We start from the raw sequence: 54,745 nt of genomic DNA, 5'->3' as shown, positions 1-54,745 counted from the left end.
GGGTGGGGCTTGGCGTGGGGCGTGGTGTCGCCCGAGACGACGCAGCCGGCGCCGTCCAGCCCGATCAGGGGCAGCAGCGGGTCGGTGAAGCGGGCTGGCTTGTTGGTGACGATGCCCCATGCCAGCCCGGCCCGGACGATGCCGTCCAGCAGTTCGGGCACGCCGGGGAACAGCGTGCTGTGCTCGGCGATGGCGGCCTGGTAGTTGTCGAAAAAACCTTCCCGCAGGGCGGCGAAGCCTTCGTCGTGCGGCTGCAGACCGAAGGCGGCGCCTATCATGCCGCGCGCGCCGGCCGAGGCCGTGGGACGCAGCAGTTCATAGGCGGTCGGCTCCAGGCCGCGCTCGCGCCGCAGCAGGTTGACGGCGGCGGCCAGGTCGGGGGCGGTGTCGGCCAGCGTGCCGTCCAGGTCGAACAGGATGGCGCGCGGGGCGCTGCGGGGAAGTGCCAGGCTCATGGTGGGAATGGGGGAGACGTTACAGGGGACGGCTGGTGGCCATCAGGTAGTTGACACTGGTGTCGTCGTTGAGCGAGTAGATCTTGCTCAGCGGATTGTAGCCCATGCCCTTCAAGCCCTGCACGTCCAGCCCGGCGCTGCGCGCGTACTGCGACAGTTCGGCCGGCGTGATGAACTTGGCATAGTCGTGGGTGCCCTTGGGCAGCATGCGCAGCAGGTATTCGGCCCCCAGCACGGCGAACAGATAGGCCTTGGGATTGCGGTTCAGGGTGGAGAAGAACACCTGGCCGCCCGGTTTGACGAGGCTGGCCGCGGCGCGCACGATGGCGCCCGGGTCGGGCACGTGTTCCAGCATTTCCATGCAGGTCACCACGTCGAACTGGCCGCCTTCCTGGGCCGCCATGTCTTCGGCCGCGATCAGCTTGTAGCGCACCTGCACGCCCGACTCCAGGCTGTGCAGGTCGGCCACCTTGAGCGCTTTTTCCGACAGGTCGATGCCCGTCACGTGGGCGCCTTTTTTGGCCATCGATTCGGCCAGGATGCCGCCGCCGCAGCCGATGTCGATCACGCGCTTGCCCGCCAGCGGGGCGCGCGCGTTGATCCATTCCAGGCGCAGCGGATTGATTTCGTGCAGGGGACGGAACTCGGACGTGGGGTCCCACCAGCGGTGGGCCAGGTCACTGAATTTTTGCAGTTCTAAAGGATCGGCGTTCATGGGCAGCTTTGTTGGGACAATACCCGGATTTTACAGCATGGACGTAAAAAAACCCCGCCTGGGCGGGGTTCGGAAGTGCGTCCGCGGGTCGCCCCGCGGACGGCAGGCACGCAATTACTTGCTGGTGCCGACCACTTCGATTTCCACGCGACGGTTCTTGGCGCGGCCGGCTGCGGACTTGTTGTCTGCAACTGGTTGCTTCTCGCCCTTGCCTTCGGTGTAGACGCGGTTCGCTTCCACGCCCTTGGAGATGATGTAGGACTTGACGGCTTCAGCGCGGCGGATCGACAGCTTCTGGTTGTAGGCATCGGTACCCACGGAGTCGGTGTGGCCGACGGCGATGATCACTTCCAGGTTGATGTTGCCCAGCTTGGAGGTCAGGTCGTCCAGCTTGGCTTTGCCTTCTGGCTTCAGTACGGCCTTGTCGAAGTCGAAGAAGGCGTCAGCGGCGAAGCTCACCTTCTGTGCGGTCGGCACAGGGGCTGGCGCTGGGGCTGGTGCCGGTGCAGGCGCTGGTGCAGGAGCGGCTGGCGGTGGTGGCGGCGGTGCTACGCACTTGCCGTTTTCCAGCTTCTCTGGCTCGACGCAGATCGGCAGATCGCAACCTGGAACGGCATCGGCCGGGGTCCAGTAGCCGGTACGCCAGCACAGGCCGAACGGGTCACGGGCGATCACGCCGCGTGCGTCCTGGACGTAGGCGCTTTTCGGGGTGGCAGCCTGGATGTCCTGGGTGACTGGAGCGAACGGAGGAGCGGTTGGGGTCTGGGCGATTGCCGAGCCGGCGAAAGCAGCCGACACAGCCAAAATCGAGATAAGTTTCTTCATATTTTTCTTCCTTTCGGGGGTGATATCCGCATAAAAACTGCGCGACGTAGTAATGCGTGGCCCGAATTCTACCACGCAGGGCGGGCGCGCCTGTTTTCTGCTTGCGAATCAAGCAATTGACTTCTCGTCCATTTTGCCACAGGCGGTATCGGTACGCTTTTGGGCGCAATTTAAACCTTTCCCGATTCCGACCAAAATGTTGTTTTGTTGCAACACTAACGGCAATAATAATTGATATTTGTGTCACACGCATGACATTTTGTGCTTGGCCCTTGCGTTGGTGCAAGTCCTGGCCGTCCGGCCATGCATGGGCGGCCCGGGGCCATCTGCGCCGGAATTGCGCTGCCGCCATACCGCCCATGTTAAAATCGTACGCTTGTCTGTTCCCACAGCGGTCCTACAGGGCGCGGCCGGGGCGGCAGGGAGGCCTGCGCAGCACGTGCGGTAAAAATTGCTTAAAAGATAAGTCAACCACAGTCAAAGATCGAACGACCCGCCAATGGATCAATTCGCAAAAGAAACAATCCCAATTTCCCTCGAAGAAGAGATGCGCAAGAGCTACCTCGATTACGCCATGAGCGTGATCGTGGGCCGTGCCTTGCCGGACGTGCGCGACGGCCTCAAGCCGGTGCACCGCCGGGTCCTGTACGCGATGCATGAAATGAACAACGTGTGGAACCGTCCCTACGTCAAGTGCGCCCGCGTGGTGGGCGAGACGATGGGTAAGTACCACCCGCACGGCGACGCTTCCATCTACGACACGCTGGTGCGCATGGCGCAGGACTTCTCGCTGCGCTACATGCTGGTGGACGGCCAGGGTAACTTCGGTTCCGTCGACGGCGACAGCGCGGCGGCCATGCGTTACACCGAGTGCCGCCTGGACAAGATCGCCAGCGAAATCCTGGCCGACATCGACAAGGACACGGTCGACTTCCAGCCCAACTACGACGGCAAGGAAAAAGAGCCGACCGTCCTGCCGACCAAGATCCCCAACCTGCTGATCAACGGCTCGTCCGGCATCGCGGTGGGTATGGCCACCAACATCCCGCCCCACAACCTGACGGAAGTGATCGACGGCGCGCTGCACGTGCTGCGCAACCCGGACTGCACGATCGACGAGCTGATCGAGATCATCCCGGCGCCCGACTTCCCCACGGCCGGCATCATCTACGGCGTGTCGGGCGTGCGCGACGGCTACCGCACGGGCCGCGGCCGCGTCGTCATGCGCGCCAAGACCCACTACGAAGAATACGGCAAGGACGGCGGCCGCACCGCCATCATCGTCGACGAGCTGCCTTACCAGGTCAACAAGAAGTCGCTGCTGGAACGCATCGCCGAGAACGTGCGCGACAAGAAGCTGGAAGGCATTTCCGACATCCGCGACGAGTCCGACAAGTCGGGCATGCGGGTGGTGATCGAGCTGAAACGCGGTGAAGTGCCGGAAGTGGTGCTCAACAACCTGTACAAGCAAACCCAGCTGCAAGACACCTTCGGCATGAACATGGTGGCCCTGGTGGACGGCCAGCCGCGCCTGCTGAACCTCAAGCAGATGCTGCAATGCTTCCTGTCGCACCGGCGCGAAGTGGTCACCCGCCGCACCGTGTTCGAGCTGCGCAAGGCGCGCGAACGGGGCCACGTGCTGGAAGGCCTGGCCGTGGCGCTGGCCAACATCGACGATTTCATCGCCATCATCAAGGCCGCCCCCACGCCGCCCGTCGCCAAGAGCGAACTGATGACGCGCGCCTGGGATTCGTCGCTGGTGCGCGAAATGCTGGCCCGCACGGGCGAGGGCGACACGGTGGGCGGCATCGACGCCTTCCGTCCCGAGCACCTGCCCAAGCACTACGGCATGCAGCCGGACGGCCTGTACAAGCTGTCCGACGAACAGGCCCAGGAAATCCTGCAGATGCGCCTGCAGCGCCTGACCGGTCTGGAGCAGGACAAGATCGTCAACGAATACCGCGACGTGATGGCCGAAATCGCCGACCTGCTCGACATCCTGGCCAAGCCGGCCCGCGTGACGACCATCATCACCGACGAGATGACGCTGGCCAAGAACGAATACGGCGCCGGCAACAAGGACGTGCGCCGCTCGACCATCGAGCACAACGCCACCGACCTCGGCACGGAAGACTTGATCACGCCGCAGGACATGGTGGTGACCTTGTCGCACACCGGTTACATGAAGGCCCAGCCGATCTCCGAATACCGGGCCCAGAAGCGCGGCGGGCGCGGCAAGCAGGCCATGGCGACCAAAGAGGAAGACTGGATCGACCAGCTGTTCATCGCCAACACGCACGACTACATCCTGTGCTTCTCCAACCGCGGCCGCATGTACTGGCTCAAGGTGTGGGAAGTGCCGCAAGGCTCGCGCAACTCGCGCGGCAAGCCTATCGTCAACATGTTCCCGCTGGCCGACAACGAGAAGATCACCGTCATCCTGCCGCTGTCGGGCGACAACCGCACCTTCCCGGAAGATCATTACGTGTTCATGTCCACCAGCCTGGGCACCGTGAAGAAGACGCCGCTGAAGGACTTCAGCAACCCGCGCAAGGCCGGCATCATCGCCGTCGACCTGGACGAGGGCGACTTCCTGATCGGCGCTGCGCTGACGGACGGCGCGCACGACGTGATGCTGTTCTCGGACGCCGGCAAGGCCGTGCGCTTCGACGAGAACGACGTGCGTCCGATGGGCCGCAACGCCCGCGGCGTGCGCGGCATGAACCTGGAAGAAGGCCAGCACGTGATCGCGCTGCTGGTGGCCGAGAACGAGGAGCAGTCGGTCCTGACGGCCACCGAGAACGGCTACGGCAAGCGGACCCCGATCACCGAGTACACCCGCCACGGCCGCGGCACCAAGGGCATGATCGCGATCCAGACCTCCGAGCGTAACGGCAAGGTGGTGGCGGCGACCCTGGTCGATTCGTCCGACGAGATCATGCTGATCACCACCGGCGGCGTGCTGATCCGCACCCGCGTGTCCGAGATCCGCGAGATGGGCCGCGCCACCCAGGGCGTGACCCTGATTGCGGTGGAAGACGGCACCCGCCTGTCCGGCCTGCAGCGCGTGGTCGAGACCGACATCGACGAAGTCGAACTGGAACCGGGTCCGGACACCAAGCCGGAAGATGCCCAGCCTGAATAAGGCCGGCAGATAGGCATGCCCCGGCGCGGTTGGGCCGGGGCGGACGGGGTCAGGGTTCTGTGCGCGGATTAATGCGACAATAACACTGGCCCCGTTTTTATTTGTGGCGCGCCATGCGCCGCCACGCAGTTTCGACATCGTTATTGACTCGACTTATTTAAGGACCGTACCGTGACTCACATCTACAACTTCTCCGCCGGCCCCGCCGTGCTGCCGAAGGAAGTGCTGGCGCAAGCCGCTGCCGAAATGCTGGACTGGCATGGCAGCGGCATGTCCGTCATGGAGATGAGCCACCGCGGGCCGGAATTCATTTCGATCTACAAGGCAGCCGAGCGCGACCTGCGCGAGCTGCTGGCAGTACCGGATAACTACAAGATCCTGTTCCTGCAAGGCGGCGGTCTGTCCCAGAACGCCATCGTTCCCATGAACCTGGTCGGCCACAAGCCGCAGCCAGCCACGATCGACTTCGTCCATACCGGCTCGTGGTCAGGCAAATCGATCAAGGAGGCGGCCAGATACGCCACCGTCAACGTGGCCGCCTCGGCCCAGGCGGAAGGCTTTAGCCGCGTGCCGCCGCAGTCGGAGTGGAAGCTCACGCCCGGCGCGGCCTACCTGCACCTCTGCACCAACGAAACCATCGACGGCGTCGAATTCGATTTCGACCATGGCTCGCCCCAGCCCCTGACGGGCGACTGCGCCGGCACGCTGCTGGTGGCCGACATGTCGTCCCACATCCTGTCGCGCGCCATCGACGTGTCCAAGTACGGCCTGATCTTCGCCGGCGCCCAGAAGAACATCGGTCCGGCCGGCGTGACCATCGTCATCGTGCGCGAAGACCTGCTGGGCAAGGCGCTGCCGATCTGCCCCTCGGCCTTCGACTTCAAGCTGGTGGCCGACAACGAATCGATGTACAACACGCCGCCCACCTACGGCATCTACATTGCCGGCCTGGTGTTCCAGTGGCTCAAGCGGCAAGGCGGGGTGGCCGAGATGGAGCGGCGCGCCATCGCCAAGGCGGCGCTGTTGTATGGCGCGCTGGACGCCGACGATTTCTACAGCAACCGCGTGGCGCCTGAAAACCGCTCGCGCATGAACGTACCCTTCTTCCTGAAGGACGAAAGCAAGAACGAAGCATTCCTGGCCGGCGCAAAAGCGCGCGGCCTGCTGCAACTGAAGGGCCACAAGTCCGTCGGCGGTATGCGCGCATCGATCTACAACGCGATGCCAATCGAGGGTGTGCAAGCCCTGGTCGATTATTTGAACGAGTTCGCGGGGCGCTAAAGCAGCGGGGCGGTGGAGCAATCCGCCTGCCCCTCCCGCATCTTTCACGACACTGACACTTATTTGGTACTGATGCAGACCATGACAGACAAACTTAAACCGCTGCGCGAACAGATCGACGCCATCGACGCGCAGATCCTCGAGCTGCTCAACCGCCGCGCCAAGGTGGCGCAGGAAGTGGGCCACGTCAAGGCCGAAACCAACGCGCCCGTGTTCCGCCCCGAGCGCGAAGCCCAGGTGCTGCGCAGCGTGGCCGAGCGCAATCCCGGCCCGATGGGCAACACGGAAGTGCAGACCATCTTCCGCGAAATCATGTCGGCCTGCCGCGCGCTGGAAAAGCGCGTCACGGTGGCCTTCCTGGGCCCGTCCGGCACCTTCAGCGAGCAGGCCGTGTACCAGCAGTTCGGCAGCGCCGTGGAAGGCTTGCCGTGCGCCTCGATCGACGAGGTGTTCCGCGCCACCGAGGCCGGCACTGCCGATTTCGGCGTGGTGCCGGTGGAGAATTCGTCCGAGGGCGCCATCAACCGCACGCTGGACCTGATGCTGCAAACGAGCCTCATCATCAGCGGCGAAGTATCGATCGCCGTGCACCACAGCCTGATGAGCAAGACCGGCAGCATGGATGGCGTCACCACCATCTGCGCCCATTCGCAGGCGCTGGCCCAGTGCCAGGTGTGGCTCAACCTGAACTACCCCAACATCGAACGGCGTGCCGTGGCCTCCAACGCGGAGGCGGCGCGCATGGCCGGCGACGATCCCACCATCGCCGCCATCGCCAGCGAAATGGCGGGCCAGCAGTACAAGCTGGGCGTGGTCAAGGGCCATATCCAGGATGATCCGCACAACCGCACCCGCTTCGCCGTGGTCGGCCACCTGCAGACCAATCCGTCCGGCCAGGACCAGACCTCGATCGTGCTGGCCGTGCCCAACAAAGCCGGCGCCGTGTACCAGCTGCTGGCGCCACTGGCCAAGCATGGGGTGTCGATGACGCGCTTCGAGTCGCGTCCGGCGCGCATGGGCACGTGGGAGTATTATTTCTATGTTGATATCGAAGGCCACGTCCACAACGACGCCGTCGCCCGGGCGCTGGCGGAGCTGAAGGACAACGCGGCCTTCTTCAAGGTGCTGGGCTCCTACCCGGTCAGTCTTTCCTAACCCTTATTTTGAAGAGCATTATGTCCAAGAATTACGGTCCAGAATACGTTCGTGCCATCGCCCCTTACCAGGCCGGCAAGCCGATTGCGGAAGTGGCGCGCGAGTTCGGTCTCGATGAGGCCAACATCGTCAAGCTGGCGTCCAACGAGAATCCGTTCGGCGTGCCGGAATCGGCCAAGCAGGCCATGGTGGTGGCAGCGGCGGACCTGGGCCGTTATCCGGACGCCAATGGCTTCGACCTGAAGGCAGCGCTGTCCAAGCGCTACGACGTGCCGGCCGACTGGATCACGCTGGGCAACGGCAGCAACGACATCCTGGAAATCGCCGCCCACGCCTTCGTGGAGCGGGGCCAGTCGGTGGTCTACTCGCAGTATTCGTTCGCCGTCTACGCGCTGGCCACCCAGGGCGTGGGCGCGCGCCACATCGTGGTGCCGGCCAAGGCCCACGGCCACGACCTGCCGGCCATGCTGGCCGCCATCGAGGCCGACACCCGCCTGGTGTTCATCGCCAACCCGAACAATCCGACCGGCACCTTCATCCCGGCCGCCGAGATCGAAGCCTTCCTGGCCAAGGTGCCGGCCCACGTGGTGGTGGTGCTGGACGAGGCCTACAACGAATTCCTGGCGCCGCAAGACCAGTTCGAGTCGGCCGAGTGGGTCAAGAAGTATCCCAACCTGCTGGTCTCGCGCACCTTCTCCAAGGCCTACGGCCTGGCCGGCCTGCGCGTCGGTTTCGCCATCGCCCAGCCGGCGCTGACGGACCTGATGAACCGCATCCGCCAGCCGTTCAACGTCAACTCCATGGCGCAGGCCGCGGCCATCGCCGCCCTCAACGACAAGGAATTCCTGGCCAAGGGCGCGGCCAACAACGCCGCCGGCTACCAGCAGTTCGTGGAAGCGTTCGAGAAGCTGGGCCTGGAATACGTGCCTTCATACGGCAACTTCGTGCTGGTCAAGGTCGGCAACGACGCCGGCGCCGGCGCCCGCGTCAACCTGGCCTTGCTCAAGCAGGGCGTGATCGTGCGTCCGGTGGGCAATTACGGCCTGCCCGAGTGGCTGCGCATCTCGATCGGCCTGCCGCAGGAAAACGCGGTGCTGATCGCGGCGCTGACCAAGGCCCTGGCTGGATGACGCCGTGCTGAATAAAATCGTCATCTTCGGGGTCGGCCTGATCGGCGGCTCCTTCGCGCGCGCGCTCAAACAGGCCGGCGCCGTGCGCACCGTGGTGGGCATGGGACGTTCGGCCGCGTCGCTGGCGCGGGCGCGGGAACTGGGCATCATCGACGTGGTGGGCGGCGACATGGCCGAGGCCATGCAGGGCGCCGACCTGGTGCTGCTGGCCGCACCCGTGGCGCAGACCGAAGCCATCCTGGCCGCGCTGGCGCCGCACCTGCAGCCGGGCACCGTGGTGACCGACGCCGGCAGCACCAAGTCCGACGTGGTGGCCGCCGCGCGCCGCGCGCTGGGCGCCAAGGTGGCCCAGTTCGTGCCGGGCCACCCGATCGCCGGGCGCGAGACCAACGGCCCGGACGCGGCCATCGTCGACCTCTACATCGGCAAGAAAACCGTGCTCACGCCGCTGGACGAAAACACGTCCGGCGACGTGGCGCGGGTGGCGTCGGCCTGGCAGGCCTGCGGCGCCATCATCCACCGGCTCACGCCGGAACAACACGACAAGGTGTTTGCCGCCGTCAGCCATTTGCCGCACTTGCTGGCGTATGCGCTGGTGGACGACATCGCCAACAAACCGCATGCGGATTTACTGTTCCAATATGCTGCCAGCGGCTTCCGCGATTTCACAAGGATCGCCGGTTCGTCGCCTGAAATGTGGCGCGACATCAGCCTGGCCAACCAGGCCGCGCTGCTGACCGAGCTTGACGCCTACATGGCGCAACTGACGGCGCTGCGTGCGCGCCTGGCCGCCGCCGACGGCGCGGCCATCGAGGCGGTCTACGCCAACGCGCAGCGCGCCCGCCGCCAGTGGATAGAAGCGATAGAGACGGCGGAAACGCCGCAACCGAAAGACAGCGCAGAATAGAAGGATAGAAACGGCATGACCCAGCAAACCCCAACCCCGCATCACATCGACCTGCAGCCGGTGGCCCATGCCCAAGGCGTGGTGCGCCTGCCCGGCTCGAAGAGCATTTCCAACCGCATCCTGCTGCTGGCCGCACTGGCCCGGGGCGAAACCCGGGTGGTCGACCTGCTGGCCTCGGACGACACGGCCGTGATGCTGGACTCCCTGCTCAAGCTGGGCGTGCAGTGGCGCGAGGAAGCGCAGACGGACGGCCACACGGTGCACATCGTGCCCGGCGCCGGCGGCAGCTTCCCCAACGCTTCGGCCGACCTGTTCATGGGTAACGCCGGCACCGCCATCCGCCCGCTGACGGCGGCGCTGGCCGTGATCGGCGGCGACTACACGCTGCACGGCGTGCCGCGCATGCACGAGCGTCCCATCGGCGACCTGGTGGACGCGCTCAACGCGGCCGGCACCGCCATCACCTGCACCGGCAACCCCGGCTACCCGCCACTGCACATCGGCCGCGGCAAGATCCACGCCGAGCGCCTGTCCGTGCGCGGCAACGTCTCCAGCCAGTTCCTGACGGCGCTGCTGATGGTGGCACCGCTGATGGCAAGCGAGCATGCCATCTCGATCGACGTGGTGGGTGAGCTGATCTCCAAGCCGTATATCGAAATCACGCTCAACCTGATGCGCCGCTTCGGCGTGACGGTGGAGCAGGACGGTTGGTCCTCGTTCACCGTGCAGCCGGGGCAGCAATACCAGAGCCCCGGCGTGATCCATGTGGAAGGCGACGCCTCGTCGGCCTCCTACTTCCTGGCGGCCGGCGCCATTGCTGGCGGCCCGGTGCGGGTCGAAGGCGTGGGGCGCGACAGCATCCAGGGTGACGTGCGTTTTGTCGCCGCGCTGGAGCAGATGGGCGCCACCATCACGATGGGCGACAACTGGATCGAAGCGCGCTCGAACGGCGTGCTGAAGGCCATTGACGCCGACTTCAACCACATCCCCGACGCGGCCATGACGATCGCCATTGCCGCCCTGTACGCGGACGGCACCAGCACGCTGCGCAACATCGCCAGCTGGCGCGTGAAGGAAACGGACCGCATCGCCGCCATGGCGACCGAGCTGCGCAAGGTAGGCGCCGTGGTGGAAGAGGGCGCCGACTATCTGCGGGTGACGCCGCCGGCCGCGATCGCCGCAGCCACCATCGACACCTATGACGACCACCGGATGGCGATGTGCTTCTCGCTGGCGTCGCTGGACGGCGCCGCGCGCAAGGGCAACGTGATGCGCATCAACGACCCCAAGTGCGTGGCCAAGACCTTCCCCGAATATTTCGCCGCCTTCGCCGCCATTGCGGCCAAGTAACTAGCAGCGCAAAAATGGGGACGTACCCCATTTTCCCCAGAAAAGGGGCAGAAAAGGGGTACGTCCCCATTTTTTTTGATGTCCCTGGTTCTTATTACTACAGATTGCCTATGACCACTAGCCATATTCCAGTTATCGCCATCGACGGCCCTACCGCATCCGGCAAGGGTACCGTCGCGCATCGGGTTGCCGATAAGCTCGGCTTCTATTACCTGGATTCAGGCGCCCTGTATCGCTTGACGGCGCTGTCGGCCTTGCGCCGCGGCACTTCCCTCACCGACGAGCACGCCCTGGCCAAGCTGGCCGAGCACTTGCAGTGCAGCTTTTCCGGCGGCGACATCATCCTGGCCCAGGAAAACGTGACGGACGCCATCCGCGCCGAGGAGGTGGGCAACACGGCCTCGAAAATCGCGGCCCTGCCGGCCGTGCGCCAGGCACTGTTCGGCCTGCAGCTGGGATTTCGCAAGACGCCGGGCCTGGTGGCCGACGGGCGCGACATGGGCACGGTGATCTTCCCCCACGCCCCGCTCAAGGTGTTTTTGACGGCCAGTGTGGCGGCGCGCGCCGAGCGCCGATATAAGCAATTGATTGAGAAGGGAATTTCTGCTAATATGGAAGACCTTCTGATGGATTTGCAAGCGCGCGACGACCGGGATACGCACCGGGCCATCGCCCCGCTGGTGCCCGCAGAGGGCGCCCATGTGCTCGATACCTCGCAGATCACGGCCGACCAGGCCGTCGAGCAGGTGCTCAAGTGGTATGCGGCGGAGGTGAAATAATTGCAATATTTGTTGTAAAGCAGCGCGTTGTCGTCGGCGCTGTTGATGGTGCCTGGAGCCGGCCTGTGCCGGCTGCGGGTGTGTCAAAACCCTAACCCAGTTTAAGTCGCATCGTGCGATCTCTGCTGGCTAACCTAGTGTGAACCCTATGTCTACTGCTACCACCGGTATGGAAAGTTTTGCAGCGCTCTTCGAAGAGTCGCTGTCCCGTCAAGATATGCGCTCCGGCGAAGTGATCTCCGCTGAAGTCGTGCGTCTGGACCACAACTTCGTGATCGTAAACGCTGGTCTGAAATCGGAAGCTTTCATCCCTGTTGAAGAATTCAAGAATGACCACGGCGAACTGGAAGTCAAAGTTGGCGACTTCGTTTCCGTGGCCATCGAATCGCTGGAAAATGGTTTCGGCGATACCATCCTGTCGCGCGACAAGGCCAAGCGCCTGGCATCGTGGCTGGCCCTGGAAAAAGCCATGGAATCGGGCGAGATCGTCGTCGGCACCGTCAATGGCAAGGTCAAGGGCGGCCTGACCGTGCTGACCAACGGCATCCGTGCCTTCCTGCCAGGTTCGCTGGTCGACACCCGTCCCGTCAAGGACACCACCCCGTTCGAAGGCAAGACCCTGGAATTCAAGGTCATCAAGCTGGACCGCAAGCGTAACAACGTGGTTCTGTCCCGCCGCGCCGTCATCGAAGCTTCGATGGGCGAAGAGCGTCAGAAACTGATGGAAACGCTGAAAGAAGGCACGGTTGTGACCGGCGTCGTGAAGAACATCACCGACTACGGCGCGTTCGTGGACCTGGGCGGCATCGACGGCCTGCTGCACATCACCGACCTGGCATGGCGTCGTGTGCGTCACCCATCGGAAGTGCTGACCGTGGGCCAGGAAATCACCGCCAAGGTCCTGAAGTACGATCAGGAAAAGAACCGCGTGTCCCTGGGCGTGAAGCAACTGGGCGACGATCCTTGGACCGGTCTGTCCCGTCGTTACCCACAAGGCACCCGTCTGTTCGGCAAAGTCACCAACCTGACCGACTACGGCGCGTTCGTGGAAGTGGAACAGGGCATCGAAGGTCTGGTGCACGTGTCCGAGATGGACTGGACCAACAAGAACGTTGCTCCTAACAAAGTTGTCCAGCTGGGCGACGAAGTTGAAGTGATGGTTCTGGAAATCGACGAAGAGCGTCGCCGTATTTCGCTGGGCATGAAGCAGTGCAAGGCGAATCCATGGGATGACTTCGGCGTGACCCACAAGAAGGGCGACAAGGTCCGTGGCGCCATCAAGTCGATCACCGACTTCGGCGTGTTCATCGGCCTGGCTGGCAACATCGACGGCCTGGTGCACCTGTCCGACCTGTCGTGGACCGAGTCCGGCGAAGAAGCCGTGCGTCGCTTCAAGAAGGGCGACGAGCTGGAAGCCATCGTTCTGGCCATCGACGTCGAGCGCGAGCGCGTGTCCCTGGGCGTGAAGCAGCTGGAAGGCGACCCGTTCAACAACTTCGCCGCCATGAACGACAAGGGTTCGCTGGTGACCGGTACCGTTAAGTCGGTTGAGCCTAAAGGCGCCGTGATCCAACTGTCCGAAGAAGTCGAAGGCTACCTGCGCGCTTCCGAAATCTCCCGCGATCGCGTGGAAGATGCCGGTACGCACCTGAAGGTCGGCGATTCCGTCGAAGCCCTGGTCATCAACATCGACCGCAAGGCCCGCAGCATCCAACTGTCGATCAAAGCGAAAGACAGCGCGGAAACCGCGGAAGCCATGCAGAAGATGGCCGCTACCGACAACAACGCAGCTTCGGGCACCACCAGCCTGGGCGCGCTGCTGAAGGCCAAGTTCGACAACAAGAACTAAGAATTCTGTAGATGACCAAGTCCGAGTTGATCAACCGCCTGGCTGAGCGCTATTCTCAGCTGGTGGCCAAAGATGCGGAATACGCCGTCAAGACCATCCTCGACGCGATGACCACCGCCCTGGCGAGTGGCCAGCGCATCGAGATCCGCGGTTTTGGCAGCTTTGCCCTCAACAGCCGGCCACCGCGCATAGGACGCAATCCCAAGTCGGGCGACAAGGTGATGGTGCCCGAAAAACGGGTGCCCCACTTCAAGCCGGGCAAGCAGTTGCGCGAGCGGGTCGACGCGATGGTCGGGCAACCGATCATCGAGGACTGAAGCGTCTGAAGGATTCGATGTAAAAAAGCGGCGTCCCTGGATGCCGCTTTTTTTATCCACTTTGTCGTAATCGGTTTCTAGTGCCATACTGGCGCTCTTTGAAATCCGGAACAGGAACCAGGCTAATGAAATTCATATCCACGATCATTGGATTCGTTCTTTTCGTCTTGTTTTTTGGTTTTGCCCTGAAAAATACCCAGGAAGTCGATCTGCACTTCTTCCTCAATTATGAGTTGCGCGGCCCCCTGGTCCTGATGCTGCTCGGCTTCTTCGTGGCCGGCGCCGTCCTTGGCGTGCTGGCGCTCACCCCCACCGTATTCCGCCACCGGCGCGAGACGAACAAACATAAGACCACCATCGCGACGCTGCAAACGACGACGCAGCAGGCTACCATCCAGCCGCAGCCCGACAGCGTCAACACCCAGCAGTGATGCCGTCCGCATCGCGCACCGACCAACGATCACACAACAACACGCATGGAATTTGAACTCTGGTGGTTACTGGGCATTCCCGTCTTCTTCGGACTGGGCTGGATCGCCGCGCGGGTCGACATCCGCCAACTGGTGTCGGAGTCGCGCAGCCTGCCGCGCGGCTATTTCAAGGGCCTGAACTTCCTGCTCAACGAGCAGCCCGACAAGGCCATCGACGCCTTCATCGAAATCGTCAAGCTGGACCCGGAAACGGCCGACATGCACTTCGCCCTGGGCAACCTGTTCCGCCGCCGCGGCGAGACCGAGCGTGCCATCCGGGTGCACCAGAACCTGCTGTCGCGGCCCGATCTGCCGCAGGAGCAGCAGGTGCACGCCCAGTATGAACTGGGCATGGATTACCTGAAGGCCGGCCTGCTGGACCGCGCCGAGGAAACCTTCAACCAGCTGCTCGACTCGCAGTACGCGGTGCAGGCGCGGCGCGCGCTGCTGGAGATCTTCCAGCGCGAGAAGGAGTGGCCGCGCGCCATCGAGGCGGCGCTGGGCCTGCAGGAAGCGGGCGCCGGTTCGCGCCAGAAGGAAATCGCCCAGTTCTATTGCGAGCTGGCGCAGGACGCGCTGGTGCACATGCACCCGGAAGACGCGCTGCCGCTGCTGGAGCAATCGCTGCAGGCCGACCGCACCAACGTGCGCGCCACGCTCTTGATCGGCGACGCCCAGCTGGCGCAGGGCGACGTCGAAGGCGCGCTGCTGACCTGGCGCCGCGTGGAGCAGCAAAGCGTGCCGCACGTGGCCCTGGTGGCGCAGCGCCTGATGGACGGCTACACCAAGGTGGGCCGGCCGCAGGAAGGCGTCAACCTGCTCAAGTCCTACCTGGAACAGGCATCGTCGATCGACCTGATCGAAGTGGTGTTCAAGGCCGTGATCGAACTCGATGGGGTGGACGCGGCCAAGCAGCTGGTGAGCGCGGAACTGCGCCGCACGCCGACCTTGCTGGGCCTGGACAAGCTGCTCGAGGCGCGCCTGATGGATGCGCCGGCCGCGCTGTGGTCGGAACTGTCGATGGTGAAGAACCTGGTGCACGGCTACACCCAGAAGCTGGCCCGCTACCAATGCAGCCATTGCGGCTTCAAGGCGCGCCAGTTCTACTGGCAGTGCCCCGGTTGCAGCCGCTGGGAAACCTACCCGCCGCGCCGCACCGAAGAACTGAATGTGATGAATTAACGGGATCGCCGCTCCGCCGCAGCGATGGCGGGGCCGGGCCCAATTTTAAGTAGGCGGAAACACATATGAAAATCACGATTATCGGCACCGGCTATGTCGGCCTGGTCACTGGCGCCTGCCTGGCGGAGCTGGGCAACGACGTCTTCTGCCTCGACGTCGACGAAAAGAAGATCGCCATGTTGAACAACGGCGGCATCCCCATCCACGAGCCGGGCCTGGAAGAAGTGGTGGCGCGCAACCGCGCCGCCGGCCGCCTGCAGTTCTCGACCGACGTCGCCGCCTCCGTGGCCCACGGCACGCTGCAGTTCATCGCCGTCGGCACCCCGCCCGACGAAGACGGCTCGGCCGACCTGCAGTACGTGCTGGCCGCGGCCCGCAACATCGGCAAGTACATGAGCGACTACAAGGTCGTGATCGACAAGTCCACCGTGCCGGTCGGCACGGCCGACCGCGTCAAGGCCGCCGTGCAGGCGGAACTGGATGCGCGCGGCGCCGCCGCCGCGTTCTCGGTCGTCTCCAATCCCGAGTTCCTGAAAGAGGGCGCGGCGGTGGAAGACTTCATGCGTCCGGACCGCATCGTGATCGGCTGCGACAGCACGCCCGAAGGCGAGCGCGCCCACGGCCTGATGAAGAAGCTCTACACGCCGTTCAACCGCAACCACGAGCGCACCTTCTGGATGGACGTGCGCTCGGCCGAATTCACCAAGTACGCCGCCAACGCCATGCTGGCCACCCGCATCTCGTTCATGAACGAACTGGCCAACCTGGCCGATGAAGTGGGCGCCGACATCGAGGCCGTGCGCCATGGCATCGGCTCCGACCCCCGCATCGGCCACAGCTTCCTGTACGCCGGCGCCGGCTACGGCGGTTCCTGCTTCCCGAAAGACGTGCAGGCGCTGGAACGCACGGCGCGCCAGTACGACCAGGACCTGCTGATCCTGCGCGCGGTGGAAGCGGTCAACGACAAGCAGAAGCTGGTGCTGGGCAAGAAGGTCAACGCCCGCTTCGGCGACGACTTGAGCGGCAAGCATTTCGCCGTCTGGGGCCTGGCCTTCAAGCCCAACACGGACGACATGCGCGAAGCGCCGGCCCGCGTGCTGCTGCGCCAGCTGCTCGACAGCGGCGCCACGGTGGCCGTGTACGATCCGGTGGCGATGGACGAGGCGCGCCGCGTGCTGGCACTGGACTTCGATGCGGCCGAGCTGGCCCGCATCCGCTTCGCCACCAGCCCGATGGATACGCTGACGGCCGCCGACGCGCTGGTCATCGTCACCGAATGGAAGGCGTTCCGCAGCCCGGACTTCGATCGCATCAAGGCCAGCCTGAAGAACGCCGTCATCTTTGACGGGCGCAACCTGTTCGAGCCGGAAGTGATGGCCGAAGCGGGCTTCGAGTACCACGGCATCGGCCGTTCCATCCACACCCGCGTGTAAGAGGCCGCCGTGAGTACGAGTGTAGCGACCTACAAGGCGCCGGCGCTGGACCAGGTGCGTATCCTGGTGGTGGGCGACGTGATGCTGGACCGTTACTGGTTCGGTGACGTCAGCCGCATTTCGCCGGAGGCGCCGGTGCCCATCGTGCGCATCGAGAAACGCGAAGCGCGCCTGGGCGGCGCCGCCAACGTGGCGCGCAACGCCGCCGCGCTGGGTGCCCATGCCGGCCTGCTGGGCGTGGTGGGCGCCGACGAAGCGGGCGCGGAAGTGGAGCAGATGCTGCAGGACGGCGGCATCCGCAGCTACCTCAAGCGCGACGAAGCCATTTCCACCATCATCAAGCTGCGCGTGATCGGCCGCCAGCAGCAGATGGTGCGCATCGACTTCGAGGAACCGCCGACGGACGCCATCCTGCGCGACAAGCTGGTGCAGTTCCAGACCCTGCTGCCGGACTATGACGTGATCGTGCTGTCGGATTACGCCAAGGGCAGCCTGGTGAACGTGGCCGACATGATCGCCGCCGCGCGCGCGGCCGGCAAGGTGGTGATGGTCGACCCCAAGGGCGACGACTTTACGCGCTACGCGGGTGCCACCGTGCTCACGCCCAACAAATCGGAAATGCGCCGCATCGTCGGCAGCTGGAACAGCGAAGAGCAGTTGACGGCCAAGGCGCAGCAGATGCGCAGCGAACTGAAACTGGACGCGCTGTTGCTGACCCGCTCGGAAGAGGGCATGACGCTCTACACGGAACACGAGCGCTTCCACATGCCGGCCGCGGCACGTGAAGTGTTCGACGTCTCCGGCGCCGGCGACACGGTGATCGCCACCATGGCCGCCATGCTGGGCGCGGGTGCAGGTTGGCAGCAGGCGGTGGAGACGGCCAACCGGGCCGGCGGCATCGTCGTGGGCAAGCTGGGCACGGCCACCGTCACGCGCGAAGAGCTGTTCGGCTAAGCGCCACCCGCTGCGAAAACCGGGGACGTAACACGGTTATTCGGGGCTAGCCTCGAAAATGGGGTACGTCCCCATTTTCATCGAAATGGGGACGTACCCCATTTACGACACGGTTTCAAAAAAAATGGGGACGTAACCGTCGTCGGCCGGCTTTGCGCCAGGTCATAGGAATCTTGTCATTTTGCTGTCAACCGGGGGCCGGGCGGGCCGTTATAGGGACTCGGGGCACGTTTGCGGCCCTGTTTCCTTACTAACTTTGGAGATGACGACATGTTCAAGAAACTACTGCTGGCAGTTGCTACCCTGATTGCAACGATGAGCTTTGCGTTTGCGCAGGTCGAGGTCAACAAGGCCGACGCGGCGGCGCTCGATTCCGTCAAGGGCATCGGCCCGGCCAAGTCCAAGGCCATCATTGAAGAACGCAGCAAGGGCGGCGATTTCAAGGATTGGGCCGACCTGGAAAAACGCGTCAAGGGTATCGGTGAAAAGAATGCCGTCAAGCTGTCCGAGGCGGGCCTGCAAGTGAACGGCAAGGCCAAGGAAGGCGCGCCCGCCAAGCCGATGGCCGCCAGCGCCAAGTCGGCACCGATGGCCAGCGCCAAGTCCATGCCCGCTTCGGGCTCGGCCAAGACGTCGGCCGAGGCCAAGGCCAAGTAATTCCCTGCGCACGGCACTGCGCAAGACCCCGCCGGCGCGAGCTCGCGGGGTTTTTTTATCACCATGACTCCAGCCCGGTACTTCGCCGGACTGCGCCAAGACTCGATACAGCAGGTTCATCAATAGCTGGCGTGCTAAGCGCTGGAGAACTATACCCGTTTCGGGTATAGTTTAGAGGTCAAGATGACACGCATCCTCAAGCGGAAGGACTTTGCACGGTGGCAAGTAAGTGAGAGGCTGCCTGATGCCGCCTTGTGCATAGCGGTTCGGGAAATGGAAAGCGGTCTGATTGACGCTGACTTGGGGGCTTCCTCTACAAGAAGCGGGTTGCCCGCTCCGGAGGCGGCAAGAGTGGCGGCTACCGCACGCTGCTGGCGGCCCGGATTGCTAGCCGTTACGTGTTCCTGTATGGGTTCTCCAAGAGCGACAAGGCGAGCATCACGCAGGCGGAGAAGAAGGCGCTGCAATTTGCCGGCAAGGTGTTTCTGGAATTGTCCGGCGAGGCTTTGCAGAAGGCGCTGCAATCGGGCGTGTTATTGGAGGTGCATTGTGAGCAAGATCATTGAATCGCTGCGTGGCGACTTGGCTGCGCTCCGCGAAGCGGGAGCGATCAGCAAGGTGACGATGCGTGAGTTCGACGCGATCTGCCCGCCGCCGGTGCGGGAGTTTAGCGCCACCGACATCAAGCGCCTACGTGAAACCTTGAAGTTCAGCCAGCCGGTGTTCGCGCTTCATTTGCACACGTCTGCCTCGACCGTGCGCAAGTGGGAGCAAGGCGACACCTGTCCCACGGGGCCGGCACTCAAACTGCTTAACGTCATCGCCGACAAGGGCCTGCAGGCCATCATCTAACGCTTGACGCCGGAGACCGGCATTTGGCCCGCCATGAGGAAATGCGCGACGGCGGACATTTTTTACTTTAGGTGGCAACTCTTATTGTTTTCCATGAGAACATGACGCGGTCCCGTCACCGGAGTGTTCAAATGACTTTTCGCATTGTCAGCCCTTCCAGGATATTGCTGCTGAGTGCCGTCGTGGCCGGCGCCGCCAGCGCCGCGCCCGAGCCGGACCTGCAGCGCCACCAGCCGCAGATCGACCAGATCGTCGGCCAGGTTTCCGCCCAGCGCATCGAAGGCTATATCCGCACGCTGGCCGGCTTCAAGACCCGCCACACCATGTCCGACACGGTGTCCGATACGGAGGGCATAGGCGCCGCGCGGCGCTGGATCAAGGCTGAACTGGAACGCTGCGGCGCGGCCGACGGCGGCCGTTTGCAGGTGGCGTTCGACAGCCACATCTCGCCCGTTTCGGCCCGCATCAGCCGGCCGACGGAAGTGGTCAACGTGGTGGCCACCTTGCCCGGCACCCAGGCGGCCTCCGTCGCGCGCATGTACGTGGTCAGCGGCCATTACGATACGCGCAACAGCGACATCATGGATGCCAGCGGTGCCGCGCCCGGCGCCAACGACGACGCTTCCGGCACGGCCGCCGTGATGGAAATGGCCTGCGTGATGGCGCGCTACCGTTTCGACGCCACGCTCGTCTTCATGACGGTGGCGGGCGAAGAGCAGGGACTGCTGGGCGCCACCCACTGGGCCGAGCAGGCCAGCGGGCACCGGCTCGATATCGCCGGCATGTTCACCAACGACATCATCGGCAGCGCGCACGACGAGCACGGCAAGCTCGACAACACGCAGGTACGCCTGTTCGCGGAAGGTTTGCCGGTGCAGAAGGAAAACAGTCCCGCCGTGCGTACGCTGGTGCAGACGGGCGGCGAGAACGACTCGCTGTCGCGCCAGCTGGCGCGGGCCGTGAAGGCGGCCGGCGAGCGCTATGTGCCCGGCTTCAAGGTCAACATCATCCAGCGGCGCGACCGCTATTTGCGCGGCGGCGACCATATGCCGTTCCTGGAACGGGGCTACGCGGCGCTGCGCTTCACGGAGCCGGCGGAAGACTTTTCGCACCAGCACCAGGACCTGCGTACGGAGAACGGCAAGGTCTATGGCGACCTGCCCCAGTTCGACGACTTCGATTATATCGCCAGGGTGGCGCGCGTGAACGCGGCGGCGCTCGCTTCGCTGGTGCTGGCGCCGGCCGCGCCGCATCAGGTGCAGGTGCGCACGGCGCAGCTGGAGAACGATACGGCATTGCTGTGGCAAGCGAACACCGAACCGGACCTGGCCGGCTACCGCGTGGTGTGGCGCGAAACGGGGGCGCCGGACTGGCAGGGCGCCCGGTTCGTCGGCAAGGTCACCGAATTCAGGCTGCCGCTGTCGAAGGACAATTATTACTTCGGCGTGCAGGCCGTCGACCAGGACGGCAACGTCAGCCCGGCCAGCTATCCCACGCCGCTGCGCTGATTCTTAGTGTGGTGTCGCACGCTTGTTGCCGCATAAAAATGCGCCTTTGCGCGCCATGCTGCGTTGCAAATCCTCGCGATAGCTCGCTATCGCTCCGGTTTGCGCCTAGCCTGGCGCGCAAACGCATCATTTTTATCAGCGGCCCCAAGCGTGCAACACCACACTAACCCTGCCGGTCCGCCGGCAGGTTGGCCAGGAACGCATGGATCTGCGCCACCACGGCCGCGCCTTCGCCCACGGCGGCCGCCACCCGCTTGGTGGAGCTGGCCCGCACGTCGCCGATGGCGAACACGCCCGGCACGCTCGTCTCCAGCGCCGCGCGCGCGGGCAGGTCGGGCGGGTAGATGCCTTGTTCGAAGTTGGCCCGGCACTGGGCGCGCGCCACGTCGAAGCCGGTGCGGATGAAGCCGTGCTCGTCCACTTCCACCCCGCAGTCGCCCAGCCAGTCCGTGTTGGGATCGGCGCCGATGAACAGGAACACGCGGCACACGTCGTAGTCCTTTTCCTCGCCGCTCAGGCGGTGCCGGATGCGCACTTGCTGCAAGCCATCCTCGTCGCCTTCCAGCGCCACGATTTCCGTATGCGTGTGCAGCACGATGTTGGGTGTGGCGGCGATCCGCTCGATCAGGTAGCTCGACATGGTAGCGGCCAGCCCTTCGCCGCGCACCAGCATGTGGACCTTGGATGCGTGGCCGGCCAGGAACACGGCCGCCTGGCCGGCCGAATTGCCGCCGCCCACGAGCACGATCTCTTCCGTCTTGCACAGCTTGGCCTCGATGGGCGAGGCCCAGTAGTACACGCCCCGGCCCTCGAACTGGCGCAGGTTGGCGAGCGACGGCCGGCGGTAGCGCGCGCCGCACGACAGCACCACCGTGCGCGCCAGCAGGCGCTGGCCGCTGCCGCACATTTCCACCTGCAGCGGATAGGTGTCGCAGATGAGCTTGCCGGCCGGGGCCGGGATGGCCACTTCCACGCCGAACTTCTGGGCCTGCACGTAGGCCCGTCCCGCCAGCGCCCGGCCCGACACACCGGTGGGGAAGCCCAGGTAGTTTTCGATGCGGGCGCTGGCCGCCGCCTGGCCGCCGTAGGCCCGCGTTTCCAGCGCCAGCACGGACAAGCCTTCCGACGCCGCATACACGGCCGTGGCCAGGCCGGCCGGTCCGGCGCCGACGACGATCACGTCCCACACCTTGTCGCTGCTCAGTTCGGGCAGCATGCCCAGGCAGCGGCCCAGGTCGACCACGGTGGGGTTCTTCTTGACCACGCCGTCCGGGCACACCACCAGCGGCCATTCCTCCGGCTGCGGATGGTAGTGCTCGGCCAGCGCGGCCGCCTGGGCATCCGTTTCGAGGTCGAGCACGGTATGGGGATGGCCGTTGGCGGCCAGGAAGCTTTGCAGCGCATGGACGCGGCCGTGGCCGCGCGGACCGACGATGACGGGGCCGCCGGAATTGACTTCGATCAGGCCCACCCGGCGCAGGATCAGGGCGCGCACGATGCGTTCGCCCAGTTCCGCTTCCGCGATCACCAGCGCGCGTAGCGCTTCGGACGGCACCACCAGCACTTCGACGGCGCCGATGGCCGTGCCGTTGCCCAGCGAGGGCCGGCCCGACAGTTGCGCCACTTCGCCGCTGAACTGGCCGGGGCCGTGTTCGGTGATGAGCGAAGTGTTGCCCAGGCCGTCGTAGCGGCTGACGGCGATGCGCCCGGCCAGCACCAGCATCAGCCCGAAGCTGGTGCGGCCGGCCTCGAAGACCCGCTCGCCGTCCGTGAAGTGGCGGATGTGGCCGAAGCGCTGCATGCGCTTGATGTCGGCCGCGCTGAGCACGGGGAAGATCTGGTGCCGGCGCGACTCCATGTCCAGCTTGCCGGTGGAGACGGGTTCATCCTGTGCGTTGTCGGGCGTGAAATCGGGCTGGTTGGCGGACATGGCGGTTCCGGAAAATGAGGGGGAATGAAATTGGGTTCAGTCTAGCGCAAGCGGCAAGCCCGCGCCAAAAACTTGCGGCGTGCCCAAGCTGCTACAATGCCTATCATATCAAAACAGCAATTGCCATATGCCCTTCGGTACCTCCGTCATTCCGCTCTCGCCAGCCACCTACGATGCCTTCTTTGCCTACCTGAACGATCAGCTGAAGGATAACGGCCAGGGCGGCACGCCCTTGTTCCAGCCCATGTCGCGCGTGCTGCCCACGCTGGCGCCCGAGCGCGCGGCCGCCTTCCGCCAGGCGCTGGAAACGCCGCTGGGGCAGCCGGGCTGGCGCCGGGCCTGGATCGCCGTCGGCCCGGAAGGCATCCGCGGCCACATCGACCTGCGGGCCCGGCCCGAACCGCATGCCCAGCACCGTTGCCTGCTGGGCATGGGCGTGCACCGCGGCTGGCGCGGGGCCGGGCTGGGGCGGCGCCTGGTGGGCATGGCCGTGCAGTGGGCCACGGCCCAGGACGGCCTGGACTGGATAGACCTGGAACTGTTGTCGGTCAACGCGCCGGCCCGCCGGCTTTATCTGGCCACCGGTTTTGTGCAGACGGGCGAACAGGCCGACATGTTCCGCATCGACGGCGAACAGCACGGCTACACCTTCATGTCGCGGCCCCTGCGCCCCTGAGAGGCGGAGGGCGGCAGGGCCGGAAATACGCGTAACGCCATCTCGGATTAAAATGCTTGTTTTAGTGAACTCAGGCTCAACACGATGGCTTACAAGACTCTGGCAGACACGATAGGCAACACGCCGCTGGTGCAGCTCACGCGGCTGCCCGGTGCGGACGCCGCCGCGCGCAACAACATCATTCTCGGCAAGCTCGAAGGCAACAATCCGGCCGGCTCCGTCAAGGACCGGGCCGCCATGTCCATGTTGCTGCACGCCGAGGAACGGGGCCAGGTCAAGCCGGGCGACACGCTGATCGAAGCGACCAGCGGCAACACGGGCATCGCGCTGGCCATGGCGGCTGCCTTGCGCGGCTACAAGATGCTGCTGCTGATGCCGGAAAACCTGAGCCTGGAACGGCGCCAGAGCATGGCCGCCTACGGCGCCCAGATCCTGCTCACGCCCAAGACGGGCGGCATGGAATACGCGCGCGACCTGGCCGAGCAGATGCAAAAGGATGGCAAGGGCGTCATCCTGGACCAGTTCGGCAACTTCGACAATTCGCGCGCCCACTACGAGGGCACGGGACCGGAAATCTGGCGCGACACGGCGGGACAGGTGACGCACTTCGTCAGCGCCATGGGCACCACCGGCACCATCATGGGCGTGTCGCAATACCTGAAGGAGCAGAATCCGGATGTGCGCATCGTGGGCGCGCAGCCGGAAGAGGGCTCGCAGATTCCCGGCATCCGCAAATGGCCGGAAGCGTACCTGCCGAAAATCTACGACAAGGCGCGGGTGGATCAGATCGAGTATGTGACGCAAGCCGCGGCTGAGCGCATGGCGCGCCGCCTGGCGGCGGAAGAAGGCATATTCTGCGGGATTTCGGCAGCGGGTGCCTGCGAGATCGCGTTGCGGATCTCTCAAACGGTGGAAAATGCCACCATCGTGTTCATCGTGTGCGACCGCGGTGACCGTTATTTGTCGACAGGCGTGTTCCCGGCCTGACGACAGCAACTCCTTCCCTCTCCCCCACGCGAGGGGAGGGACCGCTTACGGTTCCCGGGGCTGCGATCAGCCCTGGCCGCCCGATTCGCCTTCTTTAGGCTTGAACTGCTTGTCGCTGATGCGGAACTTGTTGCGGCGATCGCCCATCAAGTAGCGCAGGTCACGGATACTGAGGTCGCTCACCTCGTGCATGCGGATCAGCAGCGAAGCGCCGACCGGCAGACGGTGGTGACGAATCTTGCTGATCACTGGCGGCGCCACTTCCAGCGCGCGCGACAGGGCTGCGTCGTTCTTCAGACGCAGATTTTCGATCAGCGTATCCAGCAGACGGTTCGGGTTGTACTGCAGCAGATCATCGCCTTCCGAATCGTTGTTCATATCAATGCCGACTTGGTTTGTCATGATGTCGTTTGTTCCTTCTGAAAGTAGTCCTGCAAAGTAAAAAACACTCGGAGCTCGCTCTTGCTGCGTTAATGTTCATCCTTCACCAAGGAACGAATTCACACACGGACGGATTCCGGTATAACAAGTTTCATAATATATACACAATTGTACAACAGCGAGCATTCCAGTACTTAAAAGCAACAAAAAAAACCCATTGCTGTAAGTTATTGTTGTCCGGTTGCAACATTGTGTGAGAATTATACACCTTCTCCTGTGTTAAGCTGCCTGTGCCTCAATTCAATTGAATCGTTGAAGTTAATTATAAGGCAATTTCGCATAAGTTGCCGCACGATATTCAATTTCCGTGCGGCACATGCTACGTAGTTTCCGGGCGCCAACTATACAATACTGGCAGCAAGACCATAGTTCAACTGTCTTAACGGTTTCTTACATATTCCCGCCCCGCGACAGGCGCACGGCCCGTCCCAGTTCCACCACCGACATCGCATAGAAATAGCTGCGGTTATATTGCGTTATAGCAAAGAAATTGTTAGTTGCAAGCCAGTATTCCGTGGGATCGGCGCCATTCTGTAAATCCACCAGGCCAAAGTTCATGCCCGGCGGCAATGCTGATGTGGTGCTGATGCCGGCCGCCGTCAAGTCCTGGGCGGCAAATTTCGCCACCAGGCCCTGGTTGATCATGCCTTCCCACGCCCGGCTGGGCGACACCTCGGCCTGGTACACGAGCGGACCCGGGTCGTCGCGGCGCCAGCCGTGCGCCGTCAGGAAGGCGGCCACGCTGCCGATGGCATCGCTGCTCGAGCCGAGCAGGTCGACCTTGCCGTTGCCATCGAAATCGACGGCGTATTTGACGATGCTGCTGGGCATGAATTGCGGCATGCCGACGGCGCCCGCGTACGAGCCCCGCAGCGACAGCGGGTCGATGCCGTTCTGGCGCGCGAACAGCAGGGTCGCTTCCAGTTCGCCGCGGAAGAAGGCCATGCGCGCATCGCGCGCCGGCGCTTCCGGATAGGAGAAGGCCAGCGTGGTGAGCGCGTCCAGCACGCGGAAGCGGCCCGTGTTGCGGCCGTACACGGTTTCCACGCCGATGATGCCGACCAGGATTTCCGCCGGCACGCCGTACAGGGCTTCGGCCCGCGCCAGCGCTTCCTGGTTCTCGTTCCAGAACTGCACGCCGGCGTCGATGCGCAGCGGGTCGATGAACAGCTTGCTGTACGCCTGCCAGTTCTTGGGCTTGCCCGGCGGCGCCGGTTTGATCAGTTGCACGGCCGCGTCCACGTAGCGCACCTGGCCCATCAGCGTATCCAGCGCGTCGCGGTCGAAGCCGTCGCGCGCGGCCAGCTCGTCGAGGAAGGCGCGCACGTCCTTCCACTGGCCGAAGTTGACGAATTCGCCCACGTAATCGACGGGCGGCGGGCCTTTTTTCTTGACGGCCTTGGCCTTGCTGTGGCGCTGGCTGGGCGGCAGCTTGTAGCCGTAGGGGTCGACGGCGGCCTGGGCCAGCGGCGCGGCCGCCAGCAGCAGGGCCAGCATCCAGCGGGAGGGGGAGCGGGGGAAGGACATAGCGTTCATCGGCATCGTGGTAGCAGGGTTTGCAGCGTCCGCAGGGACGCCGCGCGTGTTGTGGGGTGGGCGCGGCCATAGCGCAACGCGCCATACAGCGCCAGGAATTCGTCCATGGCAGCGTGTTTTTCCGTGGCGGCCGGCATGTGCCGCAAGCGCGCCGCATAGGACTGCGGTCCCTCGTCCGGCCGGCGGGCAAAGCCGTGCCTGGCCTGCTGCCGGCAGAACGCCTGGTACAGTCGCTCCAGCCGGTCTTGCCGGCGCCACACACTGCGTTGCCGCAGCAGGGCGGCCAGGCCCGCCGCCAGCGCCAGGCCGGCCGCGCTGCGCCACTGGAACAGGGTTGCGCTTAATTCTTCAAGGAAACTTCGCTGCCTGTCTGGATTGTAATCCAGGACCCATTGATTCCAAGCATTATTCATCGCCGCCACGGAAAATCGCAAACGGGCCAGCCATGAAGTGGGGTCGTTCTGCAACGCCAGCAAGGGGCCGAGGCCGAACAGGCTGTTTTGCGGCAGGGCCCGCGCCAGGTTCTGTTCGATCCGGTCGGGGGCCACGGCGGCTGTGGGATCGACCCGGCGCCAGCCCTGGCCGTCCAGCCACACTTCGGCCCAGGCGTGGGCGTCGGACTGGCGCACCGTCACGTAGCCGTCCACCGGGTTGTATTCGCCGCCCTGGTAGCCCGTCACCACCCGCGCCGGCACTTGCATGGCGCGCATCAGCACCACGAAGGCGCCCGCGTAGTGTTCACAAAAGCCGGCCCGGGTGTCGAACAGGAACTGGTCGACGGCGTCGTGGCCCAGCAGGGGCGGCTGCAGCGTGTAGTAGAACTTCTCGTCGCGGAACAGCCTGAGCACGGCCCGCACGGAGTCGTCCGGCCGCGGCTGGCGCAGCGTGCGGGCCAGGGCCAGCGTACGCGGGTTGAAGCCGGCCGGCAGCGCCAGCCAGTGCGCCATGGCCGGCGGCGTTTCGTCGGCCTGGATGCGGTAGTCCAGGTGGGCGCTGGCGTCGTAGCGCAGCCGTTCGTTGATCGGCGTGGTGGCGAAGTATTCCACTTCCTCCGAACTGGTGGCCAGGTAGCCGGGCAGGTCCAGCTCCGGCTCCGTCAGTTCCAGCGCGAACAGCCAGCGTTTGCCGGTCGGCTCCAGCGTGACCTGGTGGCGCACGGCCGGACCGCGCGCCACCAGCTGCACCTCGTGCCGGGGCCCGCGCCGGCGCGGCACCCGGGTCCAGGTGCGGCCGTCGTAGTCGCCCAGCACGATGCCGCGCCAGTACAGCTGCGACTGGGCCGGTTGCGGGTCGATGAAGCGGACCCGGAACGCCACCTCGTCCGACATGGCCAGGCTGGAGACGTTACCGGGCGCCATGCTGTCGGACATGCCGCTGCGGCCCGCGCGCGCGTCGCCCGGCAAGCCCCACAGCGGGCCCTGGATGCGGGGGAAGGCGATAAACAGCAGCGCCGCCAGCGGCGCGGCCAGCAGCATGATGTGGCCGGCCGTGCGCAGGCGCCGGGCCAGCGGCGGCACCTGGCCCGTGTACTGGAACGTGAGCTGGGCCGTCAGCAGCACGGCCAGCGTGGCCAGCATGGACAGGGCCGTCAACATGGTCTGGCTGTAGAAGAAGGTCGTCAGCAGCAGGAACAGGCTGAGGAAGATGACAACGAACAGGTCGCGCCGGGCGTGCATTTCCAGCAGCTTGAAGGCCAGCAGCAGGGCCAGCATGGCCACCCCGGCGTCGCGCCCCAGCAGCGTGTGGAAGGAGTGGTAGACGCCCGCCATCGACAGCATGGACAGCGGCAGCAGCAGCCACAGGGGCGGCATGCGCTTGCCCAGCCAGGTGACGGTGGCGCGCCACAGCAGCGTGGCGCAGACGGCGGCGCTGGTCCACGGCGGCAGGTGGGCGAAGTGGGGCGCCAGCACCATCAGGGCGGCGGCCAGCAGCAGCAAGGTGTCGGCCTTGTCGCGCGGCAGGCGCTGGGCCAGGCGCTGCCAGCGGCTGGTGGCGGGCGTCATGGCCGCTGTCCCGTGCCAAACAGGGCCAGCGCCTGCAGGCAGGCGGCCCGGTGGGCGTCGCCCAGGGCCGGTTCGAACTGGTGCGGGCCCAGGCGGAAGGCGTAGGGCAGGGCGCGCCGTTCCGCTTCCAGCACCCAGCTGGTCAGGCGCGACAGTTTGTGCTCAAGCGCCATCGCCGGCGGCAGCTCGGCGAAATCGAGACACAGTTCGGCCACGGCGCCGCCGTCGAAATGCTTGGTCACCAGCTGGCCGCCCAGGGCCGGATCGTGGCGCGCGATCTGGCGCCAGGCCAGGTGGCGCATCGGGTCGCCCGCCTGGTAGCTGCGGATGCCGGCGAAATTGTCCAGCCCCACCTGGCCATGGCCCTCCTCGCTGGCCGCGCCCTGCATGGGCAGCGGCGGCGCATCGGCCTCCGGATAGGGGTAGACCAGGGCCCGCAGGTCCGGCTTCCAGTACGACCAGGCGCGGAACAGGCCCAGCGGATAGCGCGTGAGCAGGCGGATGCGGGGCGCGTCCAGCCAGCCCCGTTCCGCCGTGGCGCACGACAGCACGGCCAGCGCGCTGCCGCCGGCGGACACGTCGGCCACGTGGCGCGGTTCGCCGTCCTGCTGGAAGCCGAGCCAGACGGCGTAACGGTCGGCCCGGCCCGGGTTGTGCAGCTGCAGTTCGAAACGGGCTTCCTCGCCCGCGAACACGGGCTGCACCCGGCCCGGCGCCAGCCGCAGGCCGGCCAGGTTTTTGGCCGTCAGGACCATGTCGGCCACGGCGCAGGCGCCGGCGAAAAAGGTGAGGGCGAAGCCCAGCCCCAGGTTGTAGTTGAGGGCGCCGATCAGCATCACCAGCAGCAGGCCGGTGAACGCCAGTCCCGGCGCGGCCGGCACGATGAAGACGCGCCGCATCACCAGTACCACCGTGCCCGGCTCGCGCTCGCGCAGCTGGAACAGCCACTGGTCGGCCATCGTGCGGTACCACCGGCGCGGCGCGGCGAACATGACAGTGCTAGACCGGCACCGACTGCTGCAGCTGCAGCACCAGTTCGCGGCTGGCCAGGGCCACGCCATGGGCCGATTTGAGGGGCCGCAGCCGGTGCGCGCACACGGGCACCAGCACGGCCTGCACGTCTTCCGGCAGCACGTGGTCTCGCCCCTCGAGCGCGGCCCAGGCGCGCGCCGCCTGCAGCAGGGCGATGGCCGCGCGCGGGCTCATGCCCTCGGCGAACAGGCCGCTCTGGCGCGAGGCAGCGGCCAGCGCCTGCACATAGTCGATCAGGGCGGGCGCGGCGTGGATCTGGCGCAGGCCCTGCTGGGCCGCCGCCAGTTCGTCCGGGGTCATGGCCGGCGGCAGCGACTTGAGCAGCGCGCGCCGGTCCTCGCCCATGAGCAGGGCCCGTTCGGCCGCCGCATCCGGATAACCGAGCGACAGGCACATGAGGAAGCGGTCCAGCTGCGATTCGGGCAGCGGGAAGGTGCCCACCTGGTGGGTGGGATTCTGGGTGGCGATGACGAAGAACGGTTCCGGCAGCGGGCGCGTGATGCCGTCGGCCGTCACCTGGCGCTCTTCCATCGCCTCCAGCAGGCCGGACTGGGTCTTGGGCGTGGCGCGGTTGATCTCGTCGGCCAGCAGCACCTGGGTGAAGATGGGGCCGGGGTGGAACACGAAGGCGTTCTTTTCCCGCTCGTAGATCGAGATGCCGGCCACGTCGGCCGGCAGCAGGTCGCTGGTGAACTGGATGCGGTTGAAGCGCAGTCCCAGCGAGACGGCCAGCGCGTGGGCCAGCGTGGTCTTGCCCACGCCGGGCACGTCCTCGATCAGCAGGTGGCCGCCGGCCAGCAGGCAGGTGAGGGCCTGGCGCACCTGCAAGTCCTTGCCGACGATGATCTGGCCCACCTGGCGGGCGACCGCGTGCAGTTTACTGACCATGGCGCCGTCCGCTGCCGTTTTGGATGGCCGAACTGGTGCGTGCGGGGCGCGCTGCGCACCAGCGAAGTGCGGCAACGTGGTAGATTAGCGCCATACGTGATTTTTTTAACATGCCAGATCAAGAGAACCAGACGATCATCAGATTCTATGCGAGAACCCGCGCGTGGGATACACAATGATGGCGGCGGCAGAAGCGAGACACATGAGTACAGCAATTTACAGCCATCCCGATTGCCAGCGGCACAACATGGGCGACTGGCACCCCGAGTCGCCGGCCCGGCTGCAGGCCATCGCCGACCAGCTGATCAGCGCCCAGATCAATGACCTGGTCGAGCACCGCCAGGCCCCGCTGGCCCAGCTGGCCGACCTGGAACGCAACCATACCCCGAGCGCCATCGCCATGGTGCGCGACAACGTGCCGGCCGAAGGCGAGGCGTGCTACCCGATCGACGGCGACACCCTGCTCAACGCCTGGAGCTGGCAGGCTGCGCTGCGCGCCGCCGGCGCCGCCGTGGCCGCGACGGATGCCGTGATCGACGGCGAGATCGGCAACGCCTTCTGCGCCATCCGCCCGCCCGGCCACCATGCGCGCCCGTCCGAGCCGATGGGCTTCTGCCTGTTCAACAACGTCGCCATCGCCGCCCGTCATGCGCTCGACGTGCGCGGCCTGCAGCGGGTGGCCATTGTCGACTTCGACGTCCACCACGGCAACGGCACGGCCGAATCGTTCGCGCGCGACCCGCGGGTGCTGATGGCCAGCTTCTTCCAGCATCCGTTCTATCCCTACACGGAACCGGAGCCGATCACAGCCACCTGCGTCAACGTGCCGGTGCCGGCCCGCTCCGGGGGCGACGTGATCCGCAAGGTGGTGAGCGAATACTGGCTGCCGGCGTTGCACGCGTTCCAGCCCGAGATGGTGTTCATCTCGGCCGGTTTCGACGCCCACCGCGAGGACGACATCGGCGGCATGGGGCTGGTGGAGGCGGACTACGCCTGGATCACGCAGCAGATGATGGAAGTGGCGCGCCTGTACGCGCGCGGGCGCATCGTCAGCACGCTGGAAGGGGGCTACAACCTGTCGGCCCTGGGCCGCAGCGTGGTGGCGCACGTGCGCGCGCTGGCCGAGCTGTAACGGCGCACCGGTAGCGGAAATGAAAACGGCACCCGCAAGGGGCGCCGTGCAAGGAGGCCGGCCGGCGCCGTCAACGGCGCGGCCGGCATGCAGCGTCAGCTCAGGCCGTGACCTGACGGCCGTTCCTGGCGGACCAGCGATACAGGCCGCCTACCATCAGCGTTCCCACCACCAGCGCCACCAGCATGGTCTGCGCTTCGCTCATGCCGTTGGCGATGGCCAGCGGCTCGCCCTTTCCGGACAGGACGATCAGGCCGGCCAGCGCCACGTTGAACAGGCTCTCGCCGACGATGAAGCCGGACATCACCAGCACGCCCAGGCGCTTGGCCGTTTCTCCGCCGGCCCGGTTTTCCACCGCCCGTTCGAACAGCCAGCCGGCCACGGCGCCCACCACCACCGGCGCCGTCGCGGAGCTGGGCAGGTAGATGGCCAGGCCCACGCCCAGCGGCGGCAGGCTGTATTTGTCGTTGCTGGCCTTTTTCAGCACAAAGTTCACCACCACCAGGCCCAGGCCCAGGGCGGCGCCCCAGCCCACCAGGTGCCACGGCAGGTCGCCGCCGATCACGCCCTTGGCCAGGGTGGAGATCAGGGTCGCCTGCGGCGCCGCCAGCGGCTGCGCCGAAATCGCGTCCAGATTGGGCGCGCCCGTAAAGCCGTTGGCGTGATTGAGCAGTTCCAGCACGGGCGGCACCACGCAGGAGCCGGCCAGCACGCCGATCAGCAGGCCGACCTGCTGCTTCCACGGGGTGGCGTCGACCAGCTGGCCCGTCTTCAGGTCCTGCAGGTTGTCGTTGCCGATCACGGCCACGGCCAGCACCACGGTGGTGACGAACAGCGCGAAGGCCACCAGCGCGTGGCTCACTTCCGGCCCCATGACGTGGCGCCCGACCATGCCCACGCTGAGCGCGGCGCCCAGGATGGTGAGGATGGCGATGCCCGACACGGGCGAGTTGGAGGAACCGATCAGGCCCGCCATGTAGCCGCACACGGCGGCGGCGAACATGCCGGCGATCAGGATGTAGGCCACGCCCACGGCCACCAGCGGCACCGCCAGTTCGGCCAGTGGCCCGCCCTGCAGGAAGCTGGCCAGCAGCCAGCCGGCCGGCACCATCGAAATCAGGGTGACCAGGCCGACGATGAACACGGGCAGGTCCTGTTCTGTGCGTTCGATGACGGCGCCGTCGACTTTGGCGCGGCGCGATGCTTCCAGCGCCGACTTGAGGCCGCCGATGACCGGCTTGGCCAGGCCGGCCAGCGTGACGATGGCGGCCGCGCCGATCACGCCCGCGCCCATCATGCGCACATCGGTCGACCACACCTTCAAGGCCAGGTCGGCGGCCGGCACGCCGGCGGCGGCCGGTTGCATGGCCGTCATCAGCGGCACCAGGATGCCCCAGGCGATAACCAGTCCGGCCAGCATGGCCACGCCGACGGTAATGCCCATCAGGTGGCCGGCGCCCAGCAGGGCCAGCGAACTGGAGGCGCCGATGCCGGTGGCGCCGCCGCCGGTGCGGAAGTAGATCGACATTTCACCGGCCATCAGCTTGACGGCGCTGCCGGCCGCGTACAGCGCCGAGGCGACGCTGCCCCAGATCATGGCCCACAGGCCGGCCTTGCCTTCGGTGGCGCCGGCGCGCGAAGCCATTCCGACCTTCAGCACTTCGGCCGCCGCCACGCCTTCCGGATAGGGCAGGTCGGACTGCGACACCAGGGCGCGCCGCAGCGGCATGGTGTACATCACGCCCAGCACGCCGCCGATGGCGCAGGCGCCGAAGGTGGGCCAGAACGGCACGTGCGCCCACCAGCCCACCATCAGCAGGCCAGGCAGCACGAAGATGACCGAGGCCAGCGTGCCGGCGGCCGAGGCGATGGTCTGGACGATGTTGTTTTCCTGGATCGATGCGTCCTTGAAGGCGCTCAACAGCGCCATCGAGATCACCGCCGCCGGAATCGAGGTGGCGAAGGTCAGGCCCACCTTGAGACCCAGGTAGACCTGGGCCGCGGTAAAGATCAGGGTGATCAGGACGCCCAGGATCACCCCGCGCAGGGTGATTTCCTTGGGGTTGGACGGTGCAGCTATGCTCATCTTCGGCACTCCGATGGTTGGGTAATATTTATCAAACGACAAGAAAAGCCGACATCATATCCGACAATGCGGCTAATCTATACAACTGTGATGATGACGGCAAGCAGACTTTGTGGCGGCGACGGAGGCAGGCTGTAAAATAGCGGATTGACTGAACGATTTTGAAGGCAAGAGCATGGCAATTCAATGGTATCCGGGGCACATGAACGCCGCCAGGAAGAAGGCGGCGGAGCAGATGGAGAACACCGATCTGGTGATCGAGGTGGTCGACGCCCGGCTCCCTGAGGCGAGCTGCAATCCGATGGTGGAGGAGCTGCGCAAGTTCCGCCAGCGTCCCTGCCTGAAGATCCTCAACAAGACCGACCTGGCCGATCCGGCCGCTACGGCGGCCTGGGTGGCGTACTACAACGCCCAGGAAGGCGTGACCGCGTATGCCATGACGACCAAGAAGCCGGCCGAAGTGGCGCGCATCCCGGAACTGGCCAAGTCGCTGGCGCCGCACCGCGGTGTGCCGACCAAGCCGCTGCGCATCATGATCATGGGCATCCCCAACGTGGGCAAGTCGACCCTGATGAACGCGCTGCTGAAAAAGCGCGTGGCCAAGGTGGGCGACGAACCGGCCGTCACCAAGCAGCAGCAGAAGCTGTACCTGGACAAGAACACCATCCTGGTCGATACGCCCGGCATGTTGTGGCCCAAGATCGCCCTGGCCAGCGACGGCCTGATGCTGGCCGCCAGCCATGCCGTCGGCTCCAACGCGCTGATCGAGGAAGAAGTGGCCGTGTTCCTGGCCGACGAAATGCTCAAGCACTACCCGCAACTGCTGGTGGCGCGCTACGGCTTCAAGGACATCGAGCAGATGGACGGCATCGCCGTGGTGGAAGGGGTGGCGGCGCGGCGCGGCTTCCGCCAGAGGGGCGGCGACCTCGATTTCGAGAAGGCCTCGCACACCTTCCTGGGCGACTACCGCAGCGGCGCGCTGGGTCGCATATCGCTGGAAACGCCGGACACGCGCAAGCTGCGGCTGGACGAACACGCCGCCGAGATGGCCATCAAGGCGGAAAAGGCGGCCGCGCTGGCGGCCGAAAAAGCCAAGGCTGCGGCCAACGGCAAGCGCGGGACCTGAGCCGATGTGGGCCTTGGCGACAATGATGGCGGCAGACTAAACGACTTGTAGTTCCAGTCGTTTGCCCAGGCATCCCAGTGCCTGAGCCACCTTGTCGATCTTGGTGGCATGGTGCAAATCCATCATGCGGTTGACCACCTGCGGGATCGTGCCCAGGCGCCGCGCCAGTTCGGATGGCCCCACTTTCTGCAACAACATTTCGTTCAGCAGCAGAACTTTCGCCGCCACACTGGCGGGCAACGCAACCATGCGTTCGCCCGGCTGCGGTTCAGACGGTCCAGGCACAGGTCGCTTGTCCTCGAAATAAAAATCCATTGCCGATACAAGGGCATCCTCCGCCATCGCCATTGCTTCGGCGTCGTCGTCGCCCTGGGTAAGTGCTTCGGGAATATCCCGGAAGGTGACGACGTAGCCGCCCGCTTCAAGATCGGGCTCGAATTTGGCAGGGTATCGCATATCAGTTCCTTGTGATGGGGGAGATAATTCCGGGAGCAGGCCATGTCGCCAATCCTTTGCGGGGAAGGACGCATCTCATTTCAGTTTGAGTTGCTTCTTGACGCCTTCCACGAGCCCGGTCTTCAGCTCCTTTGCTGGGTGCCTTGGCAGGACGCTTTGTCGCCCGTTCAGGTAGACCTTTAAGTGGTTCGAACCATCCTTGAAGGTCGCGCCGTGCTGGGTCAGCCATTTGACAAATTCACTCTGCTTCACGCCACCTCCGCACATTCATGTTAAGCAATTTTGCTTACATCGACAAGGAGTTTTAAACAAAAACGTTTAATTTTTCCATCTAATCCGTCGTGTGGCCGAAGCGGAAGCTCGATACGGCCAGCGCCCCGAAGAAATTCTCCTCATGATACGGCACGGCCGCCGCCTCGTTCTCGGCCGCGCCCAGCGCCACCATCAACGGCAGCAGATGTTCCTCGCGCGGGTGCGCCATGCGCGCCGCCGGCGCCTGTTCCCATTGCAGCAGCTGTGCCGTGCGCTGGGCCGGCGGCAGCGCCATGGTGGCGCGCAGCCAGGCGTCGAACTGGTGCGAGGCCGCCGCGCCCTGGGCGTTGAAGGCGCGCAAGTTGTGGTAACTGAGGCCGCTGCCGACGATCAGTATCCCTTCCTCGCGCAGCGGCGCCAGCGCCCGTCCCGCCTCCAGGTGGGTGAGGGGATCGAGCCCGTGCCGCAGCGACAGCTGGACGATGGGCACGTCCGCCTGCGGATAGACCGGGTACAGGGCGCTGAAGGTGCCATGGTCGAAGCCGCGCTCCCCGTCCAGCAGGGTGGCGTGGCCAGCATCGTCGAGCAGCGTCTTGACGCGCAGCGCCAGTTCCGGCGAGCCGGGGGCGTTGTACTGCACCTGGTAGGTGTGGGCCGGGAAGCCGGAATAATCGTAGATCATGGGCGGCCGGGGGCTGGCCGAGACCATGAATTCGCGCGTTTCCCAGTGCGCCGTCACCACCAGCACGGCCTTGGGCGTGCGGCCCAGCTGGCGCGGGATGTCGCGCAGCGACGCTTCCAGCACATCGTAGGTGTGGCCGAATTCCGCCTTCATGAACGGCCAGGGACCGCCGCCGTGGGACAGGAAATAGGTCGGTAGTGCGTGCTCTTGCATGGTCAATCTCCAGCGAGGGTAAGTCCAGACTATATGCTTGCGTACTCAACTATACAATCGTGCGCAAGTTGATGGACCGTTCAGCTTTTGTTAATGATGAGCGGCTGGGCCAGCGGCGCAGGTATAATGCCGGGGTTTTGGTGCCCGCGCGCGTGACCACGTGCGCAGTTAAACGGGAAACACAAGGCCGCTCCCAGCGATCACGGCCAAGGTGTGCTGCCCCCGCAACGGTAAACAAGCGCCGACCGCTCCCTGCGGCCGGCAGGCTGGCTCAATGACCACTATGCGCCGCATAGGAAGGTGGGCCAGTCCGACTTGCAAGCCCGGATACCGGCCAGACAGGTGGATGAGCGTTGCGCGCACGGCGCCGGCGCGCCATCCGGTTTATTCCGGCTTGCGGGGACGCAGGCGGATGCCTTTTCAAAAAAGATCTGACATGCAAATCACCGTTACCCGCCGCCTGCCGGCGTCGCAGCCGCTTGTGCTGGCCGCTGCCGTTTCCCTTTGCTTTTCCGCCGTCGCGCCCGCGCTGGCGCAGAACGCCGCCGGCCAGTCGCTCGCGCCCATCGTCGTCACCGGCGCCCGTTTCGACGCCTCCGCAGGCATGGCGCCGATCGGCGCCACCGTCATCACGGCCGACGAAATCCGCCGTGCCGGCGTTGCCGACGTCAATGCCGCGATCCGCAAGATCGGCGGCGTGTATGGCCGCAACAGCCTCGATGGCAGCTCCGACTTCGGCCTGGACCTGCGCGGCTTTGGCAGCAACAGCAGCCAGAACCTGGTGGTAGTGGTGGATGGCGTGCGTGTGTCCGAGAGCGAACTGTCCAACGTGATCCTGTCCACCATTCCCGTCGATACGGTGGAGCGCATCGAGATCAGCCGCGGCGGCGCCAGCGTGCTGTATGGCGAAGGCGCGACGGGCGGCGTGATCAACATCATCACCAAGCGCCCCGTGGCGCACAGCGTGGGCGGCAGCATGACGGCCGAAGTGGGCCAGTTCCGCGAGCGCGAAGTGCGCGGCACCGTGCACCAGGCCTGGGACGGTTTTGCCGCCGACGGCGCCATCGACACGCAGCACAACGACAACTACCGCGCCAACAACAACTACAAGCAGGTCGACGTGAGCGCCGGTGCCCAGTGGTTCAGCAAGGAAGGCCGCATGGGCTTCCGCTACGAGGGCGCGCGCGAGGACATGCGCTTTGCCGGCCCGCTCCACGAAGACCAGTTCAACGCCAACCCACGCCATACCAACACGCCTAACGATTTCGGCTCGCTCGACAGCGACCGCCTCACCGGTTTCATTACGCGCCATATCGGCAGCCTGGACCTGGCGGCGGAACTGTCGCACCGCGAAAAGACGACGAAGGGGACTTTTGGCACATATTCCTTGGAATCGACCAGCAAGCAGACCCAGTTTTCGCCTCGCGTGCGTCAACTGGGCGAGATCGGCGGCATGACGAATGAGCTGGTGGCTGGTGTGGACCTGGTGCGCTGGAATCGCGTCACCACCGACGCGTATGCGCAGGCCGACGCGACCCAGCGTTCCAAGGCCATCTACGCGCGCGACGAGATCAAGTTCGATCCTGCCCATAACGGCCGCCTGGCCGCCGGCGTGCGTCGCGAACTGTTCGACAAGGATACCCATGATGGTTATGGCGGCCAAAACAGCATCGTGCAGGGCCTGAACGCATGGGAGCTGCAGGGCAGTTATGCCGTACTGCCTGCGCTGGAGGCGTTCGCCAAGGCCGGCCAGAGCTATCGCGTGGCCAATGCGGATGAAAATTCCTACACGTCGACGGGCCTACCGCTCAAGGCCCAGACGTCGCACGACCTGGAACTGGGCGCCAGCTATGGCGATGCGGCGCGCAAGGTCACGGCCCGTATCTTCCGCAGCAACCTGAGCAACGAGATCTTCTTCGATCCGACCCTGAACCTCAACAGCGGGGCCAACACCAATCTGGACCCAACCCGCCGCGAAGGCTTCGAACTCGACGCCGAGGCGCGCGTGGCGCCCGACTGGACCGTCTCCGGCCACTACCAGCACGTCAAGGCCACCTTCCGCGAAGGCGTCAATGCCGGCCACGAGATGGTGCTGGTGCCGAAGAATATCGTCACGGCCCGCCTGGCCTGGACCCCGGCCGACGGCCAGAGCGCCGACATCGGCGCCCAGTGGGTGGACCAGCAGCGTTACGGCGGCGACTTCCGCAACGACTGCTCCGCGCAGATGCCGTCCTTCACCACCTTCGATGCGCGCTATGCCCGCAAGCTGGGCCAGTGGGAGCTGTCCGTCGCCGGCCTGAACCTGGCGGACAAGCACTATACCAGCCAGGCTTTCGGCTGCCGCGATGGCATCTATCCAAGCGATGGCCGCCAGCTGAAGGTCGCAGCGCGCTACGACTTCTAAGCGCCTGGCGCCGGATGCCTGTGCGTCCGGCGCTTTTCATTAACGGAAAACCGCCATGCACCTTTCTCACCGAACCCTGGCCTGCGCGCTGGCGCTGCTGTGCACACCGCTGCACGCGGCCATCACCGTGCGCGACGACGCCGGCAACGCCATCACGCTGGCGCGGCCCGCCCAGCGCGTGATTGCCATGGCGCCCCACATCACCGAGCTGCTGTTCGCGGCCGGCGGCGGTGAACATGTGGTGGGAGCGATGAATTTCAGCGACTATCCGGCGGCGGCCAAGCGCGTGCCGCAGGTAGGCAGCAACGAGCAGATCGACATGGAGCGCATCCTGGCGCTCAAGCCCGACCTGCTGGTGGTCTGGAAAAGCGGGAACACGGCGCGCCAGCTGGAGCAGCTCAGGAGTATGGGCGTACCCATGTTCTACAGCGAGCCGCAAAAGCTGGACGAAGTGGCCACCAGCCTGACCCGCCTGGGCCAGCTGCTGGGCACCGAGCCGGCCGCGCAGGCCGCCGCGCGCGACTACCGCGCCCGCATCGCCGCGCTGTCGGCCGCCTACGCACGGCGCCCGCCGGTGCGGGTGTTCTACCAGATCTGGGACAAGCCCCTGTTCACCCTCAATGGCGACCATATCTCCAGCGACGTGATGCGCCTGTGCGGCGGCCAGAACGTGTTCGCGGCGCAGAAGGTGGTTGCGCCCTCCGTCAGCACCGAAGCCGTGTTGCAGGAAAACCCGGAAGCCATCATCGGCGGCGAGCGGGCCGGCCAGCCCGACGCCGGCATCTACCTGTGGAAGCAGTATCCGGGCATGCAGGCTGTCAAGCGGGGCAACCTGTTCGCGCTCGACGGCGAAACGCTGACCCGCGCCACGCCGCGCATCGCCGATGCGGCCGCCCAGCTGTGCGAAAAACTGGAGACGGCGCGCCGGCACCGGCCTTAGGACAGGCTTAATTTGGGCGCAAACGTTTGATTTTTGCATTCCCGTCCCAAAACGGCCGGGAAAAAGTGGTAATCTGCCGGCGTTTGCTACTCATTCATGAAGGATCGTTATGCGCTTACTGCGTCTCCTGCTTGCTTCCGTCGCCTTTGTGGCCTCCGCTTCCGGCGCCTTTGCCGCCGATTTCAAGAACGGCGTCGATTACACGACGCTCGATACCCCGGTGCGCGCCGATACCGGCAAAAAAGTGGAAGTGGTGGAAGTGTTCATGTACCACTGCCCGCACTGCAACGCGCTCGATCCGGTGCTGAACGAGTGGGTCAAGAAGCAGGGCGACAAGATCGTGTTCCGCCGCCTGCACATGGCGCCCAACCTGACCGAAGCGCAGGCGCACGCCTTCGCCACGCTGGAAGCGATGAACGCGCTGGGCAACGGCCTGCACGAAAAAATCTTCCACGCCATCCATGTGGAGCATAATCGTCTGAACACGGACCAGGGTTTGCTCGATTTCGTGACCAAAAACGGCGTGGACAAGGCGAAGTACCTGGAATTTTTCAATTCCTTCGCGGTACAAACCAAGATGAAGCGGTCGATGCAGCTGGTGTCCGCGTATAAGCTCGACAGCGCGCCCAGCCTGGTGATCGACGGTCACTACACCACCTCGCCGGCGCAGGCCGGGCACGGCCAGTCCAGCGTACCGGCCGCGCATGCAGCGTTGTTCCAGGTGATGGATATGCTGGTCGCCAAGACCAGCGCGGAGAAGGCAGCGAAGAAATAATATGGAAGAAAATGAAGTAGAAAAGGGCGTAATGAAGATGTACAAGGAGTCCGAGCCGGACATCGAAACCTTGTACGAATACAGCTACGTCAACCATCTCGCGTGGAGCATCCTGTTGATCGCGGTCGGCCTGATCGTGTGGCTCACGATCGCCCTCACCAACGCGGAGAACCAGCGTAACGCACTGATGACCAGGCAGTGTGCCGATCCCGTCTTCAAGGGCGAGATCGACACCAAGTGCCTGAAAACGGTGCATTCGCGCGAGCACTGGTGGCAGCACGTGGGTTACGCCCTGCGTCACGTGAAACCTGAGTAAGACTTGGAGTCGGCCACGATGAAGGAAGTCCTGCTCGTTACCGGCAGCGGCCGGGGGATAGGTGCGGCCACGGCGCTGCTGGCCAGCCAGCGCGGCTACGCCGTGTGCATCAACTACCGCACCGACGCCGGCGCGGCCGAAGCGCTGCGCGAGCGCATCGTGGCCGCCGGCGGGGAAGCCATCGCGGTGCAGGCCGACGTGGCCGTGGAGGCGGACGTGCAGCGCCTGTTCGCCACCATCGATACGCAGCTGGGCCCCATCACGGCCCTGGTCAACAACGTGGGGGTGCTGGAAAAGCAGTGCCGGCTGACGGAGATGTCGGTCGAACGGCTGCAGCGCGTGTTCACCACCAACGTCATCAGCTACTTCCTGTGCTGCAAGGAGGCCGTGCTGCGCATGTCCACCGCGCGCGGCGGGCAGGGCGGGCGCATCGTCAACGTCTCGTCGGGCGCTGCACGGGTCGGCTCGCCCAACGTCTACATCGATTACGCCGCCTCCAAGGGCGCCGTCGATACGCTGACGCTGGGCCTGTCGAAGGAAGTGGCGGCCGAAGGCATACGGGTCAACTGCGTGCGGCCCGGTCTGATTTATACGGAGATCCACGCCAGCGGCGGCGATCCCGGCCGCGTCGAACGCATGGCGGCCACCGTGCCCATGGGACGCGGCGGCCAGCCGGAAGAAGTGGCCGAAGCCATTTTGTGGCTGCTCGGTCCCCAGTCGTCCTACGTCAGCGGCACCTTCATCGACGCCGCCGGCGCGCGCTGATCTTCAACTGAAACAAGCAGCTCCTTCAAGCGCCGGGCCAATTATCAGGCGGCGTCGTGGCAGTCAGAATGCAGGCCGTGCAATGTGCACTTCACTCATTCTTGCCAGGAGCTGCCGATGTCCCGTTCTTACCTTTCCCCTTCCCTGATGCTGGCGGGCCTGCTGTGTGCAGCGCCGCTGGCCGCGGACGCTGCGTCCGCCAGTTCCGCCCCAGTCGTCTCGTCCGGCTCGCCCATCCCGCTTGCCGCTCCCGTTGCGCCGGCCGCGCCAGATGCCCGGCTGCCGTCACCGCAGCGCGTGTTCAGCGCCGATGTCACGCCGGAACTGGAAGCGGTGATGCTGGCCGCGCGCCGCTATGCCGCGTTCTGGAACAGCGGCGATCCGGCCTATGCGCAACAGGCGCTGGCGCCCGACTTCATGGACCGCACCTTGCCGGAGGGCCGCGAGCAGGGCGGCGCCGGTCCATTGCAGGCTTCGCGCGGCTTTCGCGCCGCCGTGCCCGACTTGAAGGTGGACGTGACCGATATGGTGGCGGCGGGCGACCGGGTAGTGGTGCGCCTGCACTTCACCGGCCATTTCACGGGCCAGTTCGGCCAGACCAAAGGACAGGGCCAGTCCATCGATTTCCAGGCGTTCGACCTGTATCGCGTGGCCGATGGCCGCATCGCCGACAACTGGCACCTGGAGGACAATCTGGCGCTGCTGCGGCAAATGGGCGTGATCCGGCCGTAAGCACCGTCAGCACCATCAGCACCGTCAGCGCCATCAGCGCCATCAGCGCAGTTTGTGCCGCTAGCGCTCCAGCTGACCGAAGCGCTCCTGCAGGAACTCGGCCAGCAACGCGATGCGCGGCGGCTGGAAGCGGTGGCGGTGGTACAGCAGGTTGAGCGGCGCGCTGTCGGTGAAGTAGTCGTCGAGTACCGTCAGCAGCCGGCCGCTGCGCAAATCGTCGCCGATATCGAGGATGGATTTCCACGCGTAGCCCTGGCCGTTGACGGCCCACTTGCGCACCACTTCGCCGTCGTTGCTTTGCAGGTAGCCGCGCACCCGCACGGATGCGGCGCGGCGCTTGCCGCCCGCGCTGTCCGTGTAGCGCCAGTCGTGCATCGGCCCTTGCGCCGTCGTCAGGACGATGGCGGGCAATTCCGCCAGCTGGGCCGGCGTGTCGGGCGCGCCGCAGCGCTCCAGCAACGCCGGCGCGGCGCACACCACACGCCGGCTGGCCGCCAGCGGGCGCGCCACCATGTCGCTGTCGGGCAGCTGGCCGTAGCGCACCGCCAGGTCGATATCGTCGCGCACCAGGTCGGCCGGCGTATCGCTCAGCGTGAGCGCGTACCGCAGCTCCGGGTGGCGGGCGCGAAATTGCTCCAGCATGGGCAGCAGCAGGTTGCGGCCCAGGTCGGACGGCGCCGAGATCCGGACCGTTCCCCGCACCGTGCCGCCGCCCGCGCGCAGGCCCGCTTCGGCCTCCGTCATCAGCGCCAGCGCCTGTTCGCTGAAATGGCGATACAGCTGTCCTTCCTCGGTCAGGCGCAGGCGGCGCGTGGTGCGTTCGAACAGTTTGGTTTGCAGCGACGCTTCCAGCCGCTGGATGGCGGCGCTGGCGGCGGCCGGGGACAGCCCCTGGCTACGCCCGGCGGCGGAAAAGCTGCCCAGGCGGGCGGCGTCGAGAAACAGGCGGATCGCGCCGAAGCGCTCCATGCCGCCGGTGTGGGCGTTGTCGTTCATAGTGCTCCAGTACGAGTGCGCCATTTTACCCGCCAACAGCCGCGGCAATGGGCGACGGCCGGGCGACGGCCGGCCACTGGTTCAGGCGGCGCGATGGTGCGGCTGGCCGGCCGCCTGCGCAGGCGCCTGCCTGGGCGCGGGATGGGCGCCGATCACCACCGTGCAGGTGGTGCCGGCCACCAGCGCCAAGCCCTGCGGCACATGGTCGATGTGGATGCGCACCGGCACCCGCTGCGCCAGCCGCACCCAGTTGAAGGTGGGGTTGACGTCGGCCAGCAGTTCGCGCCCCGTGCCGGCGTCGCGGTCGGTGATGCCGTGCGCGATGCTTTCGATATGGCCGCGCAGGGGCGCGTCGCCGCTCAGCATGCGCATCTCGACCGGGTCGTTGGGTTGGAGCAGGGGCAGCTTGGTCTCCTCGAAATAGCCCACCACGTAGAACGAGGCGCGGTTGATGACGGCCAGCTTGGCGGCGCCCACGGCGGCGAAGTCGCCCGCATGGACGTTCAAATTGGTCACATAGCCCGTCACAGGCGCGCGCACCACGGTGCGCTCCAGGTTCAGCTGCGCCAGGCTGCGCGCGGCCAGCGCGGCCTGGTACTGGGCCGTGGCCGTGTCGGCCGCCGCTTCGGCCGTCTCGCGGTTCTCGGCCGACACCACGGTGCTGTCCAGCCCTGCGCGGCGCCGCGCTTCCTGCGCGCGCCGGCCCTTTTCCACCTGCTGCGAGGCCAGCACGGCGCTGGCCTGATCCAGCGCGCTGCGGTAGCGGGCCGGGTCGACCACGAACAGCACGTCGCCCTGCTGCACCAGCTGGTTGTCCTGCACCCGTACTTCCGTCACGGTGCCGGCCACGTCGGCGCTGATGTTGATGACGTCGGCCTTGACCCGGCCGTCGCGGGTCCAGGCCGACTCCATGTAGTGGTCCCAGGCCAGGTGGCCGGTCCAGATGGCGCCGGCCAGCAGCAGCGCGGTCAGGGCAAAGCGAAACAGTTTGGATGCGCTCAAGGCGGTTCTCCCAGCGAAAAGTGAAGTACGGCGGTTATTGGTACAGCGCGACGATCAGCGCGCCGAAAATGCAGACCAGCAGGCAAAGCCGCACCAGTGCGGGATGCCATGCGTGGCGGTATACGCCCAGGTGGCCCAGCGCCCGGTCCAGCACACCCTGCAGCAGCAGGCTGGCGATGAACAACGGCAGCAAAGTAGGCAGCAGCACGCCGAAAACGGCTATCTCACGCGGCATGGTCGGTTTCTCCTGGTACTTGCGGCATCTGGTCCAGCAAGGATGTGTAAATGGAATGCAGGTCCGTCAGCGCCGTGCGCAGCCGCACCTGGCGCGCCGGCGTGGCGTCGGCCAATGCTTCGCGCACGGGCGGGCCGGCCTGCAGCACGGCCGATTGCACGGCCGCGCAGCTGGCCTGGCCGGGCGCGCGGAAGTAGGCGGCCAGCTGGTCCACGCACCGCTGCAAGGCGTTGCGCACGGGGCCCGCCTCGGTGGCGGCGATCAGCTGCCGCAGCTCGATCACGGAGTGGCCCAGTTCCAGCAGCGTCAGGCCCTGGCGTACGACGGCGCGGGCCGCTGCGCCGGGCGCGGGACCGGAGGCAGCGTTCAGTTGACTCAGCAGGTCGCGCACGCGATGGTCGAAGCGGTGCTTGAGGCGGAACAGCGGTCCCTTGCAGACGCCCAGTGCCTCGCGCCACAGGGCTCGGGCGATATGGTCTTTCTGTCCCATGGTGTGCCCGGGCAGCACGACGGCGAAGATCACCCACGCCAGCACCACGCCGGCCGGCAGGGCCAGCGTGGTGTTGAGGAAGACGGCGCCGTCGTACTGCATCTGGTTGAGCGGCGCCACCACCTGGGTGGCGAACAGCGTCATGCCCAGACCCACCCCGGCGCGGCGCGGATCGGTGGTGAGATAGCTGCCCAGCGCGAACAGGGGCAGGGCGGCCAGCACCAGCATGGGGTAGCCGCTGGCGCGCACCACCAGCAGGTATTCGCACAGGAACGTCAGTGGCCACGCCAGCAGGAACCCGGCCAGCACCTGGCGCACCATGGCAACCGGACGTGGCGAGGATGAGGCCAGCGCGCAGAAAATGGTGGATATGACGATGGCGCTGGCGACGTAGGGCCAGGCCAGCCAGTACCAGAGGGCGACGCCGGCCAGCAGCGCGCAGGCGGCGCGTACGCCGCTGGCCAGCACGAGGCCGGACGGCGTGCGCGGGCTGTAGGCGACCGGATCGCTGACCTGCATCTGGCGTTGCTGCGTCAGGCCGTGGTACAGGGCGGCGAAGGCGCCGATGTCGCGCACGAAGCGCTCCAGCAGTTCCACCGCCGTGTCGAAATCGATCTGCTGGGCGCGTGGAGCCCGTGCGGGCTGTTCCAGCGCGGCGCGTGCCTGCGCCGCCTGCAACGCCAGGGCCGCCCGCACGTGCTCCATGCGCGCGCCGGACAGGTCTTGCCGCAGCGCCGCCGCCACCGTGGCATGCAGCGGTTCGACCAGCGCGAGCACGGGTGAGGGCGGACTGACGCGTAGCCGTTGCAGCAGGCGGTGCAGGGTATAGCAGGTGGTCAGCGCCGACATGAAGGCGTTGTTGAAGGCGTGCAGCTGGCGTGTGTGCGAGCGGGCGTGGGCGGCCTCGAAGAAGGCGGCGGCGCGACCGGATTCCAGCGCCGCGATGTCGGCCGCAAAACGCAGGTGGCTCAGTTCGATGTCGGCCGGCGCCAGGCGGTGTTCCAGCGCCTGTTGGCAGAAGGCGATGAAGCTGTCGTAGCGGGCTTGCACGGTGCGCATCACCTGGCGCGACTGGTGGCGCGGGAACAGCATGTCGTGCACTACGCCCGCGCAGATCACGCCCAGACCCACCTCCGTGACGCGGGTGACGGCCAGGGTGAACACGCTGGCCGGATGCTCGATGGCCGGCACGGCGATCATGCAGGCCGTGTAGCCGGCCAGCACGAAGCTGTAGGATTGCTGGTTGCGGTACGTGGCCGCGCCACCCGTGCACAGGCCTATCCACAGCGCCAGCGCCAGGAACAGCAGCACCGGCTGTTGCGGGAAGATGGCCACGATCAGCAGCGCGCTGGCGCAGCCGACCAGGGTGCCGAGCAGGCGGTAGAAGGCTTTTTCCAGCACCATGCCGCTGCTGGGCAGGGCCAGGATGAAGGTGGTGGTCATCGCCGTGTTGGGCGAATCGAGGCCGAGGCGGAAGGCCAGCCACAGCGCGCCGAAGGCGGCCAGCATGGCCTTGGCGACGAAGATCCAGCGCTCGCCCTCGCCGGCCCGCCATTGCCGCAGCTGTGGCGCCAGCCAGCTGGCTGGCCACGCCGTTAGCCACGTGTCCAGGAACTTCCGCGCTCTGCTGGCCGGGGAGGGAAGGTCGGTGGCGGGAGCGGGGTTCATGGCGGTGGCGGTGGGTTAAGTGTGTTTTTCTAAATTGTTCAGCTGTCGGCTGAACAGGCTTTCAAGTTGCGATACTTCTTCCGGGCTGTAGCCGTCGTAGGCGCGGGTGGTCGATTGCCACACTTCGGGCAGCACTTTCGCTGCCAGCTCGCGGCCGGCGTCGGTCAGCGCGATCATCACGCAGCGCCGGTCGCCGGGACGGTTGCCGCGCGTGATCAGGCCCTGGGCTTCCAGGTCGTTGCACACGCGCGTCAGGTTGGCCGGCTTTTCCATGCAGGCCTCGCCCAGCGTGGAGGCGGTCGACATTTCGTCGTCGGAGCCGTACAACACGGCCAGCACCATGTAGCTGGCGTCGACCAGGTCGTACTTGCGCAGCGCGGCGTTGGTCAGGTCCTTCATCCGTTTCTGGATGTGGTAAGTCATACGCATCAGGCGCATCAAGTCTTCCGGGAAGTCCGGCACGCGGGCATGGATGTTTTTCAGGCGCTTTTTAGTCGCTTCAAAACTGCTCATTGCCTACTCCTCTGCAAATTCGAAAGGCTTGATTGTACTATCGAAGCGTCACGGCAAATCCAGTTTCACGCCACCGCCCAGGGCGGCCATCAGTTCGGCAAAGTTGTCCAGCTGGCGGCTGGCCACCTGCGCCTGCTGCTGTTCCTCGTTCAAGAGCGCGATGCGGGCGCCGATCACGCCCACGCCGTCGGTCAGGCCGGCGTGCCAGGCCTGTTCGGCCAGCCCATGGGCTTGGCGGGCCGTGGCCAGCGCCTGTCCGGCCAGGCGTGCCTGCTCCTGCACGGCGCGGGCGCGGGTGACGGCGTCGGCCACTTCTTCCAGCGCCCGCAGCACGGTGGCGTTGTACTGCTCGACCGCGCCGTCGTAGGCCGCGCTCTGGCCGGCCAGCTGGCTGCGCAGCCGGCCGCCCTCGAACACGGGCAGGCTGATGGCCGGCGTGATGCCGCGCATGGCCGATCCGGCCTCCAGTAAATGGCCGAAGCCCAGCGACTGCACCCCGACAAAGGCGGCCAGGTTGAGGTTCGGGTAGAACTCGGCCTTGGCCACGTCGATGCGCCGGTCCGCCGCCTCCACCCGCCAGCGCTGTGCGGCGATGTCGGGCCGGCGGCCCAGCAATTCGGCCGGCAGCGCCGCCGGCAGGGCCGTCTTCTGGTCCGGGGCCAGGGTCAGCCTGGGCCGGGCGATCGACTCGCCGTCGCCCGGTCCCTTGCCGATCAGTGCCGCCAGCTGGTTGCGCAGCAGGGCGATGGCGGTGCCGATCTGCTCCTGCTCGCGCCGTCCGGCCGGCAGCGTCGTTTCGATGCTGGTCACGTCGATGGCGCTGGCCAGTCCGGCCGCCTGGCGCCGCCGCGTGATGTCGAGCAGGCGCTGGCGCTGCGCCAGGGTGGCCGCCACGTTGTCCTCCAGCGTGTAGTCGAGCGCGAGCTGGATGTAACTGCGCACGATGGCCGATTCCAGCGCCAGCCGCGCCATCTGCGCTTCGGCCGACGCCATCTGCGCCTCGCCCAGCGCGGCGGCCAGCGCGCTGCGCTGGCGGCCCCACAGGTCCAGGTCGTAGGAGCCGGACAGGGTGGCCGTGTTCTTCCAGGCGTAATTGCCGGCCAACGGTGGCGGCACCATGCTGTGCGCCGAATAGAGCTCGCGGTCGGCGCTGGCGGCGGCGTCCACCCGGGGCAGGGTCGCCGCCTCGGCCATGCCGGCCAGGGCGCGCGCCTGGCGCACGCGGGCCTGGGCCGCATGCAGGTTGGGGTTGTCGGCCAGCGCGCCGGCCATCAGCTGGTTCAGTTGCGGGTCCTGCAGCGCTTCCCACCACTGCTCGCGCGGCCAGGCCGCATCCGTCATGGCGCCGCTGATCGCCGCGCCGGCCTTGAGGCTGGCGGTGTCGAGCTTGCGGGCCTGGGGCGCGCTGCCGCCCATGTCGGCGCAGGCCACAAGGGCCAGCGCCAGCGTGGCGGCGGCAGCGATACGGGTTGGTGTCATGGCGGCGGCGTGGTGGTGGCGTCAGGTCGGGCCGCGCTTACTTGGCGTAGTGCTTTTTGGTCTGGGCCACGTCGAAGTCCGCTTCCGTTTCCGGGATGGTGCCGTTCTTGCGCGCTTCCAGCAGTTCGGCGATGACCTGGGCGCGGGTCAGGCCGGTGGCGGCGGGACGTACGGCGGCAGCGGCGGCGGCAGCTTGCGTGGACTGGGCGGCGGCGGTGGCCGTAGTGGCGGTGGCGGTGGCCTGCTGTACGGTCGACGACTCGGCCTGGGCGTAGGCGCCGGCGGTGGCCACGGTGGCGGCAAAGGCGAGGGCGGCGGTAATGCGTTGTTTGGCGTTCATGGTAGTTCTCCTGAGTGAGGCAAGCGTCGGCGGCGCCGGCGTGCTTGCGAAATGTGGCGGTACTGACATGGTGGCCGGACTGCCACTTACCCGGTCGTCTCGACGGGCATCGCAGCCCGCTGTTGATTCATTGAGGTAAATTATATTCGTGAATATTACATTTGTAAATTAAATGTTTCTATCGGGCCGATAGGATTTGTTGATGAGGTCGAATGGCGGCCAAGGCCGGCGCAGGCGGCCGGCGGCAGGAGTGCAGGAGTGCAGAAGTGCAGGAGATGCGCCGCGCCTGGAATGGCGCGGCGGGAGGTGGCGTGGCGGTGAGGCGTTAGCGGTGGCTGGACGAGCCGGCCCACAGGTTGATGCCGCCTTCCTGGGCGCAGGCGTCGATGGCGGCCAGTTCGCCGGCGCTGAACTGCAGGTTCTGCAGCGCCGCCACGTTCTCGCGGATTTGCGCGCTGTTGCTGGCGCCGATTAGGGTGGAAGTGATGCGGGCGTCGCGCAGCACCCAGGCCAGCGCCATCTGGGCCAGCGTCTGGCCGCGGGCGGCAGCGATGTCGTTCAGGGCGCGCACCCGGGTCAGGTTTTCCGGGCTCAGGTGGCCCGCTTGCAGCGAGTCGCCGCCGGGACGGTTGATGCGGGCATCGGCCGGCACGCCGTTCAGGTATTTGTCGCTCAGCACGCCTTGGGCCAGGGCCGTGAAGGTGATGCAGCCTATGCCTTCGCGGCCCAGCGTCTCGAGCAAGCCTTCCGTCTCGATCCAGCGATTGAGCATATTGTAGGAAGGCTGGTGGATCAGGCACGGCACCTTCCAGTCGGCCAGCAGGCGCGCCGCTTCGGCCGTCTTCTCGGCCGAATAGGACGACACACCCACGTACAGCGCCTTGCCCTGGTGGACGGCGGTGGCCAGCGCGCCCATGGTTTCTTCCAGCGGCGTATCCGGATCGAAGCGGTGCGAATAGAAGATGTCCACATACTCCAGGCCCATGCGCTTGAGGCTCTGGTCCAGGCTGGCCAGCACGTATTTGCGCGAGCCGCCACCCTGGCCGTAGGGACCGGGCCACATGTCCCAGCCGGCCTTGGTGGAGATGATCAGCTCATCGCGGTAGGGGCGGAAATCCTCGCGGAAGTGGTGGCCGAAATTGGTCTCGGCCGTGCCGTAGGGCGGGCCGTAGTTGTTGGCCAGGTCGAAGTGGGTGATGCCCAGGTCGAAGGCCGTGCGCAGCATGTCGCGCTGGGTGGCCAGCGGCGTGGTGTCGCCAAAGTTGTGCCACAGGCCGAGCGACATCAGCGGCAGTTTCAGGCCGCTGCGGCCGCAGCTGCGGTATTGCATGGTCTCGTAGCGGTGGCGGGATGCGTGATAAGTCATGGCGTCGGTTCCGGTGATTGGTCGTGAGGTCGATTATAGACAGCGGCGGCGTACGCTGTCGTGCGCCATCGTGCGCACTGCCGCTCATGCCCCCCAATTTGCAAACTGTCGCGCCGATCGCCGTTTTGTCGCAATCCGGGCGCGCGTCGTGCAGGCCTTTGCCATGATTGCGTTCCTGTTAATAGCACTCATGCCATGTTCAGACTGACATTTTCCATGACCGTGCGCGACTGGCGCGCCGGCGAGCTGCGTTTCCTGCTGCTGGCGCTGACGCTGTCGGCGGCGGCGCTGTCGACCGTGAATTTTTTCGTGGACCGCATGCGCACCGGCCTGGAACGGGACGCGCACCAGATGCTGGCCGCCGACCTGGAACTGGAATCGGACCAGCCGCTCGACGGCGCCTGGCTGGCCGAGGCGCAGCGGCGCGGCCTGCGCAGCGCCGGCACGGTGGCCATGTTCACCATGGCCGTGGCGGGGCAGGGCGAGCAGGCCGTGTCGGCGCTGGTGGCGCTGAAAAGCGTGAGCGACGCCTATCCCTTGCGCGGGCGCCTGCGCGTGCGGCTGCAGGACGGCGACGCCGTCAGCGAAACGCCGCCGGCGCCAGGTACGGTGTGGGTCGATGCCACCTTGCTGGCCAGCCTGCGGTTGCAGGTCGGCTCGGCGCTGCGCATCGGCGAGCGCACCCTGACGGTGGCCCAGGTCCTCACCGGCGAACCGGATGCGGGCGTCGCCTTCCTGACCATGGCGCCGCGCGTGATGATGGCCAGCGCCGACCTGGCCGCCACCGGCCTGCTGCAGGCGCACGCCATTGCCAACTACCGTCTGCTGCTGGCGGGACTGCCGCAGCAGGTGGGCGCTTACGAGCGCTGGGCCAGGCAGCGCATGGCGGCGGCCCCGGTCCGGAGCGTGACCCTGAATACCTTTGCCTCGAAGCGCGGCGACGCCGGCGAGATGCTCGATCAAACCCGGCAGTTTCTGTCGCTGGCGGGCCTGCTGTCGGCGCTGCTGGCCGCGCTGGCCGTGGCGCTGGCCGCGCGCCGTTTCGTGCAGCGCCACCTGGATGCCTGCGCCATGCTGCGTTGCCTGGGCCTGACTCAGGCCCGGCTGACGCAACTGTTTCTGCTGGAATTCCTGCTGGTGGGCCTGGCCGCCGGCGCGGCCGGCGTGGCGCTGGGCTACGGCTGCCATTTCGCGCTGGTGGGCTGGCTGGGCCAGCTGGCGCCGGCCGGCTTGCCGCCGCCCGGCCTGGCGCCCGCGCTGCAAGGCATGGCGGCCAGCCTGATACTGCTGCTGGGCTTCGCGCTGCCGCCCGTGCTCCAGCTGCGCAACGTGCCGCAACTGCGCCTGCTGCGGCGGGAAGCGGCGCCGCCCCAGGCCCGCGCCTTGGGCGCATATGCGCTGGGGCTGGCCATGTTCGGCGCGCTGCTGGCATGGCAGACGGGCGACGCGATGCTGGCCCTGGTCGTCGGCGGTGCCTTCGTGGCCGGCGGTGCGCTGTTCGCCTTGCTGGCCTGGCTGGGACTGATGCTGCTCAAGCGCCTGCGCGGTGCGTTCAACCATGCCGGCTGGCGCCTGGCCGTCACGGACATGCTGCGCCAGCCTGGCGCCACCGTGCTGCAGGTCGGCGCGCTGGCGCTGGGCCTGACCGCCTTGCTGCTGTTGACGGTGGTGCGCGCCGACTTGCTGGCGGCGTGGCTGCGGGCGACGCCGGCCGGCGCGCCGAATCAGTTCGTCATCAACATCCAGCCCGAACAGCGGGCGGCCATCGATGGCCGCCTGCGCGGCTATGGCGCACCGGAACAGCAGGCGCTCACCCGCGCGCGCCTGCTGCGCATCAACGGCCGCGAGGCGCTGCAAGCGGTCGGCGGCGGCCGCAAGGACAGCAACCAGGGCCGAGGCAATGACGGCAGCCAGGCTGGCGGCAACGAAGACGACAAGGGCGGTCCGTCGCGCGGGGTGCGGGAAATGCTGGAACGTGAAATCGACATCGGCCACGCGGCCGCGCTGCCGGCGAGCGAACAGCTGACTGCAGGCCGCTGGTATGGCGCGGGCGGATCCCAGGCCGGCCCGCCGGGCATTTCGGTCGAAGAAAAACTGGCGGCCGATCTCAAGCTCAAACCGGGTGACACCTTGCAGTTCGACGTGGCCGGGCAGGCGCTGGAAGCGCGCGTGGCCAACCTGCGCAAGGTGGACTGGCGCGCGCATCAGGTGACGAGCCTGTTGCTGATGCATCCGGCGGCCATGCGCGGCCTGCCCGCCACCTTTGCCGTGGCGGTCCATGTCCCCGCCGGCGACCTGATGTTCGGCACCGGCCTGGCGCGCGACTTCCCCAACCTGACCGTGTTCGACCTGCGCGCCATCATCGGCCAGCTGCAGCGGATGCTGGCGCAGGCGGTGGCGGCGGTGCAGTTCCTGTTCGCGTTCACGCTGGCGTCGGGCGTGCTGGTGCTGTACGCCGCCCTGGCCGGATCGCAGGATGCGCGCCTGCGCCAGGCGGCGCTGTTGCGCGCGCTGGGCGCCACGCGCAGCCGGCTGGCGCAGGCGCAATGGATAGAGCATGCGCTGACGGGCGCGCTGGCCGGCCTGCTGGCCGCGGCCGGCGCCACGCTGGCCAGCTGGGCGCTGGCGCGCTACAGCTTCCACCTGGACTGGAACTGGTCGCCGCTGTTGCCGGCGGCCGGCATGCTGGCCGGCGCCGCATGCGCCCTGGCCGGCGGCTGGCTGGGCCTGCGCAATGTGCTGAACCAGCCGCCGTTGCAGAGTCTTCGATCCACCTAGTTCAATCGGGAGAATAAATTTGACCACCATGGAATTTGCCCGCGGCGCCGCCGCGCAGGCGCTGCATCCGGCCATCGCCGTGCGCGGACTGACCAAGACCGTGACGGATGCGGGAGGCGCGCTGACCATCCTGCATGCCGTCGACTTCACCGTGCTGCCCGGCGAAACGGTGGCCATCGTGGGCGCCTCCGGTTCCGGCAAGTCCACCCTGCTTGGGCTGCTGGCGGGCCTGGACCTGCCCACGGCCGGCACGGTCGAATTGCAGCGCACCGACATCTTCGCGCTGGACGAGGACGGCCGCGCCCTGTTCCGCCAGCAGCACGTGGGCTTTGTGTTCCAGTCCTTCCAGCTGCTGCCCCATCTGACGGCGCTGGAAAACGTGATGCTGCCGCTGGAACTGCGCGGCGACCGCCAGGCACGCGCCAGGGCCGAACATATGCTGGAGCGGGTAGGGCTGGCGGCGCGCTTGCGCCACTATCCGCGCTACCTGTCGGGCGGCGAGCAGCAGCGCGTGGCGCTGGCGCGCGCCTTCGTGTGCGAGCCGCCGCTGCTGCTGGCCGACGAACCGACCGGCAGCCTCGATGCGGCCAGCGGCGAAGCGGTGATCGGGCTGATATTCGAACTGAATCGCGAGCACGGTTCCACGCTGGTGCTGGTCACGCACGACCTGTCGATGGCGGCCCGCTGCGGCCGCACCCTGCACATGCGCGCTGGCCGCCTGGCCGGCGCCGGCCTATCATGAAAGGATCTGGCATGCGATTGACGCTGACTTTGCTGGCCGCGGCGCTGGGCCTGTGCTGCCAGGCGGCGCGCGCCGATGGCCTGGCCGATCTCAGGTCGGCGCTGGCGCGCCTGCAGGAACAGGCGCCGCTCAAGGCCACGCTCGACACGAAGACCTGGCGCCGGCAGGGCGAAGGCCAGGAGGCGGAGGAAACCCAGGGCCAGGCCAGCGTCGGCATCGAGGACGGCGCGCGCGGCATGCATCTGTCGTACGGCAAGGACATCCTGGCGCGCATGGACGCCGAATCGCTGGCGCTGGCGCGCAACCCCAACGCCCGCACGCCGACGCTCAATGCCGCGCGCGAATTCAGCCCGACCGACCTGCGGCCCATGATTTCGGCCGCCGCCAGCCTGGCGCGCGTGCTGGAAAAGGCCAGCTGGAAGGGCGAGAAGGCCGACACCTGCCAGGGCAAGCCGGCGCGCCTGCTGACGTTCGACGTGGCGATCGATACGCTGAGCGACCGCGACCGCAAGTACGTGAAGGAATTCGACGGCCATCTGTACGTGTGGATCGGGGACGACGGCACGCCGCTGGCCAGCCGCATGGTCCAGACGATGTCGGGCCGCGCCTTCATCGTGATTCGCTTCGAGGCGCGCAACGAGGAGCAGCAGGTGTACGCGCTGGTGGGCGAGCGCCTGGTCAGCGTGCGCAGGGAGAGCTACAACCGCGCCTCCGGTGCCGGCGAGCGCGAAGAGAGCAGGGTGATCAAAACCCTGCAGCTGCAATCGTGAGCGGAAAACGGCGAGGGCCGCGTTCCGGAG

Annotated in this window: 50 protein-coding genes, 1 pseudogene and 1 riboswitch; of the genes and pseudogenes, 30 read left to right on the top strand and 21 right to left on the bottom strand. The window is 66.2% G+C overall.

Annotation, left to right across the window (positions count from 1 at the left end):
• From AC3WOS_RS20780 to ompA, 3 genes are all read right to left on the bottom strand, one after another.
• Positions 1 to 455: HAD family hydrolase (locus AC3WOS_RS20780; RefSeq protein WP_492718149.1), on the bottom strand; the 455-nt coding region annotated here is incomplete at its 3' end.
• A gap of 19 nt (positions 456 to 474) precedes the next feature.
• The gene (ubiG, locus tag AC3WOS_RS20775) at positions 475 to 1,170 is read right to left on the bottom strand and encodes a bifunctional 2-polyprenyl-6-hydroxyphenol methylase/3-demethylubiquinol 3-O-methyltransferase UbiG (protein ID WP_492718147.1); all 696 of its coding nucleotides are present in this window, start codon (positions 1,168 to 1,170) and stop codon (positions 475 to 477) included.
• 114 nt (positions 1,171 to 1,284) lie between these two features.
• Positions 1,285 to 1,995, bottom strand: a complete 711-nt coding sequence (ompA, locus tag AC3WOS_RS20770; RefSeq protein WP_492718145.1) for an outer membrane protein OmpA — start codon at positions 1,993 to 1,995, stop codon at positions 1,285 to 1,287.
• A gap of 499 nt (positions 1,996 to 2,494) precedes the next feature.
• On the opposite strand from ompA, the gene gyrA reads away from it, so the two are divergent.
• The 17 genes and pseudogenes from gyrA to AC3WOS_RS20685 all read left to right on the top strand — a co-directional run bounded on the left by gyrA (position 2,495) and on the right by AC3WOS_RS20685 (position 20,964).
• Positions 2,495 to 5,140: a DNA gyrase subunit A gene (gyrA, locus tag AC3WOS_RS20765; RefSeq protein WP_492718144.1), complete on the top strand. Its 2,646-nt coding sequence runs from the start codon at positions 2,495 to 2,497 to the stop codon at positions 5,138 to 5,140.
• 171 nt (positions 5,141 to 5,311) lie between these two features.
• On the top strand, positions 5,312 to 6,421 hold the full coding sequence (serC, locus tag AC3WOS_RS20760; protein ID WP_492718142.1) for a 3-phosphoserine/phosphohydroxythreonine transaminase: 1,110 nt from the start codon (positions 5,312 to 5,314) through the stop codon (positions 6,419 to 6,421).
• A gap of 81 nt (positions 6,422 to 6,502) precedes the next feature.
• Entirely contained in the window at positions 6,503 to 7,576 is a 1,074-nt protein-coding gene (gene pheA / locus AC3WOS_RS20755) for a prephenate dehydratase (protein WP_492718140.1), read from the top strand.
• Positions 7,577 to 7,596: 20 nt separating this feature from the next.
• Complete coding sequence (gene hisC / locus AC3WOS_RS20750) at positions 7,597 to 8,706, top strand: histidinol-phosphate transaminase (protein WP_492718138.1); 1,110 nt, start codon at positions 7,597 to 7,599, stop codon at positions 8,704 to 8,706.
• Positions 8,707 to 8,710: 4 nt separating this feature from the next.
• A complete protein-coding gene (locus tag AC3WOS_RS20745) occupies positions 8,711 to 9,613 on the top strand; it encodes a prephenate dehydrogenase (protein WP_492718136.1) in 903 nt (300 codons plus the stop codon).
• A gap of 15 nt (positions 9,614 to 9,628) precedes the next feature.
• Complete coding sequence (gene aroA, locus AC3WOS_RS20740) at positions 9,629 to 10,963, top strand: 3-phosphoshikimate 1-carboxyvinyltransferase (RefSeq protein ID WP_492718135.1); 1,335 nt, start codon at positions 9,629 to 9,631, stop codon at positions 10,961 to 10,963.
• A gap of 110 nt (positions 10,964 to 11,073) precedes the next feature.
• On the top strand, positions 11,074 to 11,742 hold the full coding sequence (gene cmk / locus AC3WOS_RS20735; RefSeq protein ID WP_492718134.1) for a (d)CMP kinase: 669 nt from the start codon (positions 11,074 to 11,076) through the stop codon (positions 11,740 to 11,742).
• A 169-nt stretch (positions 11,743 to 11,911) separates the two neighbouring features.
• A complete protein-coding gene (gene rpsA, locus AC3WOS_RS20730; RefSeq protein WP_492718153.1) occupies positions 11,912 to 13,591 on the top strand; it encodes a 30S ribosomal protein S1 in 1,680 nt (559 codons plus the stop codon).
• Positions 13,592 to 13,602: 11 nt separating this feature from the next.
• On the top strand, positions 13,603 to 13,908 hold the full coding sequence (locus AC3WOS_RS20725; protein WP_107141261.1) for an integration host factor subunit beta: 306 nt from the start codon (positions 13,603 to 13,605) through the stop codon (positions 13,906 to 13,908).
• 125 nt (positions 13,909 to 14,033) lie between these two features.
• A complete protein-coding gene (locus AC3WOS_RS20720; protein ID WP_492718132.1) occupies positions 14,034 to 14,339 on the top strand; it encodes a LapA family protein in 306 nt (101 codons plus the stop codon).
• Positions 14,340 to 14,384: 45 nt separating this feature from the next.
• The gene (gene lapB, locus AC3WOS_RS20715; protein ID WP_492718131.1) at positions 14,385 to 15,560 is read left to right on the top strand and encodes a lipopolysaccharide assembly protein LapB; all 1,176 of its coding nucleotides are present in this window, start codon (positions 14,385 to 14,387) and stop codon (positions 15,558 to 15,560) included.
• 65 nt (positions 15,561 to 15,625) lie between these two features.
• A complete protein-coding gene (locus AC3WOS_RS20710; RefSeq protein WP_492718130.1) occupies positions 15,626 to 16,993 on the top strand; it encodes a UDP-glucose dehydrogenase family protein in 1,368 nt (455 codons plus the stop codon).
• A 9-nt stretch (positions 16,994 to 17,002) separates the two neighbouring features.
• The gene (gene rfaE1 / locus AC3WOS_RS20705) at positions 17,003 to 17,947 is read left to right on the top strand and encodes a D-glycero-beta-D-manno-heptose-7-phosphate kinase (RefSeq protein WP_492718128.1); all 945 of its coding nucleotides are present in this window, start codon (positions 17,003 to 17,005) and stop codon (positions 17,945 to 17,947) included.
• A 270-nt stretch (positions 17,948 to 18,217) separates the two neighbouring features.
• Positions 18,218 to 18,604 carry a ComEA family DNA-binding protein gene (locus AC3WOS_RS20700; RefSeq protein WP_492718126.1) on the top strand — a complete coding sequence of 129 codons (387 nt, stop codon included), beginning with the start codon at positions 18,218 to 18,220 and terminating at the stop codon, positions 18,602 to 18,604.
• Positions 18,605 to 18,787: 183 nt separating this feature from the next.
• Positions 18,788 to 19,170, top strand: a pseudogene (locus AC3WOS_RS20695) (type II toxin-antitoxin system RelE/ParE family toxin).
• A complete protein-coding gene (locus AC3WOS_RS20690) occupies positions 19,154 to 19,456 on the top strand; it encodes a helix-turn-helix domain-containing protein (RefSeq protein WP_492718124.1) in 303 nt (100 codons plus the stop codon). Before AC3WOS_RS20695 ends, AC3WOS_RS20690 begins: the two are co-directional and overlap by 17 nt.
• Positions 19,457 to 19,587: 131 nt before the next feature.
• Positions 19,588 to 20,964, top strand: a complete 1,377-nt coding sequence (locus AC3WOS_RS20685) for a M28 family peptidase (RefSeq protein WP_492718123.1) — start codon at positions 19,588 to 19,590, stop codon at positions 20,962 to 20,964.
• Positions 20,965 to 21,127: 163 nt separating this feature from the next.
• Here the strand turns inward: AC3WOS_RS20685 and AC3WOS_RS20680 are convergent, their stop codons facing one another.
• The gene (locus tag AC3WOS_RS20680; RefSeq protein WP_492718121.1) at positions 21,128 to 22,894 is read right to left on the bottom strand and encodes an FAD-dependent oxidoreductase; all 1,767 of its coding nucleotides are present in this window, start codon (positions 22,892 to 22,894) and stop codon (positions 21,128 to 21,130) included.
• Positions 22,895 to 23,021: 127 nt separating this feature from the next.
• Between AC3WOS_RS20680 and AC3WOS_RS20675 the strand changes: the two genes are divergently transcribed.
• Both AC3WOS_RS20675 and cysM read left to right on the top strand, forming a co-directional pair.
• Complete coding sequence (locus AC3WOS_RS20675; RefSeq protein WP_492718119.1) at positions 23,022 to 23,570, top strand: GNAT family N-acetyltransferase; 549 nt, start codon at positions 23,022 to 23,024, stop codon at positions 23,568 to 23,570.
• A gap of 84 nt (positions 23,571 to 23,654) precedes the next feature.
• Positions 23,655 to 24,557 carry a cysteine synthase CysM gene (gene cysM / locus AC3WOS_RS20670; protein WP_492718118.1) on the top strand — a complete coding sequence of 301 codons (903 nt, stop codon included), beginning with the start codon at positions 23,655 to 23,657 and terminating at the stop codon, positions 24,555 to 24,557.
• Positions 24,558 to 24,623: 66 nt separating this feature from the next.
• On the opposite strand, the gene AC3WOS_RS20665 is transcribed toward cysM, so the two are convergent.
• From AC3WOS_RS20665 to AC3WOS_RS20645, 5 genes are all read right to left on the bottom strand, one after another.
• The gene (locus tag AC3WOS_RS20665) at positions 24,624 to 24,959 is read right to left on the bottom strand and encodes a hypothetical protein (RefSeq protein WP_492718116.1); all 336 of its coding nucleotides are present in this window, start codon (positions 24,957 to 24,959) and stop codon (positions 24,624 to 24,626) included.
• A gap of 429 nt (positions 24,960 to 25,388) precedes the next feature.
• Positions 25,389 to 26,540: a lytic murein transglycosylase B gene (gene mltB / locus AC3WOS_RS20660; RefSeq protein WP_492718114.1), complete on the bottom strand. Its 1,152-nt coding sequence runs from the start codon at positions 26,538 to 26,540 to the stop codon at positions 25,389 to 25,391.
• The gene (locus AC3WOS_RS20655; RefSeq protein WP_492718113.1) at positions 26,531 to 28,537 is read right to left on the bottom strand and encodes a transglutaminase TgpA family protein; all 2,007 of its coding nucleotides are present in this window, start codon (positions 28,535 to 28,537) and stop codon (positions 26,531 to 26,533) included. Before AC3WOS_RS20655 ends, mltB begins: the two co-directional genes overlap by 10 nt.
• Positions 28,534 to 29,529, bottom strand: a complete 996-nt coding sequence (locus AC3WOS_RS20650; RefSeq protein WP_492718112.1) for a DUF58 domain-containing protein — start codon at positions 29,527 to 29,529, stop codon at positions 28,534 to 28,536. Before AC3WOS_RS20650 ends, AC3WOS_RS20655 begins: the two co-directional genes overlap by 4 nt.
• Before the next feature lie 7 nt (positions 29,530 to 29,536).
• Positions 29,537 to 30,457 (bottom strand): AAA family ATPase, encoded by a 921-nt coding sequence (locus AC3WOS_RS20645; protein ID WP_492718110.1) that lies wholly within the window; start codon positions 30,455 to 30,457, stop codon positions 29,537 to 29,539.
• Positions 30,458 to 30,659: 202 nt separating this feature from the next.
• Between AC3WOS_RS20645 and AC3WOS_RS20640 the strand changes: the two genes are divergently transcribed.
• Positions 30,660 to 31,589 carry a histone deacetylase family protein gene (locus AC3WOS_RS20640; RefSeq protein ID WP_492718108.1) on the top strand — a complete coding sequence of 310 codons (930 nt, stop codon included), beginning with the start codon at positions 30,660 to 30,662 and terminating at the stop codon, positions 31,587 to 31,589.
• Positions 31,590 to 31,689: 100 nt separating this feature from the next.
• Here the strand turns inward: AC3WOS_RS20640 and AC3WOS_RS20635 are convergent, their stop codons facing one another.
• Entirely contained in the window at positions 31,690 to 33,675 is a 1,986-nt protein-coding gene (locus AC3WOS_RS20635; RefSeq protein ID WP_492718106.1) for an OPT family oligopeptide transporter, read from the bottom strand.
• 175 nt (positions 33,676 to 33,850) lie between these two features.
• Here AC3WOS_RS20635 and ylqF point away from each other — a divergent pair, with 175 nt between their 5' ends.
• Positions 33,851 to 34,801: a ribosome biogenesis GTPase YlqF gene (gene ylqF, locus AC3WOS_RS20630; protein WP_492718105.1), complete on the top strand. Its 951-nt coding sequence runs from the start codon at positions 33,851 to 33,853 to the stop codon at positions 34,799 to 34,801.
• 36 nt (positions 34,802 to 34,837) lie between these two features.
• Here the strand turns inward: ylqF and AC3WOS_RS20625 are convergent, their stop codons facing one another.
• The 3 genes from AC3WOS_RS20625 to AC3WOS_RS20615 all read right to left on the bottom strand — a co-directional run bounded on the left by AC3WOS_RS20625 (position 34,838) and on the right by AC3WOS_RS20615 (position 36,404).
• Entirely contained in the window at positions 34,838 to 35,257 is a 420-nt protein-coding gene (locus AC3WOS_RS20625; protein ID WP_492718103.1) for a type II toxin-antitoxin system HicB family antitoxin, read from the bottom strand.
• 75 nt (positions 35,258 to 35,332) lie between these two features.
• The gene (locus tag AC3WOS_RS20620) at positions 35,333 to 35,509 is read right to left on the bottom strand and encodes a type II toxin-antitoxin system HicA family toxin (RefSeq protein WP_492718101.1); all 177 of its coding nucleotides are present in this window, start codon (positions 35,507 to 35,509) and stop codon (positions 35,333 to 35,335) included.
• Positions 35,510 to 35,588: 79 nt separating this feature from the next.
• Complete coding sequence (locus tag AC3WOS_RS20615) at positions 35,589 to 36,404, bottom strand: DODA-type extradiol aromatic ring-opening family dioxygenase (RefSeq protein WP_492718099.1); 816 nt, start codon at positions 36,402 to 36,404, stop codon at positions 35,589 to 35,591.
• 121 nt (positions 36,405 to 36,525) lie between these two features.
• Positions 36,526 to 36,757, top strand: a riboswitch (cobalamin riboswitch).
• Between the two features lie 83 nt (positions 36,758 to 36,840).
• Between AC3WOS_RS20615 and AC3WOS_RS20610 the strand changes: the two genes are divergently transcribed.
• The 6 genes from AC3WOS_RS20610 (at position 36,841) to AC3WOS_RS20585 (ending at position 42,336) form a co-directional block, all read left to right on the top strand.
• Positions 36,841 to 38,808, top strand: coding sequence for a TonB-dependent receptor (locus AC3WOS_RS20610; RefSeq protein WP_492718097.1), 1,968 nt, complete (start codon positions 36,841 to 36,843; stop codon positions 38,806 to 38,808).
• A 55-nt stretch (positions 38,809 to 38,863) separates the two neighbouring features.
• The gene (locus tag AC3WOS_RS20605) at positions 38,864 to 39,748 is read left to right on the top strand and encodes a cobalamin-binding protein (RefSeq protein ID WP_492718095.1); all 885 of its coding nucleotides are present in this window, start codon (positions 38,864 to 38,866) and stop codon (positions 39,746 to 39,748) included.
• Positions 39,749 to 39,857: 109 nt separating this feature from the next.
• Entirely contained in the window at positions 39,858 to 40,523 is a 666-nt protein-coding gene (locus AC3WOS_RS20600) for a thiol:disulfide interchange protein DsbA/DsbL (protein ID WP_492718093.1), read from the top strand.
• 1 nt (position 40,524) lies between these two features.
• Positions 40,525 to 40,839 (top strand): hypothetical protein, encoded by a 315-nt coding sequence (locus AC3WOS_RS20595; protein ID WP_492718091.1) that lies wholly within the window; start codon positions 40,525 to 40,527, stop codon positions 40,837 to 40,839.
• Between the two features lie 18 nt (positions 40,840 to 40,857).
• On the top strand, positions 40,858 to 41,604 hold the full coding sequence (locus AC3WOS_RS20590) for an SDR family oxidoreductase (protein ID WP_492718089.1): 747 nt from the start codon (positions 40,858 to 40,860) through the stop codon (positions 41,602 to 41,604).
• 147 nt (positions 41,605 to 41,751) lie between these two features.
• A complete protein-coding gene (locus AC3WOS_RS20585; RefSeq protein ID WP_492718152.1) occupies positions 41,752 to 42,336 on the top strand; it encodes an ester cyclase in 585 nt (194 codons plus the stop codon).
• Positions 42,337 to 42,396: 60 nt separating this feature from the next.
• Here the strand turns inward: AC3WOS_RS20585 and AC3WOS_RS20580 are convergent, their stop codons facing one another.
• The 8 genes from AC3WOS_RS20580 to mgrA all read right to left on the bottom strand — a co-directional run bounded on the left by AC3WOS_RS20580 (position 42,397) and on the right by mgrA (position 50,425).
• A complete protein-coding gene (locus tag AC3WOS_RS20580) occupies positions 42,397 to 43,332 on the bottom strand; it encodes a LysR family transcriptional regulator (protein ID WP_492718087.1) in 936 nt (311 codons plus the stop codon).
• A gap of 81 nt (positions 43,333 to 43,413) precedes the next feature.
• A complete protein-coding gene (locus AC3WOS_RS20575) occupies positions 43,414 to 44,334 on the bottom strand; it encodes an efflux RND transporter periplasmic adaptor subunit (protein WP_492718085.1) in 921 nt (306 codons plus the stop codon).
• Positions 44,335 to 44,368: 34 nt separating this feature from the next.
• On the bottom strand, positions 44,369 to 44,569 hold the full coding sequence (locus tag AC3WOS_RS20570; protein ID WP_492718083.1) for a DUF1656 domain-containing protein: 201 nt from the start codon (positions 44,567 to 44,569) through the stop codon (positions 44,369 to 44,371).
• Positions 44,559 to 46,727 carry an FUSC family protein gene (locus AC3WOS_RS20565; protein WP_492718081.1) on the bottom strand — a complete coding sequence of 723 codons (2,169 nt, stop codon included), beginning with the start codon at positions 46,725 to 46,727 and terminating at the stop codon, positions 44,559 to 44,561. The genes AC3WOS_RS20570 and AC3WOS_RS20565 overlap by 11 nt, the downstream gene beginning before the upstream one ends.
• 15 nt (positions 46,728 to 46,742) lie before the next feature.
• Positions 46,743 to 47,240 carry a MarR family winged helix-turn-helix transcriptional regulator gene (locus tag AC3WOS_RS20560; protein WP_492718079.1) on the bottom strand — a complete coding sequence of 166 codons (498 nt, stop codon included), beginning with the start codon at positions 47,238 to 47,240 and terminating at the stop codon, positions 46,743 to 46,745.
• 48 nt (positions 47,241 to 47,288) lie between these two features.
• Positions 47,289 to 48,719 carry an efflux transporter outer membrane subunit gene (locus tag AC3WOS_RS20555; RefSeq protein ID WP_492718077.1) on the bottom strand — a complete coding sequence of 477 codons (1,431 nt, stop codon included), beginning with the start codon at positions 48,717 to 48,719 and terminating at the stop codon, positions 47,289 to 47,291.
• A 37-nt stretch (positions 48,720 to 48,756) separates the two neighbouring features.
• Positions 48,757 to 49,059 carry a DUF4148 domain-containing protein gene (locus tag AC3WOS_RS20550; protein WP_492718075.1) on the bottom strand — a complete coding sequence of 101 codons (303 nt, stop codon included), beginning with the start codon at positions 49,057 to 49,059 and terminating at the stop codon, positions 48,757 to 48,759.
• Between the two features lie 325 nt (positions 49,060 to 49,384).
• Positions 49,385 to 50,425 (bottom strand): L-glyceraldehyde 3-phosphate reductase, encoded by a 1,041-nt coding sequence (gene mgrA / locus AC3WOS_RS20545; RefSeq protein ID WP_492718074.1) that lies wholly within the window; start codon positions 50,423 to 50,425, stop codon positions 49,385 to 49,387.
• Between the two features lie 195 nt (positions 50,426 to 50,620).
• Between mgrA and AC3WOS_RS20540 the strand changes: the two genes are divergently transcribed.
• From AC3WOS_RS20540 to AC3WOS_RS20530, 3 genes are read left to right on the top strand one after another with little or no spacing between them, the layout of a single operon-like run.
• The gene (locus AC3WOS_RS20540) at positions 50,621 to 53,203 is read left to right on the top strand and encodes an ABC transporter permease (RefSeq protein ID WP_492718072.1); all 2,583 of its coding nucleotides are present in this window, start codon (positions 50,621 to 50,623) and stop codon (positions 53,201 to 53,203) included.
• Positions 53,204 to 53,231: 28 nt separating this feature from the next.
• Entirely contained in the window at positions 53,232 to 53,945 is a 714-nt protein-coding gene (locus AC3WOS_RS20535; RefSeq protein ID WP_492718150.1) for an ABC transporter ATP-binding protein, read from the top strand.
• A gap of 11 nt (positions 53,946 to 53,956) precedes the next feature.
• Entirely contained in the window at positions 53,957 to 54,715 is a 759-nt protein-coding gene (locus tag AC3WOS_RS20530) for a hypothetical protein (RefSeq protein ID WP_492718070.1), read from the top strand.
• Positions 54,716 to 54,745: the final 30 nt, after the last annotated feature.

The organism is Rugamonas sp. FW305-51, from assembly GCF_058786935.1.
The sequence above is the reverse complement of the archived record's forward strand: the minus strand, read 5'-3'. Positions and strand labels throughout refer to the sequence as shown.

Bases quoted from the DNA above. Each gene is read 5' to 3' on its own strand.
- ubiG (WP_492718147.1), bottom strand. From the start codon at position 1,170: ATGAACGCCGATCCTTTAGAACTGCAAAAATTCAGTGACCTGGCCCAC.
- ompA (WP_492718145.1), bottom strand. From the start codon at position 1,995: ATGAAGAAACTTATCTCGATTTTGGCTGTGTCGGCTGCTTTCGCCGGC.
- gyrA (WP_492718144.1), top strand. From the start codon at position 2,495: ATGGATCAATTCGCAAAAGAAACAATCCCAATTTCCCTCGAAGAAGAG.
- pheA (WP_492718140.1), top strand. From the start codon at position 6,503: ATGACAGACAAACTTAAACCGCTGCGCGAACAGATCGACGCCATCGAC.
- hisC (WP_492718138.1), top strand. From the start codon at position 7,597: ATGTCCAAGAATTACGGTCCAGAATACGTTCGTGCCATCGCCCCTTAC.
- aroA (WP_492718135.1), top strand. From the start codon at position 9,629: ATGACCCAGCAAACCCCAACCCCGCATCACATCGACCTGCAGCCGGTG.
- cmk (WP_492718134.1), top strand. From the start codon at position 11,074: ATGACCACTAGCCATATTCCAGTTATCGCCATCGACGGCCCTACCGCA.
- rpsA (WP_492718153.1), top strand. From the start codon at position 11,912: ATGGAAAGTTTTGCAGCGCTCTTCGAAGAGTCGCTGTCCCGTCAAGAT.
- AC3WOS_RS20725 (WP_107141261.1), top strand. From the start codon at position 13,603: ATGACCAAGTCCGAGTTGATCAACCGCCTGGCTGAGCGCTATTCTCAG.
- AC3WOS_RS20720 (WP_492718132.1), top strand. From the start codon at position 14,034: ATGAAATTCATATCCACGATCATTGGATTCGTTCTTTTCGTCTTGTTT.
- lapB (WP_492718131.1), top strand. From the start codon at position 14,385: ATGGAATTTGAACTCTGGTGGTTACTGGGCATTCCCGTCTTCTTCGGA.
- AC3WOS_RS20710 (WP_492718130.1), top strand. From the start codon at position 15,626: ATGAAAATCACGATTATCGGCACCGGCTATGTCGGCCTGGTCACTGGC.
- AC3WOS_RS20700 (WP_492718126.1), top strand. From the start codon at position 18,218: ATGTTCAAGAAACTACTGCTGGCAGTTGCTACCCTGATTGCAACGATG.
- AC3WOS_RS20685 (WP_492718123.1), top strand. From the start codon at position 19,588: ATGACTTTTCGCATTGTCAGCCCTTCCAGGATATTGCTGCTGAGTGCC.
- AC3WOS_RS20680 (WP_492718121.1), bottom strand. From the start codon at position 22,894: ATGTCCGCCAACCAGCCCGATTTCACGCCCGACAACGCACAGGATGAA.
- AC3WOS_RS20675 (WP_492718119.1), top strand. From the start codon at position 23,022: ATGCCCTTCGGTACCTCCGTCATTCCGCTCTCGCCAGCCACCTACGAT.
- cysM (WP_492718118.1), top strand. From the start codon at position 23,655: ATGGCTTACAAGACTCTGGCAGACACGATAGGCAACACGCCGCTGGTG.
- AC3WOS_RS20665 (WP_492718116.1), bottom strand. From the start codon at position 24,959: ATGACAAACCAAGTCGGCATTGATATGAACAACGATTCGGAAGGCGAT.
- mltB (WP_492718114.1), bottom strand. From the start codon at position 26,540: ATGCCGATGAACGCTATGTCCTTCCCCCGCTCCCCCTCCCGCTGGATG.
- AC3WOS_RS20655 (WP_492718113.1), bottom strand. From the start codon at position 28,537: ATGACGCCCGCCACCAGCCGCTGGCAGCGCCTGGCCCAGCGCCTGCCG.
- AC3WOS_RS20650 (WP_492718112.1), bottom strand. From the start codon at position 29,529: ATGTTCGCCGCGCCGCGCCGGTGGTACCGCACGATGGCCGACCAGTGG.
- AC3WOS_RS20645 (WP_492718110.1), bottom strand. From the start codon at position 30,457: ATGGTCAGTAAACTGCACGCGGTCGCCCGCCAGGTGGGCCAGATCATC.
- AC3WOS_RS20640 (WP_492718108.1), top strand. From the start codon at position 30,660: ATGAGTACAGCAATTTACAGCCATCCCGATTGCCAGCGGCACAACATG.
- AC3WOS_RS20635 (WP_492718106.1), bottom strand. From the start codon at position 33,675: ATGAGCATAGCTGCACCGTCCAACCCCAAGGAAATCACCCTGCGCGGG.
- ylqF (WP_492718105.1), top strand. From the start codon at position 33,851: ATGGCAATTCAATGGTATCCGGGGCACATGAACGCCGCCAGGAAGAAG.
- AC3WOS_RS20625 (WP_492718103.1), bottom strand. From the start codon at position 35,257: ATGCGATACCCTGCCAAATTCGAGCCCGATCTTGAAGCGGGCGGCTAC.
- AC3WOS_RS20615 (WP_492718099.1), bottom strand. From the start codon at position 36,404: ATGCAAGAGCACGCACTACCGACCTATTTCCTGTCCCACGGCGGCGGT.
- AC3WOS_RS20610 (WP_492718097.1), top strand. From the start codon at position 36,841: ATGCAAATCACCGTTACCCGCCGCCTGCCGGCGTCGCAGCCGCTTGTG.
- AC3WOS_RS20605 (WP_492718095.1), top strand. From the start codon at position 38,864: ATGCACCTTTCTCACCGAACCCTGGCCTGCGCGCTGGCGCTGCTGTGC.
- AC3WOS_RS20600 (WP_492718093.1), top strand. From the start codon at position 39,858: ATGCGCTTACTGCGTCTCCTGCTTGCTTCCGTCGCCTTTGTGGCCTCC.
- AC3WOS_RS20595 (WP_492718091.1), top strand. From the start codon at position 40,525: ATGGAAGAAAATGAAGTAGAAAAGGGCGTAATGAAGATGTACAAGGAG.
- AC3WOS_RS20590 (WP_492718089.1), top strand. From the start codon at position 40,858: ATGAAGGAAGTCCTGCTCGTTACCGGCAGCGGCCGGGGGATAGGTGCG.
- AC3WOS_RS20585 (WP_492718152.1), top strand. From the start codon at position 41,752: ATGCTGGCGGGCCTGCTGTGTGCAGCGCCGCTGGCCGCGGACGCTGCG.
- AC3WOS_RS20580 (WP_492718087.1), bottom strand. From the start codon at position 43,332: ATGAACGACAACGCCCACACCGGCGGCATGGAGCGCTTCGGCGCGATC.
- AC3WOS_RS20570 (WP_492718083.1), bottom strand. From the start codon at position 44,569: ATGCCGCGTGAGATAGCCGTTTTCGGCGTGCTGCTGCCTACTTTGCTG.
- AC3WOS_RS20565 (WP_492718081.1), bottom strand. From the start codon at position 46,727: ATGAACCCCGCTCCCGCCACCGACCTTCCCTCCCCGGCCAGCAGAGCG.
- AC3WOS_RS20560 (WP_492718079.1), bottom strand. From the start codon at position 47,240: ATGAGCAGTTTTGAAGCGACTAAAAAGCGCCTGAAAAACATCCATGCC.
- AC3WOS_RS20555 (WP_492718077.1), bottom strand. From the start codon at position 48,719: ATGACACCAACCCGTATCGCTGCCGCCGCCACGCTGGCGCTGGCCCTT.
- AC3WOS_RS20550 (WP_492718075.1), bottom strand. From the start codon at position 49,059: ATGAACGCCAAACAACGCATTACCGCCGCCCTCGCCTTTGCCGCCACC.
- mgrA (WP_492718074.1), bottom strand. From the start codon at position 50,425: ATGACTTATCACGCATCCCGCCACCGCTACGAGACCATGCAATACCGC.
- AC3WOS_RS20540 (WP_492718072.1), top strand. From the start codon at position 50,621: ATGTTCAGACTGACATTTTCCATGACCGTGCGCGACTGGCGCGCCGGC.
- AC3WOS_RS20535 (WP_492718150.1), top strand. From the start codon at position 53,232: ATGGAATTTGCCCGCGGCGCCGCCGCGCAGGCGCTGCATCCGGCCATC.
- AC3WOS_RS20530 (WP_492718070.1), top strand. From the start codon at position 53,957: ATGCGATTGACGCTGACTTTGCTGGCCGCGGCGCTGGGCCTGTGCTGC.